The organism is Euryhalocaulis sp. (genome assembly GCF_013911995.1).
In the GTDB taxonomy this organism is placed as follows: Bacteria; Pseudomonadota; Alphaproteobacteria; order Caulobacterales; family Maricaulaceae; genus Euryhalocaulis; species Euryhalocaulis caribicus.
The window spans coordinates 1-54,774 of sequence record NZ_JACESD010000008.1 but is presented as its reverse complement, the minus strand read 5'-3'; the positions used below and the strand labels follow the sequence as shown (position 1 = coordinate 54,774).

59 protein-coding genes, 1 tRNA gene and 1 other RNA gene (1 of these 61 only partly in view) are annotated in these 54,774 nt (G+C 65.2%); 34 read left to right on the top strand and 27 right to left on the bottom strand.

Going from position 1 to position 54,774, the window contains the following annotated elements; translation table 11 throughout:
• From H2040_RS03600 to H2040_RS03590, 3 genes are all read right to left on the bottom strand, one after another.
• Positions 1-1,233 carry the 5' portion of an SLC13 family permease gene (locus H2040_RS03600; RefSeq protein ID WP_287154526.1) on the bottom strand. The gene continues 222 nt to the left of window position 1, outside the view, so 1,233 of the gene's 1,455 nt are visible here — the first part of the coding sequence; its start codon is at positions 1,231-1,233; its stop codon lies off the left edge, out of view.
• 44 nt (positions 1,234-1,277) lie between these two features.
• Positions 1,278-1,631: a response regulator transcription factor gene (locus H2040_RS03595; RefSeq protein ID WP_287154523.1), complete on the bottom strand. Its 354-nt coding sequence runs from the start codon at positions 1,629-1,631 to the stop codon at positions 1,278-1,280.
• Between the two features lie 1,716 nt (positions 1,632-3,347).
• Positions 3,348-3,434, bottom strand: a tRNA-Leu gene (locus tag H2040_RS03590).
• Between the two features lie 111 nt (positions 3,435-3,545).
• Here H2040_RS03590 and H2040_RS03585 point away from each other — a divergent pair.
• The 3 genes from H2040_RS03585 (at position 3,546) to H2040_RS03575 (ending at position 5,313) form a co-directional block, all read left to right on the top strand.
• On the top strand, positions 3,546-4,157 hold the full coding sequence (locus H2040_RS03585) for an exopolysaccharide biosynthesis protein (RefSeq protein WP_287154520.1): 612 nt from the start codon (positions 3,546-3,548) through the stop codon (positions 4,155-4,157).
• Between the two features lie 78 nt (positions 4,158-4,235).
• Positions 4,236-4,748 (top strand): disulfide bond formation protein B, encoded by a 513-nt coding sequence (locus tag H2040_RS03580; RefSeq protein ID WP_287154518.1) that lies wholly within the window; start codon positions 4,236-4,238, stop codon positions 4,746-4,748.
• Positions 4,741-5,313, top strand: a complete 573-nt coding sequence (locus H2040_RS03575; protein ID WP_022696317.1) for a demethoxyubiquinone hydroxylase family protein — start codon at positions 4,741-4,743, stop codon at positions 5,311-5,313. Before H2040_RS03580 ends, H2040_RS03575 begins: the two co-directional genes overlap by 8 nt.
• A 9-nt stretch (positions 5,314-5,322) precedes the next feature.
• On the opposite strand, the gene H2040_RS03570 is transcribed toward H2040_RS03575, so the two are convergent.
• A complete protein-coding gene (locus H2040_RS03570) occupies positions 5,323-5,883 on the bottom strand; it encodes an HNH endonuclease (protein WP_027068124.1) in 561 nt (186 codons plus the stop codon).
• Positions 5,884-6,019: 136 nt separating this feature from the next.
• Positions 6,020-6,718, bottom strand: a complete 699-nt coding sequence (locus H2040_RS03565) for an alpha/beta hydrolase (RefSeq protein WP_022696315.1) — start codon at positions 6,716-6,718, stop codon at positions 6,020-6,022.
• A 70-nt stretch (positions 6,719-6,788) separates the two neighbouring features.
• On the opposite strand from H2040_RS03565, the gene gluQRS reads away from it, so the two are divergent.
• Positions 6,789-7,646: a tRNA glutamyl-Q(34) synthetase GluQRS gene (gene gluQRS / locus H2040_RS03560; RefSeq protein WP_287154513.1), complete on the top strand. Its 858-nt coding sequence runs from the start codon at positions 6,789-6,791 to the stop codon at positions 7,644-7,646.
• A 4-nt stretch (positions 7,647-7,650) separates the two neighbouring features.
• On the opposite strand, the gene H2040_RS03555 is transcribed toward gluQRS, so the two are convergent.
• The gene (locus H2040_RS03555) at positions 7,651-8,199 is read right to left on the bottom strand and encodes a membrane lipoprotein lipid attachment site-containing protein (protein WP_287154511.1); all 549 of its coding nucleotides are present in this window, start codon (positions 8,197-8,199) and stop codon (positions 7,651-7,653) included.
• A gap of 118 nt (positions 8,200-8,317) precedes the next feature.
• Here H2040_RS03555 and H2040_RS03550 point away from each other — a divergent pair, with 118 nt between their 5' ends.
• Together H2040_RS03550 and H2040_RS03545 are read left to right on the top strand one after the other, a co-directional pair.
• Positions 8,318-9,373 carry a Rieske 2Fe-2S domain-containing protein gene (locus tag H2040_RS03550; protein WP_287154508.1) on the top strand — a complete coding sequence of 352 codons (1,056 nt, stop codon included), beginning with the start codon at positions 8,318-8,320 and terminating at the stop codon, positions 9,371-9,373.
• A gap of 54 nt (positions 9,374-9,427) precedes the next feature.
• Complete coding sequence (locus tag H2040_RS03545; protein ID WP_022696311.1) at positions 9,428-9,631, top strand: twin transmembrane helix small protein; 204 nt, start codon at positions 9,428-9,430, stop codon at positions 9,629-9,631.
• Here H2040_RS03545 and H2040_RS03540 read toward each other — a convergent pair.
• On the bottom strand, positions 9,628-10,749 hold the full coding sequence (locus tag H2040_RS03540) for a serine hydrolase domain-containing protein (protein WP_287154505.1): 1,122 nt from the start codon (positions 10,747-10,749) through the stop codon (positions 9,628-9,630). The two genes, H2040_RS03545 and H2040_RS03540, sit on opposite strands and share 4 nt — an antisense overlap.
• A 48-nt stretch (positions 10,750-10,797) precedes the next feature.
• On the opposite strand from H2040_RS03540, the gene H2040_RS03535 reads away from it, so the two are divergent.
• From H2040_RS03535 to H2040_RS03515, 5 genes are all read left to right on the top strand, one after another.
• Positions 10,798-11,361: a cob(I)yrinic acid a,c-diamide adenosyltransferase gene (locus H2040_RS03535; protein ID WP_287154502.1), complete on the top strand. Its 564-nt coding sequence runs from the start codon at positions 10,798-10,800 to the stop codon at positions 11,359-11,361.
• Between the two features lie 96 nt (positions 11,362-11,457).
• Positions 11,458-12,048, top strand: coding sequence for a YceI family protein (locus H2040_RS03530; RefSeq protein WP_287154500.1), 591 nt, complete (start codon positions 11,458-11,460; stop codon positions 12,046-12,048).
• A 119-nt stretch (positions 12,049-12,167) separates the two neighbouring features.
• A complete protein-coding gene (locus tag H2040_RS03525; RefSeq protein ID WP_287154498.1) occupies positions 12,168-13,115 on the top strand; it encodes an MBL fold metallo-hydrolase in 948 nt (315 codons plus the stop codon).
• 131 nt (positions 13,116-13,246) lie between these two features.
• Positions 13,247-13,996 carry an electron transfer flavoprotein subunit beta/FixA family protein gene (locus H2040_RS03520; RefSeq protein WP_287154496.1) on the top strand — a complete coding sequence of 250 codons (750 nt, stop codon included), beginning with the start codon at positions 13,247-13,249 and terminating at the stop codon, positions 13,994-13,996.
• Positions 13,996-14,949: an electron transfer flavoprotein subunit alpha/FixB family protein gene (locus H2040_RS03515; RefSeq protein ID WP_287154494.1), complete on the top strand. Its 954-nt coding sequence runs from the start codon at positions 13,996-13,998 to the stop codon at positions 14,947-14,949. The genes H2040_RS03520 and H2040_RS03515 overlap by 1 nt, the downstream gene beginning before the upstream one ends.
• A 73-nt stretch (positions 14,950-15,022) precedes the next feature.
• On the opposite strand, the gene H2040_RS03510 is transcribed toward H2040_RS03515, so the two are convergent.
• Positions 15,023-16,273, bottom strand: a complete 1,251-nt coding sequence (locus H2040_RS03510; RefSeq protein ID WP_022696303.1) for a DUF819 family protein — start codon at positions 16,271-16,273, stop codon at positions 15,023-15,025.
• A gap of 69 nt (positions 16,274-16,342) precedes the next feature.
• Positions 16,343-16,945 carry a TlpA family protein disulfide reductase gene (locus tag H2040_RS03505; RefSeq protein WP_287154491.1) on the bottom strand — a complete coding sequence of 201 codons (603 nt, stop codon included), beginning with the start codon at positions 16,943-16,945 and terminating at the stop codon, positions 16,343-16,345.
• 76 nt (positions 16,946-17,021) lie between these two features.
• On the opposite strand from H2040_RS03505, the gene H2040_RS03500 reads away from it, so the two are divergent.
• Both H2040_RS03500 and H2040_RS03495 read left to right on the top strand, forming a co-directional pair.
• Entirely contained in the window at positions 17,022-17,300 is a 279-nt protein-coding gene (locus tag H2040_RS03500) for a hypothetical protein (RefSeq protein ID WP_287154489.1), read from the top strand.
• A gap of 39 nt (positions 17,301-17,339) precedes the next feature.
• The gene (locus tag H2040_RS03495) at positions 17,340-19,970 is read left to right on the top strand and encodes a DUF4175 domain-containing protein (RefSeq protein WP_287154487.1); all 2,631 of its coding nucleotides are present in this window, start codon (positions 17,340-17,342) and stop codon (positions 19,968-19,970) included.
• 16 nt (positions 19,971-19,986) lie between these two features.
• Here the strand turns inward: H2040_RS03495 and H2040_RS03490 are convergent, their stop codons facing one another.
• Together H2040_RS03490 and H2040_RS03485 are read right to left on the bottom strand one after the other, a co-directional pair.
• Entirely contained in the window at positions 19,987-20,499 is a 513-nt protein-coding gene (locus H2040_RS03490) for a phosphoribosyltransferase (RefSeq protein ID WP_022697695.1), read from the bottom strand.
• 12 nt (positions 20,500-20,511) lie between these two features.
• Positions 20,512-21,288, bottom strand: a complete 777-nt coding sequence (locus tag H2040_RS03485) for an MJ0042-type zinc finger domain-containing protein (protein WP_287154484.1) — start codon at positions 21,286-21,288, stop codon at positions 20,512-20,514.
• A 59-nt stretch (positions 21,289-21,347) separates the two neighbouring features.
• On the opposite strand from H2040_RS03485, the gene ftsE reads away from it, so the two are divergent.
• The 5 genes from ftsE to H2040_RS03460 are packed head-to-tail and all read left to right on the top strand — an operon-like array spanning position 21,348 to position 25,110.
• A complete protein-coding gene (gene ftsE / locus H2040_RS03480; RefSeq protein ID WP_287154481.1) occupies positions 21,348-22,061 on the top strand; it encodes a cell division ATP-binding protein FtsE in 714 nt (237 codons plus the stop codon).
• Positions 22,058-22,921, top strand: a complete 864-nt coding sequence (locus H2040_RS03475) for a cell division protein FtsX (protein WP_287154479.1) — start codon at positions 22,058-22,060, stop codon at positions 22,919-22,921. The genes ftsE and H2040_RS03475 overlap by 4 nt, the downstream gene beginning before the upstream one ends.
• A 7-nt stretch (positions 22,922-22,928) precedes the next feature.
• Positions 22,929-23,504, top strand: a complete 576-nt coding sequence (locus H2040_RS03470) for a YdcF family protein (RefSeq protein WP_287154477.1) — start codon at positions 22,929-22,931, stop codon at positions 23,502-23,504.
• Positions 23,505-23,533: 29 nt separating this feature from the next.
• Positions 23,534-24,247, top strand: a complete 714-nt coding sequence (locus tag H2040_RS03465; RefSeq protein ID WP_287154475.1) for a lysophospholipid acyltransferase family protein — start codon at positions 23,534-23,536, stop codon at positions 24,245-24,247.
• Positions 24,244-25,110 (top strand): DUF2125 domain-containing protein, encoded by an 867-nt coding sequence (locus H2040_RS03460; protein ID WP_287154473.1) that lies wholly within the window; start codon positions 24,244-24,246, stop codon positions 25,108-25,110. Before H2040_RS03465 ends, H2040_RS03460 begins: the two co-directional genes overlap by 4 nt.
• On the opposite strand, the gene hisC is transcribed toward H2040_RS03460, so the two are convergent.
• Together hisC and H2040_RS03450 are read right to left on the bottom strand one after the other, a co-directional pair.
• Entirely contained in the window at positions 25,086-26,180 is a 1,095-nt protein-coding gene (hisC, locus tag H2040_RS03455; RefSeq protein WP_287154471.1) for a histidinol-phosphate transaminase, read from the bottom strand. The genes H2040_RS03460 and hisC overlap by 25 nt on opposite strands.
• Positions 26,181-26,258: 78 nt before the next feature.
• Positions 26,259-26,963: a class I SAM-dependent methyltransferase gene (locus H2040_RS03450; protein WP_287154469.1), complete on the bottom strand. Its 705-nt coding sequence runs from the start codon at positions 26,961-26,963 to the stop codon at positions 26,259-26,261.
• 72 nt (positions 26,964-27,035) lie between these two features.
• Here H2040_RS03450 and gloB point away from each other — a divergent pair, with 72 nt between their 5' ends.
• From gloB to H2040_RS03435, 3 genes are read left to right on the top strand one after another with little or no spacing between them, the layout of a single operon-like run.
• The gene (gloB, locus tag H2040_RS03445) at positions 27,036-27,800 is read left to right on the top strand and encodes a hydroxyacylglutathione hydrolase (RefSeq protein ID WP_287154466.1); all 765 of its coding nucleotides are present in this window, start codon (positions 27,036-27,038) and stop codon (positions 27,798-27,800) included.
• A complete protein-coding gene (locus H2040_RS03440; RefSeq protein ID WP_287154464.1) occupies positions 27,800-28,246 on the top strand; it encodes a PaaI family thioesterase in 447 nt (148 codons plus the stop codon). The genes gloB and H2040_RS03440 overlap by 1 nt, the downstream gene beginning before the upstream one ends.
• 9 nt (positions 28,247-28,255) lie before the next feature.
• Positions 28,256-28,672: a cupin domain-containing protein gene (locus tag H2040_RS03435; RefSeq protein ID WP_287154462.1), complete on the top strand. Its 417-nt coding sequence runs from the start codon at positions 28,256-28,258 to the stop codon at positions 28,670-28,672.
• Positions 28,673-28,789: 117 nt separating this feature from the next.
• On the opposite strand, the gene phbB is transcribed toward H2040_RS03435, so the two are convergent.
• Entirely contained in the window at positions 28,790-29,512 is a 723-nt protein-coding gene (phbB, locus tag H2040_RS03430; protein WP_022697682.1) for an acetoacetyl-CoA reductase, read from the bottom strand.
• Positions 29,513-29,691: 179 nt separating this feature from the next.
• Here phbB and phaR point away from each other — a divergent pair, with 179 nt between their 5' ends.
• Both phaR and H2040_RS03420 read left to right on the top strand, forming a co-directional pair.
• Positions 29,692-30,273: a polyhydroxyalkanoate synthesis repressor PhaR gene (phaR, locus tag H2040_RS03425; RefSeq protein ID WP_022697681.1), complete on the top strand. Its 582-nt coding sequence runs from the start codon at positions 29,692-29,694 to the stop codon at positions 30,271-30,273.
• A 160-nt stretch (positions 30,274-30,433) separates the two neighbouring features.
• Positions 30,434-30,703 (top strand): hypothetical protein, encoded by a 270-nt coding sequence (locus H2040_RS03420; RefSeq protein ID WP_022697680.1) that lies wholly within the window; start codon positions 30,434-30,436, stop codon positions 30,701-30,703.
• A 103-nt stretch (positions 30,704-30,806) separates the two neighbouring features.
• Here H2040_RS03420 and H2040_RS03415 read toward each other — a convergent pair whose 3' ends face one another.
• Positions 30,807-31,268: a hypothetical protein gene (locus H2040_RS03415; protein ID WP_022697678.1), complete on the bottom strand. Its 462-nt coding sequence runs from the start codon at positions 31,266-31,268 to the stop codon at positions 30,807-30,809.
• A 15-nt stretch (positions 31,269-31,283) separates the two neighbouring features.
• Complete coding sequence (locus H2040_RS03410; protein WP_287154456.1) at positions 31,284-32,045, bottom strand: glycosyltransferase; 762 nt, start codon at positions 32,043-32,045, stop codon at positions 31,284-31,286.
• Between the two features lie 106 nt (positions 32,046-32,151).
• Between H2040_RS03410 and H2040_RS03405 the strand changes: the two genes are divergently transcribed.
• Both H2040_RS03405 and H2040_RS03400 read left to right on the top strand, forming a co-directional pair.
• Complete coding sequence (locus H2040_RS03405; RefSeq protein ID WP_287154454.1) at positions 32,152-33,834, top strand: ArnT family glycosyltransferase; 1,683 nt, start codon at positions 32,152-32,154, stop codon at positions 33,832-33,834.
• Positions 33,831-34,739 (top strand): hydroxymethylglutaryl-CoA lyase, encoded by a 909-nt coding sequence (locus H2040_RS03400; RefSeq protein WP_287154452.1) that lies wholly within the window; start codon positions 33,831-33,833, stop codon positions 34,737-34,739. Before H2040_RS03405 ends, H2040_RS03400 begins: the two co-directional genes overlap by 4 nt.
• On the opposite strand, the gene H2040_RS03395 is transcribed toward H2040_RS03400, so the two are convergent.
• The 7 genes from H2040_RS03395 to cysS all read right to left on the bottom strand — a co-directional run bounded on the left by H2040_RS03395 (position 34,736) and on the right by cysS (position 42,375).
• Positions 34,736-35,647 (bottom strand): glycosyltransferase family 2 protein, encoded by a 912-nt coding sequence (locus H2040_RS03395; protein ID WP_287154450.1) that lies wholly within the window; start codon positions 35,645-35,647, stop codon positions 34,736-34,738. The genes H2040_RS03400 and H2040_RS03395 overlap by 4 nt on opposite strands.
• Entirely contained in the window at positions 35,644-36,840 is a 1,197-nt protein-coding gene (locus tag H2040_RS03390) for an O-antigen ligase family protein (RefSeq protein ID WP_287154448.1), read from the bottom strand. The genes H2040_RS03395 and H2040_RS03390 overlap by 4 nt, the downstream gene beginning before the upstream one ends.
• A 13-nt stretch (positions 36,841-36,853) precedes the next feature.
• The gene (thrS, locus tag H2040_RS03385; RefSeq protein ID WP_287154446.1) at positions 36,854-38,788 is read right to left on the bottom strand and encodes a threonine--tRNA ligase; all 1,935 of its coding nucleotides are present in this window, start codon (positions 38,786-38,788) and stop codon (positions 36,854-36,856) included.
• A gap of 3 nt (positions 38,789-38,791) precedes the next feature.
• Complete coding sequence (locus tag H2040_RS03380; protein WP_287154444.1) at positions 38,792-39,976, bottom strand: DmpA family aminopeptidase; 1,185 nt, start codon at positions 39,974-39,976, stop codon at positions 38,792-38,794.
• A complete protein-coding gene (gene yidD, locus H2040_RS03375; protein ID WP_287154442.1) occupies positions 39,973-40,221 on the bottom strand; it encodes a membrane protein insertion efficiency factor YidD in 249 nt (82 codons plus the stop codon). Before yidD ends, H2040_RS03380 begins: the two co-directional genes overlap by 4 nt.
• Positions 40,222-40,465: 244 nt before the next feature.
• Positions 40,466-40,900 carry an iron-sulfur cluster assembly scaffold protein gene (locus tag H2040_RS03370; RefSeq protein WP_287154440.1) on the bottom strand — a complete coding sequence of 145 codons (435 nt, stop codon included), beginning with the start codon at positions 40,898-40,900 and terminating at the stop codon, positions 40,466-40,468.
• Positions 40,901-40,986: 86 nt separating this feature from the next.
• On the bottom strand, positions 40,987-42,375 hold the full coding sequence (gene cysS / locus H2040_RS03365) for a cysteine--tRNA ligase (protein ID WP_287154438.1): 1,389 nt from the start codon (positions 42,373-42,375) through the stop codon (positions 40,987-40,989).
• A 209-nt stretch (positions 42,376-42,584) separates the two neighbouring features.
• Here cysS and folE point away from each other — a divergent pair, with 209 nt between their 5' ends.
• Together folE and H2040_RS03355 are read left to right on the top strand one after the other, a co-directional pair.
• On the top strand, positions 42,585-43,202 hold the full coding sequence (gene folE, locus H2040_RS03360; protein ID WP_022697668.1) for a GTP cyclohydrolase I FolE: 618 nt from the start codon (positions 42,585-42,587) through the stop codon (positions 43,200-43,202).
• 322 nt (positions 43,203-43,524) lie between these two features.
• Positions 43,525-43,773, top strand: coding sequence for a helix-turn-helix transcriptional regulator (locus H2040_RS03355; RefSeq protein WP_022697667.1), 249 nt, complete (start codon positions 43,525-43,527; stop codon positions 43,771-43,773).
• 62 nt (positions 43,774-43,835) lie between these two features.
• Here the strand turns inward: H2040_RS03355 and H2040_RS03350 are convergent, their stop codons facing one another.
• The 3 genes from H2040_RS03350 to H2040_RS03340 all read right to left on the bottom strand — a co-directional run bounded on the left by H2040_RS03350 (position 43,836) and on the right by H2040_RS03340 (position 47,232).
• Complete coding sequence (locus tag H2040_RS03350; RefSeq protein WP_287154435.1) at positions 43,836-44,354, bottom strand: metal-dependent hydrolase; 519 nt, start codon at positions 44,352-44,354, stop codon at positions 43,836-43,838.
• 89 nt (positions 44,355-44,443) lie between these two features.
• Positions 44,444-45,310: a DUF817 domain-containing protein gene (locus H2040_RS03345; RefSeq protein WP_287154433.1), complete on the bottom strand. Its 867-nt coding sequence runs from the start codon at positions 45,308-45,310 to the stop codon at positions 44,444-44,446.
• A gap of 50 nt (positions 45,311-45,360) precedes the next feature.
• Positions 45,361-47,232 (bottom strand): alkaline phosphatase D family protein, encoded by a 1,872-nt coding sequence (locus H2040_RS03340; protein WP_287154430.1) that lies wholly within the window; start codon positions 47,230-47,232, stop codon positions 45,361-45,363.
• A 46-nt stretch (positions 47,233-47,278) separates the two neighbouring features.
• On the opposite strand from H2040_RS03340, the gene H2040_RS03335 reads away from it, so the two are divergent.
• From H2040_RS03335 to H2040_RS03325, 3 genes are all read left to right on the top strand, one after another.
• Entirely contained in the window at positions 47,279-48,283 is a 1,005-nt protein-coding gene (locus H2040_RS03335; protein WP_287154428.1) for an RluA family pseudouridine synthase, read from the top strand.
• 94 nt (positions 48,284-48,377) lie between these two features.
• Positions 48,378-50,048, top strand: coding sequence for a pilus assembly protein TadG-related protein (locus tag H2040_RS03330; protein WP_287154426.1), 1,671 nt, complete (start codon positions 48,378-48,380; stop codon positions 50,046-50,048).
• A 102-nt stretch (positions 50,049-50,150) separates the two neighbouring features.
• Complete coding sequence (locus tag H2040_RS03325; protein WP_287154423.1) at positions 50,151-50,729, top strand: carboxymuconolactone decarboxylase family protein; 579 nt, start codon at positions 50,151-50,153, stop codon at positions 50,727-50,729.
• On the opposite strand, the gene nudC is transcribed toward H2040_RS03325, so the two are convergent.
• Positions 50,726-51,631 carry an NAD(+) diphosphatase gene (gene nudC, locus H2040_RS03320; RefSeq protein WP_287154421.1) on the bottom strand — a complete coding sequence of 302 codons (906 nt, stop codon included), beginning with the start codon at positions 51,629-51,631 and terminating at the stop codon, positions 50,726-50,728. The two genes, H2040_RS03325 and nudC, sit on opposite strands and share 4 nt — an antisense overlap.
• A 144-nt stretch (positions 51,632-51,775) precedes the next feature.
• Between nudC and H2040_RS03315 the strand changes: the two genes are divergently transcribed.
• From H2040_RS03315 to H2040_RS03300, 4 genes are all read left to right on the top strand, one after another.
• Positions 51,776-52,387 (top strand): outer membrane beta-barrel protein, encoded by a 612-nt coding sequence (locus H2040_RS03315; protein WP_022697659.1) that lies wholly within the window; start codon positions 51,776-51,778, stop codon positions 52,385-52,387.
• Between the two features lie 282 nt (positions 52,388-52,669).
• The gene (locus tag H2040_RS03310; RefSeq protein WP_287154418.1) at positions 52,670-53,041 is read left to right on the top strand and encodes a UrcA family protein; all 372 of its coding nucleotides are present in this window, start codon (positions 52,670-52,672) and stop codon (positions 53,039-53,041) included.
• Between the two features lie 140 nt (positions 53,042-53,181).
• Positions 53,182-53,279, top strand: an RNA gene (ffs, locus tag H2040_RS03305) — signal recognition particle sRNA small type.
• Between the two features lie 66 nt (positions 53,280-53,345).
• Positions 53,346-54,774 (top strand): DNA polymerase III subunit gamma/tau (locus H2040_RS03300; RefSeq protein WP_287154416.1); only part of this gene is annotated, 1,429 nt, incomplete at its 3' end.

Sequence of the window (54,774 nt, the reverse complement as noted above, 5' to 3'; positions counted from 1 at the left end):
CGCGGCGGACAGCGCGGAAAAGACCGGAATCAATGCCGACACGGTGGCGATATTGCTCATCATCTCGGTCGCGAAGATCACCAGCGCGGTCAGCGACAGGATCAGCAGGATCAGCGGCCACGCCCCGACGGCGGACATCTCGCCGCCCAGCCACGCGGCCAGGCCGCTGGTTTCGATCAGCCAGGCCAAGCTCATCCCGCCGCCGAACAGGATCACCACGCCCCAGGGCAGGCGCTCCGCGGTCCGCCAGTCCAGCAACGCCTCGCCCCGCCCCTCGCCCGACGGCGTCAGGAAGAAGGCCAGCGCGCCGATAATGGCGATCCCCGCATCGGTCAGCCCGCCAAGGCCGGGAATGCTGGTCAGCACGTACTGGCGCGTCATCCAGGCCAGCCCGATGAAAGCGAACAGGATCAGCACCCGCCGCTCCGGCGCCCGCATGGGGCCGAGCGCAGACAATTCGGTTTTCACCGCCGCGGCGGCTTCCGGCGACGGCGCGCCCGGCGGCGAGAAAACCCGCGTCAGCACGACCCAGAGCACCGGCACCATCAGCGCCACCACCGGCACGCCCAGCCCCATCCATTGCGCAAAGCCGATGTCCCGCCCTGTCTCCTGCAACCATCCGATGACCAGAAGATTGGTCGGCGTCCCCACCGGCGTGCCCAGCCCGCCCACGCTGGCGGCATAGGCCAGGCCAAGAAGCAGCGGCGGCGCCAGCAGGGCCGCCTTTTCGCGCCCCGCCGCCATGGCGACGCTGAGCGCGATGGGCGTCATCATGATCGTGGTGGCGGTGTTGGATATCCACATGGACAGCAAGGCCGCGGCCAGCATGAATCCGAAGATCAGCGCCTTGGGCCGCGCCCCGAAGCGGGCGACGATATTCAGGGCGATGCGAGCGTGCAGGTTCCAGCGCTGGATCGCCATGGCGATGATGAACCCGCCCAACAGCAGGAAGACTGTCGAGCGCATATATTGCATTGACACGTCATTGACCGCCGCGATCCCGGCGACAGGCGCCACGGCCATGGGCAGCAGGGCCGTGGCGGGAATGGGAATGGCCTCCGTCGCCCACCACACCGCCATCAATACGGCCAGCGAGACCACGGCCCAGCCGTCCCGGGAGAGCCCCTCGGGCGGCGGCAGGAACTGGAGAAGGAGGGCGAGCGCGAGGCCGAGAAACAGGCCGATCAGTTGCGGCGCCCGCGCGGCGGGAGAATCGCTGGCTTGGGCGGTCATGGGCGCAGCTTAATTGCGCCAACACACGCGGCAAGCTGCACCTGCTAAGAGGTCAGCGCCCGCACCTTGTTTGCCAGCTCGTCCGGGTCGAACGGCTTTTCCACGATCGTCGCGTTCGCATACCGGGCGTTCAGTCCTTCAGGACGGTAGCCTGTGATGAACACCAAGGGGACATTTTTCCCGATCAGCGTGTCTGCAATCTCGAAACTGGAGGCGCCCTCAACATTCACGTCCAGCAGCGCGATGTCGAAATCGTGGTTTTCGACCAGTTGCAGACCATCGGCGACGTTTTCCGCGAGGTCAGCGTCAAACCCGATCTCCGTCAGGATATCTTTCAAATGCAGGGCAATCAGAAGTTCGTCCTCGACCACGAGGACTCGCTTGCGCGAAACGGTCAAATTAAATCCCCTAAAAAATAAGCGTCCCCTGCATATTCGCTAGACGAGGACGGACGCGGCGTCATTAACCTGCGTCAAGAGAAATGCCCACCTAACCTGACAAGCGCTATATCAAGACGCAGATGTGACTGACTTTAAGTCATCTGCGCCCCACTATACATGTTATTTACAGATCAAACGCCCAGCCATAAAAAGTATACACACAATATAAATCGTATTTTTTTATAAGAAAAATAAACACACAATATTTTCTCTAAGGGTTGTAAATTAAATATAAATACCCATTTCAAGAGAATGAGCCATTAGCGGCGCTAAAAAGGGCAATTAATGCCCACAAAGAAAGAATAATATTATGTCTTTTAATAATCTTTCCAAAAAAAATGAGCAGGATTCAAACAAAGAATCCGATAAGCAGGGCGCTCCCGCAGAACATAAATCTGACCCCGCGAAACCTAATGAAAAAAACGAACCGGCGAGCAAGTCGTAATTCGTATTGTGGAGGGGACTTCCCCTCCACACTTACCACCGCGCTGTAAACTTGTAAGGGTTACCCCAATGACACGCGTTCGAGACAGCTGGCAAGTGAGATTCCGCAAGCCTTTCTTCCTTAACGGTTTGTCCGAACAATTGCCGGCGGGAAATTACAGCGTTGAGAGGCAGGTAAACGGATATGCAAATTCAATGTTACACGGGCGACAGTCTTCAACATGGATGCGAGTCTGCGAAGGGCACGGCCTTACCGGTATACTCAAACATATCAAAATTGACCCCAGAGATCTCGTGACCGCCCTCAAACTCGACAAAACCCAAAGGCAGTCCGGCAGGTGCAACATCACGCTTTCAGAACGCGCTCTAGATCGGCAAGCTCTTTTACGCGCCGAAGATGAAGGCATGAACGCTCCCCCTCTGCCTGATCCTACTTCATGCGGTTTTAGCCATGCGCCGACACGCCACGCAAAGAGCGCGGCGCCCTCATGACCTTTGCATCAATTGCGCAGAATCTAATTTTGGTCTTGGCCGCAGCCATTGTTTGGGTGGCTACGCCAAACAGCGCCTCCGCTGGGGAAGCTCCGGCTTCCTCAGACCTTCTTGAACTTCATGACACAAAAGACTGCTCTCCGGACGTACGCGCTGAGGGCAAAACGTGCGGTAAGTCCGGCTCGCCCGATAACTCCTATTCGGTCAACAAATCGTATGGCCGGGGGTGGGAATGCAACCATGGCTTCCGGGCCATTAAATCAAAATGCAAGCCCGTGATAATCCCTGAGAACGCTTATCTCTCCTCATCGGGGCGAGATTGGGACTGTCGCAGAACTTATCGGAAAACGCGGTCTGGATGCGCTTCTATTGTGATTCCGAAAAACGCTTACCTGACGGGCGATTCTCATGGCCCGGGATGGACATGCGAGCGCGGTTTCACGGCTTTTCAAGACGAGTGCGTTATTATTGACGTGCCAGACAACGCTTATCTCGACGATTCATTTTACGGCGCGCCGTGGAAGTGCGAGCGTGGCTACAAGCGAAACAACACCGCATGCCAGCGGATCATAATGCCCGATAACGCCCATATTGGTTATTTCGGTAACAGGTGGGAATGCGACCAGCCATATCGCCGCCACGATGATCTGTGTGTTCGGCAATAAGACGAATACCGGCGCGATTGAGACGACTGATCAAACTGCGCCGAAACGGCCGCAGGTGGTTTCAGAAATAAAATGGTGCCCGGAGCGAGACTCGAACTCGCAAGGCCTTGCGGCCGGCGGATTTTGAGTCCGCTGCGTCTACCAATTCCGCCATCCGGGCCCGGTACAAAATTTCCCCGCTTAAATACCGGCTGGCGCCGCAGGGTCAATCAATGGACGCGGCCCGCGAAACCGGATAATCAGCCCGGCAAATCGCCGGAGCCGATAAATCATGACCGAAACAGCCCCGTCGCGCGGCCTGATCGCCACCCTGCAAGTCATCGCGGAGCGCGCGCCTGAAGACGGGCTGACGCTGGGCGAGTTCATTGAAAGCCTGGGCGAGCGCGCTTTCGGCGTAATCCTGTTTTCGCTGGCCCTGCCGGTGTGCATCCCCTTTCTCTACGTCATCCCGCAACTGGTCGCCCTGCCCATGATGGCGCTGGCCGCGCAGATGGCGGCGGGCCGGCCCGAACCATGGCTGCCCGAGAAATTCCGGCAGCGGCGCATGGACAAGGCCAATCTGACGCGCATGGCGGAAGGCGGCCGTAAATGGTTTGGCTGGATCGAAAGACTGGCCGCGCCGCGCCTGCTGTTCCTGTCCAGCGGCCCGGCGGAGCGCGTGATCGGCGTTTTCTTCGTGGCGTTCTGCGCCTCCGTTCTTGTGCCTCTGCCGCTGACCAACACCACGCCGGGCATTGGCGTGGCGGTCGCCTCTCTGGGGCTTCTGACGCGGGACGGGCTTCTGATTCTGGCCGGCCTGCTGCTGGGCGCGGCATGGATCGCGCTGCTGCTGATTGGCGGCCCGGCGCTGATCTACAGCCTGATCGCGATGGTGCGCGCCTGAGCCGCCGGGGCGCGGCGCGGTGTCACGCACCCATTCCGTTTAAGGCGAGCGCGCACTAGTCTCTGCGCCATGGACCGTTTGAGCCGACCTGAATTCTGGCCCGTTATCGCTTTTTCCGTCAGCGCGCTGTTGCTGATCGGCGCGCATGTGTTTGAGGCGATGGGTTATGATCCGTGCCTGCTCTGCCTGCGCCAGCGTGAAATCCACTGGGCGGCGCTGGCGGTTGCGGCGGCCGGTCTGATCGCCATCTGGCGCTGGCCGGACCGGCGGGTCATCAGCCTGACCAATGTGGCGCTAGCCGCGGTTTTCCTGACCTCCTTCATGGTCGCGGGCTATCACGCCGGGGTCGAGTACGGCTTCTGGCCGGGACCGGCGGCGTGCTCCGCCGTTGGCGGCGGCGCCGTTTCGGGGGCGGACATCCTGGCCGCGCTGGAAGGCCCGTCCGACGCGCCGTCCTGTTCGGAAGCGCCATGGAGCCTGATGGGCATTTCCATGGCCGGGTTCAACGCCCTGATCTCGCTCGCCCTTCTGGGCCTGAGCGTGCTTGCCGTCTTCCGCATCGAAACCGTGACACGGAACGCCCATGCCTGATCCCAAGCCCATGCCCAGAGCGCCCGGCCAGTCCGGGCTGAAGAAGCGCGTCGAGGAGATGATCCGCGTCGATCACGCCGGGGAATATGGCGCCGTGGCCATCTATCGCGGTCAGCAGGCGGTATTCTCGCGCTCGCCGAAGACGGGCCGTATCTCCCGCCAGATCGAGGAGATGGCGGCGCAGGAACAGGGCCATCTGGATGCGTTCGACAAGCTGATCGCCGAGCGCCGCGTGCGCCCCACCGCCATGGCCCCGCTATGGGAGGCCGCGGGCTTCACGCTGGGCGCGGTCACCGCCCTGATGGGCGAAAAGGCCGCGCACGCCTGCACCGAGGCGGTCGAGGACGTGATCGAGAAACACTACCAGCACCAGATTGACGAACTGGACGCGGCGGACGAGGAGCCGGAGCTGAAAGCCGCCTTCACGAAGTTCCGCGAAGAAGAGCTGGAGCACCGCGACCTGGCCGTCGAGGAAGGCGCAAAGGAAGCGCCGGGCTATGCCCTGCTCTCCCACGCCATCAAGACGGGCTGCAAGCTGGCCATCGGGATCACGAAAAAGGTCTGAGCGGCGAGCCTAGGGCTGCAGCTCCACATCCCAGTAGAGATAGTCCATCCAGCTTTCATGCAGGTGGTTCGGCGGGAATTTCCGCCCCTGCGCCTGTAGCTGGTGCATGGAGGGCCGGTCCGGCTTGCGGTTCAGCGACATATGCGCCTCCCGCGGGGTGCGCCCGCCCTTCTTGAGGTTACAGGGCGCGCAGGCCGCGACGATGTTCGCCCATGTCGTGCGCCCGCCCTGGCGGCGCGGCACGACGTGGTCGAATGTCAGGTCGTCCGAATCCCCGCAATAGACGCAGGCAAAACTGTCGCGCAGGAACACATTGAAGCGGGTAAAGGCCGGCGGGCGGTCCTGAGGAATGAAATCCTTCAGCGCGATCACGCTGGGCAAGTTCATTTCGAAAGAGGGGGAATGGATCTTGTGATCGTATTCCTGAACGATCTGAACGCGTTGCAGGAATACGGCCTTCACGGCTTCCTGCCACGGCCACAGCGATAAGGGATAATAGCTGAGCGGCTGGAAGTCCGCGTTCAGAACCAAGCAAGGCCACCCTTGCGGGGGATGGGTCACCACCCGCATCGGATTTCTCCCTTCGGAGATGTGTCGGCGTCCGGCGTCCTGAAGACGAAACCTCCCGCTTTCACCGGCTGCGCGGCAGAATCACCGGGCAACCTGTGGATATCTTTAGCCTGACTTCTGTGACGTGGCCATGACGTTATGCCGGGGCGGGCTGCACCATGTGCGCGCCGGGCGGAACATCCAGCGATCCGTCAAAGGCCTGGCGCAGGAATCCGGCCGCGATCTGGAAGCCTTCCGGCGCGATGGCGTGCTGCAGGCCCGGCGTCTTGTGGCACAGCACGGACAGGCCCGCCTGCTGCAGCGCCTGCGCCGCGGCGTCCAGCGCCTGATGCGGCACCACCGGGTCCGCCTCGCCATGCGCCAGCAATACCGGAACCTTGCTCTTGAATTCATCGACCAGCGTTTCCGGCGCGGCCAGCGCGCCGGAGAAACCGACAATCGCGGCCGGCCCCGGATCCCGGCGCAGCCCGACATGCAGCGCCATCATCGTGCCCTGGCTGAAACCCACCAGCGCCAGCTTGTCCGCGGTCAGGGAGTAACGCTCCAGTTCTTCCGTGATGAACTGGTCCAGCACCGGGCCGGCCTTGCGCACCCCGTCCGCCAGTTCGTCCTGCGACAGCCGGGTCAGGGGGAACCACTGGCGCCCGGCCGGATAGCCCGGAACCTCTTCCGGCGCGTCGGGCGAAACGAACTGCGCATCGGGCAGGACCTGCCCCAGCGGCTCGGCCAGACCGATCAGGTCCTGACCATTGGCGCCGTAGCCATGGATGAAAATTACAAGCTGCTTGGGATCGCCGCCGGATTTGGGGGCGACGCGGGGGCCGTCAATTGTCATGCTTCATGGCTAGCGGCGCGCGCGGCGCCTTGCAAGCGGCGCGCGATGGCGCAATGTCACACAGCCTGCCATGACTGATTTCATCACACGCTTCGCCCCCTCCCCGACCGGCCATCTGCATCTGGGCCACGCGTTTTCCGCTTTTCAGGCGCGGCGCGCGGCGGACGCTGCGGGCGGACGGTTCCTGTTGCGGATCGAGGATATCGACCTCACCCGCTGCAAGCCGGAATACGAAACCGCCATTCTGGAAGACCTCGCCTGGCTGGGGCTGGACGGGGAACAGCCGGTTCGCCGCCAGAGCGATCATTTCGCCGACTATGCCGCCGCGCTTGAGACGATGACCGCGAAGGGCGTGATGTATCGCTGCTTCAAGACGCGGCGCGAAATCATGGAGGAAATTGACCGCGCGCCGCACGGGCCGGCGGAAGTCTATAGCGGGCCGGAAACGCCCATGAGCGCGGATGAGAAAGAGGCACGCATCGCCGCGGGCGAGGCCTATGCTTGGCGCATTTCCCTGTCCGCATGCCGCGACTTGCTGGGCGCCGATTACGCGCGCCTGAGCTTCTTCGAGGAAGGAACCGGCCCGGCCGGGGAAACCGGCGAGATCCGCGCAGAGCCGGAACGTCTGGGCGACGCCGTGCTGGCGCGAAAGGATGTCGCCACCTCCTATCATCTGGCCTGCACGCATGACGACGCGCTGCAGGGCGTGAGCCATGTCGTGCGGGGGCAGGATCTGTACGAAGTGACCCATCTGCACCGCCTGATACAGGCGGTCATGGACTGGCCCGTCCCGGTTTACCGCCATCACCGTCTGCTGGCCGACGAAACCGGCGAACGTCTGGCCAAGCGGCGCGGGTCGATGACGCTTCAGGCGATGCGAAACGCCGGTTTCACAGCCGAAGATGCAATAGCCAGGATGGGCCTTTAGCGGATCAGTCTTCCGGCGGGGTTGGCCCGGCCGGCTTTTCGGTCGCCTGGCCGCCGCGCGGCTTTTCGATGAAAACCAGCTGGATCGGGTCGAACACGAACCGTTTCTCGCAGACCGGGGTAGGCGAGGAGGGCTGAACGCCCGGCGCCTTGCGGCAGGCCTCCCCCGCCAGCGTCGCGGTAATCACGGGCGGCGCCTGTCCCAGGTCCAGCTCGAACCCGCGCGCCGTGCGGCCATAGGCCAGGCCGTATCCGCCGCGCCCGTCCGAGACATAGATTTCCCGCCGGCAGCCATCGCCCTCGCACAGCAGAGACGTTTCGCCGCCGCATCGTATGGCGGCGTAATCGACCACGAAATCCGGCCGCTTGTCGTGCGAAAGGTCGATCACCTCCAGATAGCCCGGCTGGAAATTGGGCTGGTCGGAGGGCACGCCGCATTGCTCTGCGGCGAATTCGCGAATCTGGGCGGTGACCTCGGCTGGCGTGGTCTCGACCCGTTCCTGACAGGCTGCAACCGCCAGCATCGCGGTCAGGCAAAAAATCAGTCTTTTCATGTTGATGAACACAATGCCTTGCGTTGCGGCTGACGTCGAGGCTTCACCGGGATTCGCGGCCATTTTTTGGCGCCGCGCCCCTTCCGCACAGCCCGCGCCGCCGCTATAGGCTGCGGCCATGCTGTTGAAGGATATCTGGTACTTCGCCTGCCCGGCGCGCGACATCAAACCGGGGTCGCTGCAGCGCAAGATGCTGGCGGGCGAACCGGTGATGCTGGGCCGCACGCAGGGCGGAGAGGCGTTCGCCCTGCGCGATATCTGCCCGCACCGCGCCGCGCCGCTTTCCGCCGGGCGTATCGTGGAGGATGACGCGGCCGCCGGAGGCGCGGCGACCGTGGAGTGCCCGTATCATGGCTGGCGCTTCCGGGCCGATAGCGGCGCCTGCGCGGCGATCCCATCCCTCACCGCCGATCAGGCGATGGAGACGACCCGCATCCGCGCGGGGCGCTATCCGCTGACCGAACAGAACGGCCTGATCTGGATCTATATCCCCGCCGACTGGCGCCGGCCCAGCGAGCCGCAGGACGGCCCGCCGCCCCTGCCCGCCAAACTGGAACAGCCGCGCATGGTCGAGAAGGCGGTTTTCGCTTGCCATGTCGATCACGCGGTCGTCGGCCTGATGGACCCGGCGCACGGGCCTTACGTCCACCGCCAGTGGTGGTGGCGGACCGAGGGCTCGATGCATGAGAAACAGAAAGTCTTCGGGCCGCGCCCTCACGGCTTCGCGATGGAGCGGCACAAGCCGTCCTCCAACTCCTTCGCCTACAAGCTTCTGGGCGGCGCGCCGACGACCGAGATCGAGTTCCGCCTGCCCGGCGTCCGGTTCGAGACGATCCGCAACGAAAAGCACACCGTGCTGGGCTTCACCGCCGTCACCCCGGTGGACGAGGACACGACCGAGGTCACGCAGGTCTTCTTCTGGGATATCCCGCTGTTCAGCGCGATCCGTCCGCTGATGCGCCCCTTCGTGCGCGCGTTCCTGAATCAGGACCGCGCCATGGTGGATTTGCAGCAGGAAGGCCTGAAATTCGGCCCTAACCTGATGCTGATCGACGACGCCGACATGCAGGCAAAATGGTATCACCAGCTGAAACGCGAATGGACGGCCAGCCGCGAGGAAGGCCGCGGCTTCGTCAATCCCGTGAAAGAAACCACGTTGCGCTGGCGCAGCTAGGCAGCGCCTGATTGCCGCGTTGGCGGCCCGATCAATTCAGACTAGGTCAGTTCCATGACGTTCTTCGACATCCTGCTTTTCATCGCGCTGGGCGCTGTCACGATCACGCTCGGCTTCGGCATCTATTCGCTGATGCGGGGCGGTCAGTATGCACGCTCCAACTCCAACAAGCTGATGCGCCTGCGCGTGGTGCTGCAGGCGGTGGCGATCCTGATCCTTGTCATTGCCTTCTGGTACAAGAAGCAGGCGGGCGGCTAGTCGGCGGTCACGCCGTAGCTTTCCGCTGCTGCGTCCAGCAGGTCCGCGACCACCGGGCTGATCTCATCAATCCGCCCGTCATTTGCGGCGGCGACGATGGCAAAATCCTTTTCGGGCCAGGCATAGACGCGGACGAACCACATGGTGTTGGAGCCGGCGTGAGACAGGCGGCCGTCATTCGACACGCCCCACCCCATCGCATAGTCGCCGTTCGGCGTTTGCAGCCAGTCACAGCTCTCGGCTGAAATCAGCCGGCTCTCGGCCCCGCGGCCACAGGCCATCTGGTCGCCGACAAAGGTCAGGTAATCGGCCAGGTTCATATGGGCGCGGCCCGCCGGCGACGTGGCGGGAGGATTGTCGGCCGTGGAATCCGGCGCGGCCGGCGACGGGCCGCCGAAAAAGACAAGCCGCTTCTTGTGACCGCGCGGCGTATCGATCTCGTCCATCGATCCCGGCGGGCCAAAGCCTGCGCTATCCAGACCCAGCGGACCGAAGACCTCTTCCCGCATCAGCGTGTCATAGTCGGCGTCCAGCGTTTCCTCGATCATCGCGGCGGCCACGATGTAACCGGCGTTGGAATACAGGAACGCCCCCTGTTCCGAGGGTTCTTTCGCGAGAACCGTTTGCGCATATTCGATCCGGTCTGCGCGGGCGTCGCGGCTTTCATCCGTGCCCTTCTGGCCAAGCAGCAGCCCCATTCCGCCATTGGCCGGAAGGCCGGAGCGATGCGTGAACAGCTCCGCGAACGTGATATCGCCGTAAGCCGGGTTCATGTCCGGCGCGATGCCGCCGAGCGCCTCGCCGATCGTCAGGTCCCGCTCCAGCCGGCCCTGTTCCATAAGGCGCGCGGCAAGAACCGCCGTCATTGCCTTGGTGTTCGAGCCGAGATGCCAAGGGTCGCCTTTTTCAACCGCAATGCCGGTTTTCGCCGCACGCTCTCCGGATACGACTTCCGCGGCGACCCTTCCGTCCGTCCATACCGCCAGCGCCATGCCGGGCGCGCCCGCCTCTTCCCTTGCTGTATCCAGCATGGTCTGAAGTTCGGCAGCCGTGGGCGCCGCGGCGACAGGAGCAAAGAAGAGGAGGGCCAGGCCGAGGGCCGTAATAAGCGCTTTCATCATCAAATTCCTTGAGCGTGGGCGTCGCGGTCTATAGCTGTCGCAGTCATGGTGAAGCTGAACAAGATTTACACCAAGACCGGCGATGCAGGCGAGACCCGGCTGGCTACGGGGCAGAGCGTTTCCAAGTCCTCCGCCCGCGTGGAGGCCTATGGCGCGGTGGACGAGGCTAACTCCGCCATCGGTCTGGCCCGCGCCGCGCTGGACGGCGATGTCTGGCTCGGCCAGACGCTGGAGCGCATCCAGAACGACATGTTCGATCTGGGCGCGGACCTGGCCACGCCCGAACCCATGGAAGGCGGGTTGACCGTGGTCGCCGCGCAGGTGGACCGGCTGGAGCGCGAAATCGACGAAATGAACGCGCGGCAGGCCCCGCTGGAAAGTTTTGTCCTGCCGGGCGGCAGCGAAAGCGCCGCGCGGCTGCACGTGGCGCGCGCCATTACGCGCCGCGCCGAACGCCGCGCCATCGCGCTTGGCGAAGCGGGCGAGACGGTCAATCCGGAGGCCATCCGATATCTCAACCGGCTTTCCGACCTGCTGTTTGTCGCCGCCCGCCGCGCCAATGATGACGGGGCCTCCGATGTGACGTGGACGCCCGGCGCCAATCGCTGATTTCGCAAAAATGTGATCAGGGCGGCATTGAAGCCGCGCTGTGACGTCATATCTCCTGTGCTGGATATGAACCCCTGCTCACATTCGGAGATCTCGATGAAAACCGCTTTCATGACCGCTCTTGTGGCCTTCGCCGCCGCGCCCGTGGCCGCCAATGCGGACGCCGAACAGCTTTATTTCGATCCCAACCACACCCAGATCTCGGTCGACTGGGCGCATGCCGCCGGCGCGCCGCTGACCTTCTATTTCACGGACTGGGACGCGGAGCTGATGTATGACGCCGAGAATATCGAGAATTCCTCGGTCAACGTCACCCTGCCGCTGACCGGCCTCTGGACGGGCATTGACGGCTTCACCGACCATCTGCAATCCGACGACTTCTTCACCGCCGAGACCTGGCCCAGCGCCAGCTTCACCTCCACCAGCGTCACCCGCACCGGCGACGGCACCGCGGAGCTGACCGGCGACCTGACGATCAAGGACAAGACCGCGCCGGTGACCTTTGACGTCAAGCTGCTGGACACGTTCGGCGAGGGCGATAACGCCCGCACCGGCTTCAAGGCCTGGACCACGCTCAGCCGCTCCGAATGGGGTCTGGGCTATGGCGAGAATTACGCCGCTGACGACGTGAAAGTCATCATCTCCACCGAACTGGTGAAAGACGACCCGGACGCGGAAGAGGAATAATCCTCCCCCGTCCGCCCGCTTTGCATGCGCCGTCCCGGTCCGTCCGGGGCGGCGCATTGCTTTTCAGGCCGGCCGCATGAAACATGCGGCTTCCTGATATCCGCCCGGGGATGACCGTCTTGACGCTGCGCTTTGTGATCGCCTGCCTGTCCGGCCTTTTACTGGCCGCGCCCGCTCTGGCGGAAAAAGAGACATGCGCGGTCTCCCTGATGGTGCTGGGCGCGGGACAGGATGGCGGCAAACCGCAGATCGCCAACCCGGACGATGCAGCCTGGACCAATCCGGATTTGCGCCGGCTGGCGACGTCCCTCGCCCTTGTGGACACGCGCGGCGGCGGCGCGGCCCGCTGGCTGTTCGAGGCCACGCCCGACATCAAGGCGCAGCTCCAGCGTCAGGACCAGCGCCACCCCGTTCCGGCCGCGCCCGGCCTGGACGGTATTTTTCTCACCCATGCCCATATCGGCCACTATACGGGCCTTGCCCTGCTCGGCCATGAGTCGGCCGGGGCGGAGGGCGTCCCGGTTCACGCCCTGCCCCGCATGGCCGGTTTCCTGCGCGAGAACGGGCCGTGGGGGCAGCTGGTCCGCTATGAAAATATTGTGCTGAACGTCATGACCGCCGGCAAAGCGGTGGAACTGGCGCCGGACCTGACGGTCACGCCCTTTCTGGTCCCCCACCGCCAGGAATATTCCGAAGTCGCCGGTTACAGCATCACCGGGCCGGACCGGTCCGTCCTGTTTATCCCGGATATCGATTCATGGGCCGACTGGGACGCGCAGGAAATCCATATCGAGGACCAGATCGCCGCCCATGACGTGGCCTTGCTCGATGGCACGTTCTTCGCCAAGGGCGAGATACCCGGCCGCGACATGAGCGGATTTCCCCATCCCTTCATCACGGTCTCGGTCGAACGATTCTCGCCCCTGCCGGAGGAAGAGCGGCAGAAAGTCCGCTTCATCCATCTGAATCACACCAATCCCGCGCTCGACCCCGACTCGCCCGAGCGGGCGTTTATTCGCGCCGCGGGCATGGATGTGGCCGATGAGGGCGGCGAAATCTGCCTCTGATCCCGTTGCCGCGTTGATTCAGCTCCAACGCCCCGCTACGTTCCGCCCGACCGCTGTATTGCGATGCAGCATTGAATTTCATTATTCATCGGCCCAATTCAAAGCCGAGATTTAACAACGCCGGAGACGTCATGAAGATACTCGTCCCCGTTAAACGGGTGCTCGACTACAACGTGAAAGCGCGTGTGAAACCGGATCAGTCCGGGGTCGACCTTTCCAATGTGAAGATGTCGATGAACCCGTTCGACGAAATTTCCGTCGAGGAAGCGGTTCGCCTGAAGGAAGACGGAAAGGCGGAAGAGGTCGTCGTGGTCTCCATCGGCCCGGAAAAGGCGCAGGAGACGATTCGCACCGCGCTGGCCATGGGCGCCGACCGCGGCATCCTGATCAAGACCGACGAAACGGTGGAGCCACTGGGCGTCGCCAAGCTGCTCGCCAAGGTGGTCGAGGAAGAATCGCCGGACATGGTCGTGCTGGGCAAGCAGGCCATTGATGACGACGCCAACGCCACCGGCCAGATGCTGGGCGCCCTGCTCGGCTGGCCGCAAGGCACGTTCGCCTCCAAGGTGGAAATCGCGGACGGCGCGGCCAATGTGACGCGCGAGGTCGATGGCGGCCTGCAGACGATCAAGATCAGCCTGCCGGCCATCGTCACCACGGACCTGCGCCTGAACGAGCCGCGCTACGCCTCCCTGCCCAACATCATGAAGGCCAAGCGCAAGCCGATCGACATGAAGGCGCCCGACGATTACGGCGTCGACATCGCCCCGCGCCTGCAGGTGGTGAAGGTCACCGAGCCGCCCAAGCGCGAAGCCGGCGAAATCGTCGAGTCCGTCGAGGAACTTGTCTCCAAGCTGAAAAACGAAGCGGGGGTTCTGTAATGGCTGTCCTGGTCGTCGCTGAACACGACAATGAAGAGCTGAACGAAGCCACGCTGAAGGCCGTCACCGCGGCGCAGGCGATTGGCGGGGATATCGACATTCTCTGCGCCGGAAACGATTGCGGATCGGTGGCCGAGGCCGCCGCCAAGATCGAGGGCGTGCGCAAGGTCCGCTGCGCCAAGGACCCGGCGCTGGAGCACTTCCTGGCCGAGGCCATGGAAGCGGTGATCGTGCCCCTGATGGACGAGTATGACGCAATGGTCGCCCCGGCCACCACGGTCGGCAAGAACTTCGCCCCGCGCGTCGCGGCCAAGCTGGACGTGATGCAGCTGTCCGACGTGACCGCCGTGGAGGACGCCGACACGTTCGTGCGCCCGATCTATGCGGGCAACGCCATGATGACGGTGAAATCCGGCGATGCGAAAAAGGTCGTCACGGTCCGTCCGACCACCTTCCAGGCTGCAAACGCCCAGGGCGGCGCGGCCGAGGTGGAAGAGCTGTCCGTCGATCTGGGCGACCTGAAGTCCCAGTTCATCGGCGAGGAACTCTCCGACTCCGATCGTCCGGAGCTTGCCGCCGCCAAGATCGTCATTTCCGGCGGCCGCGGCATGGGCAATGGCGAGAACTTCCACATGCTGGATTCCATCGCGGACCGCCTCGGCGCCGCGGTCGGCGCCTCCCGCGCCGCCGTGGATGCGGGCTTCGTCCCGAACGAGTACCAGGTCGGCCAGACCGGCAAGGTCGTCGCCCCGGATCTCTATATCGCCGTCGGCATCTCCGGCGCGATCCAGCATCTGGCGGGCATGAAGGACTCCAAGACCATCGTCGCCATCAACAAGGACGAGGAAGCCCCGATCTTCCAGGTCGCCGATTACGGCCTGGTCGCGGACCTGTTCGACGTGCTTCCCAAGTTGGAGGAAGAGCTGGACAAGCTGGGCTACAAGGCCGGCTGATCTCGCACTTCATCCAATAAGAAAAGCCCGGGCGATGCCGCCCGGGCTTTTTTGTTTGCGCCTTGTGGAAAGCCTACCCGGCGCCCGCCGCGATCTGCATCATCACAAGGCCGGTGAACCACGCGCCCAGCGTGCCGATAATATAGCCGAGCACGGCCAACAGCGCCCCCACGGGCGCGAGCGAAGGGTGGAAGGCGGCGGCCACGACCGGGGCGCTGGCGGCGCCGCCGACATTGGCCTGACTGCCGACCGCCATGAAGAAGCTCGGCGCCTTGATCAGGAAGGCGACCCCGATCAGCAGCGCCGCGTGGATCAGGATCCACACCGCCCCGATGGCGAAATAGGCCGGGGTTTCCAGCAGCGCGGCGACATTCATGTTCAGACCCACCGTGGTCACCAGCACATAGATGAAGACCGACCCCACTTTCATCGCGCCCGCGCCCTGTAATTTGCGCACGCGCGTAAAGCTCAAGCCCACGCCGATGGCCGTGGCGATCAGGATCAGCCAGAAGAACTGGCTGTTCAGGCTCAGCTGGTCGAGATTGGGGAACCGCTCTCCGAAGAAGCCGGACAACAGATCGCCCAGAACATGGGCGATGCCCGTCGCGCCAAAACCGATGGCGAGAATATAGATCAGGTGGCGAAGCTCGGGGATGCGCGCGTGCTCGGCCTCATAGGCCTCCGCCCGGTCGCGCACCCGGTCCACGGCGCTGCGGTCGGCTTTCAGCACCGCATCGGCCTGTTTCTGGTTGGCCGCGATCCAGAGCAGGACGGCCAGCCAGATATTGGCGACGATGATGTCCACCGCAATCCACACGGAGAAGATGTCGCCGCCGACATCGAAAATCTCGTACATCGCCGTCTGGTTGGCGGATCCGCCGATCCAGCTGCCCGCCACGGTCGTCATGCCGCGCCACACCGCGTCCGGCCCCTGCCCCGAGACAAGATCCGGCGCGACGAAACTGGTCAGCAACAGAGCCACCGGCCCGCCGATCATCACGCCCAGCGTGCCCGTGAAGAACATGATCAGCGCCTTGGGGCCCAGAGAGATCGTCGCCGGCAGGTCCGCGCTGGCCGTCAGCAGCACCAGCGCCGCCGGCAGCAGATAGCGCGAGGCCGCGAAATAGAGATTGGATTCCTCCGGATCGACCAGCCCGAACGTGGTCAGAAGCGAGGGCAGGAAATAGCAGAGCAGGAGCGGTGGAAAGATGCGGTAGAAACGCTTCCAGCCCGTATTCTCCGAGGCGGCGGTCAGGAACACGCCCCCTAAAATCGCGGCCAGAATGCCGAAAATGATGGCGTCGTTGGAAATCATCGGCGTCATGCGCTCCCCCGTCATGTTTCAGGCATTAGGGCTAAAACGGGTGCGTGGCGCAACCCGGCGCAAGAAGGCTCAGGCGCCCTCGTCCGGCTCCGACGCCAGCGCCGCGTCGATCAGGGCGCGGGCCTCGTCCGTGTCCCATTCGGCGGGGCCGTTGATGCGGCCGATTTCATTGCCCCCGGCGTCATAAAGCACGCTGATCGGCAGGCCCGGCGCCTTGAACAGCGAGGCGCTCTCGAAGCCCGGATCATGGCGGAAGACCAGCGCGTCCAGCCCGCTTTTCTTATAAAAGGCCTGCGCCTTCTCCGGCGTCTGGTCGAGGCTGATCGGGACCACGCGGAATTGTTGCGGGTCATAGGAGTCCTGAAGCGCGTTCAGCGCCGGCATTTCGATGACGCAGGGCGCGCACCAAGTTGCCCAGAGATTGACCAGAGTCACCTCCGCCAGATCGTCAGCGACGGGATTCGCCACACCATCCGGCCCGTTCACGTCCATATCGGGAATGCGCGCCCCGGCCTCGGCCAGCTGGAACGCCGCCATTTCGCCCGTGGCGGCCTTCTGGACCGCAGCGGCGCGCGCATCGCCCGCATTCGCAGGCGTTTCGCCGCCGCATCCCGCCAGCAGAAAGGCGGCCGCAACCGCGCTGAGAAAGATGTTTGAAGCCCGGAGTCTCATAAGTCTTACTTGCGCCCATATCGCTTGCCTCTATAGGTCTCATGACAGATAGGCGCGCAAAACGCACGAGGACATTATGGCTCGCATCATCCTCATCCTGGCTCTCCTGCCGGCGCTGGCCGCCTGTGGCGTGCGCGGCGGCCTGCAGACGCCCGAGCCGATGTGGGGCGAGAAAGACCGCACGGCCCCGCCCCTTCCCGAGCCCTATGAGAAGGATACGCGCGGACGCGACACGTTCGGCGACCCGCTGGCCCCGGACTTCGAGACCGAAGCCTTCGAGGACGAGGAAGCCGAATCCGATCCCCGCTTTGATGACGAGGCGGACGGCGGCGCCGCGCCTGACAACGACGACTAACGAAAACGTAATGCAGGCCGGGGCGGCGAAGGCGCAGCCTTGCGTGCTAGATTCCTGACCATGTTCGGCCGGTCCGATCCGCTCCGCCGCGCCCTGTCGCAGGCGCGCTTCGCTCTCAGGTGGGAGCGTTGGGCGCCCGTGCTGTGGCCGCCCGCCGCCGCGTTGGGCGCATATGCGGCGCTGGCGCTGTTCGGACTGTGGGACGCCACCGGCGATCCCTGGCGCGCCATCGCGCTGGCTATCACGCTTATCCTGGCTGTCCTGTTGACGATTCGCGCCTGGCGCAGAGCCGCCCCTGTCACCGAGACCGTGGCCCGGCGGCGCGTGGAGGACGATTCCGCGTTCCAGGCCCGGCCGCTCGAGGGGCTGGAGGACCGCGCCGCGCTGGGCGAGAACGGCCTGTGGACGGCGCATCAGGCCCGCCTGAAGGCCATGACGCGTCAGGCGCGCGGCCGGCGTCCGCGCGCAGCGCTGGCCGCATCCGACCCATACGCATTGCGCTTTGCCGTGCTGGCCGCCCTTCTGGTCGCCGCCGGCATCGCCGGGGACCGCGCCGCGCCGCGCCTGCAGACCGCCTTCGCGCCGCGCCTCGAAATCAAGGCCGGCGCAGGGGCCGTCATCGACGCCTGGCTTGACCCGCCCGCCTATACGGGCGTGGCGCCCATTTTCCTGACCTCCGGCGAAAACGGCCGCGCGATCAAGGCCCCCGCCGGGTCCGAATTTACCCTGCGCGCCTCCGCCGCCCGCCGCGCCCCGCGCGTCATGGTGGAAAGCGATACCGGAACACAGCGTCTGGAGCCCGAACAGATCGAGACCGGCGTCTTCGAGACGCGGACCATCATCACCGAAGACGCGGAAATTCGCGCCGGGGGCCGTGTCTGGCGCATCGCCGCCCTGCCCGACGAAGCTCCGCAGGCCGGCCTGACCGCCGCGCCGGAGGCGACCGCCAGCGGCGCGCTGAAACTGGCGATCAAAGCCAGCGACGATCACGGCATGACCGGCGCTGCTCTGACCTTTGCCCTGGCCGCCGATACGCGGCAGGTGGACGAAGCCGATCTGGACATGTTCGCCAGTCCGACCAAGTCCTATGAAGGCCCGGTGGAGATCGATCTGACGGGCCATCGCTGGGCGGGCCGGCAGGTGCGTCTGCGCGTGGCCGTGACCGACGGGGCGGACCAGACCGGCTATAGCGACTGGCTGGTCACCCGCCTGCCAGAGCGCGTCTTCATCGACCCGCTGGCCAAGGCCATTGTCGAGCAACGCTCCATCCTGCTGAACGAAACGCGCGACTACGCCCCCATGCCGCCCAAGGCCAGGCCGGGCGAGCCGTCCCTGTTCGCCAACGACATGCCGGAACGCCGCATCGAACGCGCCCCGCGCGACGTGCGCCGCGTGACCGACATGCTTCAGGCCGTCACCTATGGCGGCGAGGATTATTTCAGCGATTACGCGGTGTTTCTCGGCCTCGCACAGGTGCGTCAGCGCCTGAAACTCTCCCGCGGCATGGATGAAGTCTCCAGCCTGCCGCCTGAACTCTGGCGCATCGCGCTGCGGGCCGAGACCGGCGATCTGGCCGACGCGGAAGAGGCGCTGCGCGCCGCCGAGCGCGCCCTGATGGAGGCGATGGCCCGCGGCGCGGAGATGAGCGAGCTGATGCAGCTTTTCGAGGCGTATCAGCAGGCCGTCGACCGCTACATGCAGGCGCTGGCCCAGAACGCCATGGAAAATGGCCGCTTCGCCGAAGCCGGTCAGGCCAGCGAAGCGATGCAGTCCACCGACATTCAGGAAATGCTGGACGCCATCCGCGAGTCCGCCGAGCTGGGCGCCACGGGCGATGCGTCCGCCGCGCTGCAGGCGCTGGGCGAAATGCTGCGGAACATGCAGATGCAGCTCGCCATGGGCGGCGGCGGTCAGGGCGAAGGCGAGATGAGCGAGCAGCAGCAGCGCGACCTCGAAGCCCTTGAAGACCTTGGCGACATGATCGGCGACGAGCGCGGGGTCATGGACGAAACCCTGCGGGAATACGGTGAGAGTCGCGAGGATGCCCGCAATGCCGGCCCTGGCTCGCGCCAGCCCCGCCCCATGCCCGGCCAGCCCGGCCTCAACCCGCTGCCCCCGGAGATCATGGAGCCCGGCGAGGACGGCGCGGGCGAGGAGGAAGGCGAACAGCCCGGCGCCGCGCCCAACTCCGCGCTGGCCGACCGCCAGCAAGGCATTGGCGAGGCGCTAGAGGAGTTGCGTCAGGACCTGGCCCAGAACGGCGAAGGAGAAGGTCTGGGCGGCGAAAGCCCGGACGAGGCGCTGGACCGCGCCGGCGAAGCCATGCGCCGGTCAGAAGAGGCGCTGCGGCGCGGCGCGGGCGACGAGGCGCAGGAGGCGCAGGAAGAGGCGCTGGGCGCGCTGCGCGAAGGCGCGGACCGTCTCGCACAGCGCATGATGGAGCGCAGCCGGCAGGCCAATAATGGCGCGCAGGGCCAGGCTTCCGAGGGCTCGGACCCGCTGGGCCGGTCATCGGGCCTCAGCCGGGGCGGTGATAACGTGCAAATTCCGGACAAGGCCGACCGCCAGAGGGCACGCGAAATCCTTGAGGAAATCCGCCGCCGCGCGGCCGAACGCGGCCGTCCGGAGGAAGAACTGGACTATTACGACCGGCTTCTGGAGCGGTTCTAGGCCGGTTTCGGCGCGCCTAGTCGATGGCCCCGATATGCGGCAGGCCGCGATAGCGCCCGGCCAGATCCATGCCATAGCCCACAAGGAAGCGGTCCGGCGCCGTCCAGGCCGACCATTCCGGCTTGAATCGCGGCGATATGGCGGTGTTTTTCTCCGCGAACACCACCGCTTTCACGCTCTCGGCGCCCGCCTCGATCAGCGTGTCATAAGCAAATTCCAGCGTACGGCCGGAATCGAAAACCTCGTCGATCAGCAAACAGGTCGCGCCCTTTACCGGCCGCGTGACATTGGATAGCAGGCGCGGTTCGTCCGCCGCGGTCGTGGAATCGCCATATGTGGTGACGCGAAGCGCGTCATAGCGCACGTCCACCCCGCGATGCGACAGCGCGCGAATCAGGTCCGCCGCGAAGGTCAGGCCGCCATCCAGCAGCGCCACGGCGATCCAGTCGGGTTCGATTTCGCCCGCGATCCGGTCCGCCACATCCGCGACCCGGTCCGCGATTTCGGATTCAGAGAGCAGAATTTCCATAGCGAGAGGTCCCTAACCCGCCTCGCCGCCCTGCGCGAGTTCGGTTTCAGCGCCATGTTCGCCGTCCGTTTCATGCGGCGCTTCCACCGTCACGTCCGGGTCGGCGATTTCGATGGGCGCATCGGCCAGCGTCAACGCCACGTTCGCGGCGCGCTCCGGCGGATTGACCAGCTGGGTCACCACGGCCACGCGCTCGCCCGGGTCCAGGTTTTCCCGCTCCGGCGCAACGGTCCAGGCGAAGAATTCCTCGCCTTCGGCGTCCTGAAGCGCAAAGCGGACAAACGGCATATCGCGATTACGGCGGTCGATATTGCGCAGCGTGCCCTCGACCTCCAGCACGGGCTGATCCTCCACCAGCACCCGCTCGGCGGCCACGCCCTCAATGGACAGCCCGTAGGCATTGGCGTTCGATCCGACCATCGCATAGGCGCTGGCGGTCTGCGGCCAGGCCCGCACCACGTCCAGCCGGAAAATCCACGCCGCGCCCAGCATCACGATCAAGGCCGCGGCAATGCCGCTCCACGCCCCCGCGCCCAACATAAGATAGCGGCGGCGGCGTCGCGCCTCCACCTTCGCGCGATAGGCTTGCGCCGGCTCTTTGGGAACCGGTTTCAATGTCTCTGTTTTTGCGGGCTTTTCAGCCGCCGCCTGCGGCGCGGCCTCGCCCCCGCCGGGCGCGACATGCCAAGTATGACCGCAGGAAGCGCAACGCACACGCCGGCCCCCGTCGCCGAGCGTGGAGTCATCGACGGAATAGCGCGTGGTGCAGGAAGGACAGCTCAGTATCATGCTAGACGAATCACGAAGCGCGCCTCTCTAAAACAAACGGGTCTATCATTTCTGCGCCGATGTCCAGTTTCCCCGCTCCAGAACCCCAGCCCGAACCCGCGCCCGCCGTGGCGCGGTTCGAGAATGTCGGTATGCGCTATGGCAGCGGACCGGAAGTTCTCAGCGACATTAACCTCATTCTGGAGGCAGGTTCTTTCCATTTCCTCACCGGCCCGTCCGGCGCGGGGAAAACCTCCCTCCTGAAGCTGATTTACCTCGCCCACCGCCCGTCGCACGGTCGGATCAGCCTGTTCGGGCGCGGCTCGGTGGACCTGAAACGCAACGAAAAGGCGGAGATTCGCCGGCGAATCGGGGTGGTGTTTCAGGAATTCCGCCTGCTCGATCATCTCTCCGTGTTCGATAATGTCGCCCTTCCGCTGCGCGTTTCGGGTCAAAAGCGCGCCGATTACCGCGATGACGTGGCCGAATTGCTGGACTGGGTGGGCCTTGGCGGCCGTCTGGACGCCTCCCCCGCCACGCTTTCGGGCGGGGAGCAGCAGCGCGTGGCCATCGCGCGCGCCGTGGTGAACAAGCCGGACCTGCTGATCGCCGACGAGCCGACAGGCAATGTCGACCCCGAACGCGCCGACCGCCTGATGCGCCTGTTCCGGGAGCTGAACCGCCTGGGCACCACCGTGGTCATCGCCACGCACGACCTGCATCTGGTGCGCAAGGCCAACGCTCCGGTCCTCAGCCTGGCCGAAGGCCGCATCACCACGGAGGGCCGGCGATGAGCGCGCCCAAGGCCTCCCCCCTCCTGCCCCCCGATCACAGCCGCGACCGGCCGCTTTTCCTGGTCGTGACGATCCTGGTCTTCCTGGCCTGTTTCGCGGGCCTGACGGCACGCAGCGCCTGGCAGGCGGCGGGCAGCTGGACTCAGGACCTCTCGTCCGAAGCCACCGTCCAGATCCTCCCCGGCGAAGACGACGATCCGGACGCGCTCACCGCCCGCGCCGCGGAACTTCTCTCCGGCGTCGAGGGCATAGAGGCCGCCGAACCGCTGGGCGCTGATGAATCGCAGGCGCTTCTGTCCCCGTGGTTTGGCGACGCCCTGCCGGAGGAACTGCCCGCCCCGCGCCTGATCGCCGTGGAGGGCGCGGCGGACGCCGAGGCCATGCGCGGCGCGCTGGAGGCCGAAAACATCGAAGCCGTGGTGGACGATCACAGCCGGTGGGAGGCCGAGATCGCCCGCGCCGCCACCATCGCGCAGCTGATCGCGCTGGCCATACTGGGCCTGCTGGCGCTGGCCGCGGCCGCGGTCATCGTATTCGCCACAGGGGCGGGGCTGGCCGCGCGGCGGGACGTGATCGACGCGCTTAAAATCGCCGGCGCCAAGGATTCCTACATCGCCAATCTTTTCATGCGGCGATTCTGGATGATGGGGCTGAAGGCCGGTCTGGCCGGCGCGGTGATCGCTGGATTATGCGCGACGGGCCTCTATTTCGCTGCAATAAATCAGACCTTGTTGGGATCGGCCGCTGCGCCGGACGTGTTTGATGCGCTTATACTGGCCGCCGCCCCGCTGGTCGCGGGGCAGATCGGCGCGGCCACGGCCTGGTTCGCCGTCATGGCGGCCCTGAAGGAGTCGAACTGAGCAAACGATGGCGCTGCGCTTTCTATCCGCGCTCTTTACCGGGCTGACCGCCGCGTTTTTCGCCGGCTATGTCGCCTTTGTCGTCGCCTTGCCCGGAAAGCCGCACCCGGACGCCGAGGCCGCTGACGGGCTGGTCGTTCTGACCGGCGGCGGCGGGGCGCGCATCCGTCAGGGCCTGACCCTTCTGGAGGCCGGGGCGGGCGACCGCCTTCTGATCAGCGGCGTCTATGAGGAAACCACCAGCGAGGATCTGCGCGCCTTCGGCCCCGGCGCCATGACCCGTTTCGATTGTTGCGTGGATATCGACCGCGCGGCGAAAAACACCATCGGAAATGGCGCGGAAACGGCGAACTGGGCGCGCAGTCACGGCTTTCAGACCGTCGGGGTGGTCACCCACCGCTTCCACATGCCGCGCGCCATGATAGAGCTGAAACGCGCCGCGCCGGATATTGAATACCGCCCCTATCCCGTGGGCGGCGTGTTCTCCCGCGGGCCGCGCCAGACCACGCTGGAATACCTGAAATTTCTGGTTATCCTCACCCGGGACTCGGTGACCAGCCCGCCCGGCGAACACAACGCCTGACCGTCGAAAGCTCAGGAACTCCAAGCCTCATGCAAGCGCTTCGCTCCACCCTGTTCGTGGTCTGGATGTACGGCCTGATGGTCGTCATGGGCATTATCCTGACCCCGACCCTGATCGGTCCGCGTTCCTGGGCGCGAGGCGGCTTCACGGTCTGGCGCGGCCTGATCTTCTGGGGGCTGCGGGTTCTGGGCGGCGTGACGTGGGAGCTGCGGGGCGCGGAAAACCTGCCCGAAGGCGGCGCGCTGGTCGCCTGCAAGCACCAGTCGATGTTCGATACGCTGGCGCCGTGGGTGTTCCTGAACGACCCCGCCATCATCCTGAAAAAGGAACTGAAATGGCTGCCCATTTTCGGCTGGTGGGCGCAGAAGCTGCGCAATATCGCCGTGGACCGCTCCGCGGCGTCCAAGGCCCTGCGCGACATGACGCGGCAGGCCCGCGCGCGCGCCGCCGAGGGACGCCAGATTCTGATTTTCCCGGAAGGCACCCGAACCGGCGTGGATGAGCAGGTCGATTACAAGCCGGGCGTCGCCGCCCTTTACAAGGCGATGGACGTCCCCTGCATCCCGGTCGCCCTGAATTCGGGACTGATCTGGGAGTCTTTCGGCAAGCTGAAACAACCGGGCCGTATTATCGTCGAAGTTCTGGAGCCGATTCCGCCGGGTCTGGACCGCAAGGAATTCATGGCGCGGCTGAAAACCGCCATCGACACGAGAACCGCCGCGCTGGTTGAGGAGGGCGTATGAGCATCCGCCGTAGTCTGACCATTCTGGTCATCGCCGCCGCGGCCTTCGCCGCCCTCTATGTGTTCTACTGGATCTATGTCTCCGGACAGATCAAGGAACAGACCCTGGCCTGGGCCGAGGACCGCCGCGCGGAGGGCTACGCCATCGAGATGGGCCGCGTCGACGTCAACGGCTTCCCGGCCGCCTTCGACGTGCAGGTTACGGATTTCGCCATTGGCGCGCCGAATAATGACTGGAGCGCCGCCACGCGCGCGCTGCACGCCCGCCCGGCCTCTGTCTTCGATCTGGAAGTCTGGGACGCGCAGCCGGAGAGTGAAGTGCGCGCCGTCATCGGCTCCGACGAAGGCCCGCTTGAGCTCAGCCTCGAAGGCGCGCGCCTTCTGCTTCAGTCCGTGGACGGCGAAGTGGTGCGGACGGAGGCTTATCTGGACTCCGCCGAGCTGACCTCCGACCAATCATATCCCGTGATCGACGCGCTGGGCCGCCGGATCGAGGACGTGGAAATCTTCCTCAGCGCCGAAGACCCGGACGCGGGCGAAGTGATTATCGACAGCGCACAGATGAGCTGGGGCGCGCTTGATGTCAGCGCCGCCGGCGTTCTGGGCGTCGATCCCGCAGGCTTCCTTGCCGGGACCGGCCAGCTGGGCCTGTCCGACCCGGAGCGTTTTCTGGACGCCCTGCAGCAGGCGGGAATCCTGGATAACCGCGCCCGGCAATTCGCCCAGATCGCGGTCGCCATCGCGCCCCGGAACGAGGAGGACCGCGTGGTCCTGCCCGTCTCCTTCAATGGCGGGAAGGCCTATATCGGACCGGCCCCGGTGGGCGCCGCCCCGCGGATTCACGCGCCCGAAACGAACTCCTGAAGCGCGGCGGCAAGGCGGCGGTTCTCGTCTTCCGTCCCCACCGTCATGCGCAAGGCGTCGCCCAGCCCGTAGGGCTGTAGCGGACGCACGATCAGGCCGCGGCTTTTGAGGAAGCTGTCCGCGGCCTCGGCGGTCTTCGCGCCCTCGGCGTCGAAATGCACCAGAACGAAATTGCCGAAGCCCGGCGTCACGTTCAGGCCAAGACCCGAAATCTCGTGCTCCAACCAGGGACGCCATTGTTCATTGTGCGCGACCGAGCGGTCCTCGAACTCCAGATCATGCACCGCCGCCGCGCCGGCGGCCTGCGCCGGAACGCTGACATTGAACGGTCCGCGCACGCGGTTCAGCGCGCCGATCACATCCGCCGGGCCATAGGCCCACCCCAGCCGCAGCGCCGCCAGCCCGTAGATTTTAGAGAAGGTGCGCGTGACCAGCACGTTCGGAAATTCCGAGGCCATCGGCAGCGCGGTTTCGAAATCGTCCCGCCGCATATATTCGGCATAGGCCTCATCAACCACCAGCAGCACGTCCTCCCGCAGCCCGGCATGCAGGCGGCGGATTTCGCTGGCCGGCAGATAGGTGCCGGTCGGGTTGTTCGGATTGGCGACGAAAACCACGCGCGTCTTGTCCGTCACCGTATCCAGCAGCGCATCGACATTGGCGGTGTAGTCCGTCTCCGGCGCGATCTGGATATCTGCAAGGCTCTGCTTGGCGACCAGCCCATAGACCAGGAAACCGTATTCGGAGCGCAAAATCGCCTCGCCCGGATTCAGATAGGCCTTGCCGACCATCTGCAGGATTTCGTCCGATCCCGCGCCGCAAACCAGACGCTCGGCGTCCAGCTCATAGCGCGCGGCGATCGATTCCCGCAGCTTCACCCACGCCCCGTCCGGGTAGAGATGAAGCGAATCCGCGCAGGCCTTGTAAGCCTCTATGGCTTTCGGGCTGGCGCCCAGCGGGTTCTCGTTGGAGGACAGCTTGGCGGGTTTTTCGATCCCCGGCGCCTCGGACGAACCGGGCTTGTAGGGGCGAATATCCATGATCCCTTTGCGGGGCGTGGGTCCGCTCATCGCATGATCCTCTTCATTATGGGCAGGCAAGACAGTTCGAAGGCGGACATAACGCCGCCCTTGCGCAGCGGCAAGCGCTCAGGCGCGCGCCGGCGCCGTGGCGAAGGCCGGGGCGCTGCCGCGCGGCGGAATGGCGACGCGCTTGCGCGCCTCCACCAGGATCACGCCGCCCAGCCCCGGCCACAGCATGTCGCCGATGATTTCCCAGCCCGGCGCGGACCGGGCGATCACGCCCCAGCCGCGCGGCGGCGCATAGAGCGCCCGCGACCAGGCCATCGGCTCCAGCCCGCAATCGCGCAACAGGCGCGACAGCTGGATGCGCGTGAACGGACGGCCGTGACCGAACGGGCTGGCGTCGGACAGAGACCAGAGGCTGACCCGGCTTGGCGCGATCAGGATGACCCGCCCCTCCCCGGCCGAGATACGCCAGACCTCGGTCAGCATGGCGCGCAGGGCGTCGCTTTCCTCCAGCCCGTGCGCCACGATTACCCGGTCAAACGCATTGTCGCGAAAGGGCAGCGCGGTTTCCTCGACCAGCGCGCTGGCGCAGCGCCCGTCTTCGGGCCACGCCTCCCCGCCCTGTGGGCCGGGCATGGCCGCCACGATGCGGCGCGCGGAACTGAGATACGGCGTCAGATAAGGCGCGGCATAGCCCAGACCCGCCATGTCCAGCCCGCGGGCGTCCGGCCACAGGGCATGAATGCGGCGGGCGATCATCTCATGCGCCATCCCGCCCAGCGGGCTGTCGTAAAATCGCTTCAGGTCCACGACATCAAGCCGCATCGAACATGCCTTCTAACTTCTTCCCCCCGATACTAGGTTGAGACTCAGCGAACGTGAATGAACGGAGTTCATATGTTGCAGGTCCGGATGTTTCCCTGCCTCAACGACAATTACGGATTTCTGGCGCATGACCCGCATACCGGGGAAACGGCCTGCATCGACACGCCCGATCCCGATGAAATCCTGCGTCAGGCGGAAGCGGCCGGCTGGCGCATCAGCCAGATCTGGAACACCCACCATCACTGGGATCATGCCGGCGGCAACGCGGCGCTGAAGAAAGCCACCGGCGCCTTCGTGGTCGCCCCGGGCGGCGAACGCGGCAACATAGACGGCGTGGACCGCGCCGTGGAGGGCGGCGAGCGCGTGCGGCTGGGCGAGTTCGAGGCCGACGTGATCGCAACCCCCGGCCATACGCTGGGCCATATCATCTATCATTTCCCGGCGGAGAAGGTCGCTTTTGTCGGAGACACCATTTTCGCGCTCGGCTGCGGCCGCCTGTTCGAGGGCACGCCCGAACAGATGTGGGACTCCCTGAAGGCGATCCGGGCCCTGCCGAAAGACACGCAGCTCTACTGCGCTCACGAATACACCCAGGCCAATGCCCGCTTCGCCCTGACGGTGGAGACGGACAACGACGCCTTGAAAGCCTATGCCGGCGACGTCGACCGCAAGCGGAAGAAGGGCGAGCCGACAGTCCCCACCACGGTCGGGGCCGAGCTTGAGGCCAATCCCTTCCTGCGCGCCGACAAGGCCCCGCTCAAGAAAGCCGTCGGCCTGCCCAACGCCGCGCCGGAAATGGTCTTCGCCGAAGTGCGCGCGCGGAAGGACCGGTTCTGATGGCGCGCGACATTCCACCCGCCCCGCCGAAAGACCTGACGCCGGAACAGGCCGAAGCCTATTGTCAGGGCAGCCTGCCCGGCCTTGTCGGCCTGACATGGATCTCCACCAAGGCCGATCACATCGAATCCCGGCTGGCGCTGCGGCCGGAGCTGATGGCCCCGAACGGTTATCTGCACGCCGCCTCGGTCATCGCGGCGGCGGACACCACGGCCGCGCTGGCCTGCATCCTGAACCTGCCGGAAGGCGCGTTGAATTTCACGACAATCGAACTGAAGTCCAACTTCACGGGCACGGCGAATAGCGGTCATGTCAGCGCCCTCGCCAGCCCGGTTCATCTGGGCCGCGCCTCGCAAGTCTGGGATTCGGTCGTCACCCATGAAGAAAGCGGCAAGGCCATCGCGCATTTCCGCTGCACCCAGATGATCCTCTACCCGCAAGCGTAAGAGCGTTCCATGAAAGCCGAAGACATCATCGCGATGCTGGACCTCGCCCCGCATCCGGAAGGCGGATTTTTCCGCGAGACCTGGCGCGACGAAACCGGCGAGGGCCGCGCCGCCTCCACCGCTATCTATTTCCTGCTGACCGAAGGCAATCGCAGCCACTGGCACCGCGTCGACGCGTCCGAGACATGGCATTATTACGCCGGCGCGCCGCTGATCCTGCGCATTCACGACGATAACGGACCGCAGGAAATCCGCCTCGGCGCGGACCTTGCCGCCGGCGAGCGCCCGCAAGGCGTCGTCCCGCCCCATGCCTGGCAAAGCGCGGAGACCACCGGCGACTGGACGCTGGTCGGCTGCACCGTCGCCCCCGGCTTCGAATTCGACCATTTCGAACTCGCCCCCGAGGGCTGGGAGCCTGGACCCTGATTTTCAAAACACCGATCGGAGTGGATTTTTTCCGCGCGTCAGGAGGCGGCGGCGACGCGTAGTTTCCTACGCGAGGCGCCGCCGACGCAGCGTGCGGGGAAAAGACGCCCGATCAGATTAGTACATGTGCTGGCCGCCATTGATGGACAGAGTCGACCCGGTCACGAAACCGGCTTCGTCCTCCACCAGGAACAGCACGCCGCGCGCGATCTCGCTGGCGCCGCCGAGGCGGCCCACCGGGATGCGGGCGACAATTTTCTCCAGCACTTCCGGCGGCACGGCGGCGACCATGTCCGTGTCAATATAGCCCGGCGCCACCGCGTTCACGGTGATCCCGGCGCGCGCGCCTTCCTGCGCCAGCGCCTTGGTGAAGCCGTGGATGCCGGACTTGGCGGCGGCGTAGTTCACCTGACCGTACTGCCCGGCCTGACCGTTGATGGAGCCGACATTGACGATGCGGCCAAAGCCGCGGTCCAGCATGGTCGGCCACACCGCCTTGGACATGTTGAACACCCCGCCCAGATTGGTGTCGATCACCTCGTCCCATTGCTGGCGGGTCTGTTTCTTCATCGTGGAGTCGCGCGTGATGCCGGCGTTATTGACCAGCACCTCCACCGGGCCGAGCGCGCTCTCGACCTGTTTCACGCCGTCCTGGCAGGCCGGGAAATCCGCGACATCCCATTTGAACGCGGCGATTCCGGTCTCATCGGTAAATTTCCGGGCGCGGTCATCATTGCCGGCATAAGTCGCCGCGACCCTGAATCCCTTTTCCTTGAGCGCGAGTGAAATGGCGGCGCCGATGCCGCGTGTTCCGCCTGTCACGATCGCAGTCCGGTCCATAAATTCCTCCCTGTCCGGTATTTTGTCGTTATCGTTTATCTACACTAAATCCGGTCTGAGCGCCGGTTTAAAGCCTTGAAATGAAATCTGCTTGACGCGCACTGCTCTTGCGGGGAAAGACGCTTTGGTCCTAAGTCGGACCTACAAAAAACCTATAACATTATTGAGGGAGCGCGATCTTGGCGAAAAAGAAACTCGATCCGGACGAACCAGTCGTCATCAAGAAATACGCGAACCGCCGCCTGTATGACACATCGTCCAGCGCCTATGTGACGCTTGATGACTTGAGCGCGATGGTCCGTGACGGCGTGGAGTTCGTGGTCGTCGACGCCAAGTCGGGCGATGACATCACCCGCAACGTGCTCAACCAGATCATCTTCGAGCAGGAAAGCCACGGCGAGAACCTGCTGCCCATCACCTTCCTGCGACAGCTGATCCGCTTCTATGGCGACCAGATGCAGGCGGTGCTGCCCTCCTATCTGGAAATGTCGATGGAGAGCTTCGCCCGCCAGCAGGAGCAGATGCAGGAGCATATGGGCGGAAATATGGGCTCTGCGAACGCCTACCGGATGTTCGAGGAAATGACCCGCCAGAACATGGCGATGTTCCAGAACGCCCTGCGCATGTTCAACCCGTCCGCGGACGCGGGGGCCGAACCCTCCGCCCCGGCCGGCGGCGGAAAGCGCGATGAGGACCTCTCCTCCATCCGCGACGAGATGGAAGCCCTGCGCAAGCGCCTGGACGAGATGTCCAAAGGCTAGATGCGCCTTTTCGTCCCGGTTTGATACGCAAACCGGGACAATTTGCTGAAAATCGTAGTTAACAGCGTCTAAACGGGACGCAGTTCCCGCCATGGTCTGGCCCAAAGCTTGCGCCATGTCCGCTGTAATGACTCGGATCAGCAGCATATCAAGAGCGCTCGTGCTGGCGGACAAACGTTCCGTCCCGGCCCGCATCGAAGCGCCGAAGAAACCGGCGCCGAAAGCCGCCGCGCCGCGCCGCGCGCCGGCCCCGCTGGCCCTGGTCCCCAGCGTAGAGGGTCAGACCGCCGCCGCCGGAATCGAGATCCAGCTGACGCGCGGTCCGCAGCGCCGCGGCCTGAAGGCCGACGCCAATGAACGCGCCCGCTACGCCCGCGCCTACCGTCCCGCGCCGGACCTGACCGGCCGCCTCTACAAGGTCAGCGCGTGAGCCGTCTCGTCCGCAAGGCGGAGGCGCTCAACGCCGAACGCGCGGCCGGTTTCATGGCCGCGCTCTCGGTCTTCTATTTCCTTGGCTGAGTAGCGCCGTCCGGCTAACCGCCGCCGACCGCGAAGTCCCGCCGCGCCGTGACAATCGAAATCACGAAGCCCGCCACCACGTCCAGCAACGTCATGAGCGTCAGCAGGAAGAAGGCGGATGTCGCGAACACGTCGAACAGCAGGAATTGAACCACGCACGCGATGAACACGATCATCGACACGCCGTGATTGATGATCGCGCCCTTGCCGATCCCGGTGGAGCGTATGATCTCCACGAACAGCAGGATCAGGCTGAGCACGATGAAAAGATCGCCCCAGCTGACGGCCCAGACCGCGTCGCTCGGCATCGGGATCTGCATCGCCGGGGCCACCAGGCGCGCCTGGACCCCCTCCACCGATGACAGCATTTTTCCGCCGAAGGCGAGGAAATTATAGACGATCAACGGGATCACCAGCAGGGGAACCGCGTCGAACCAGCTTCCGCCCTTGGCGGCCGCATTATTTGAAGGAACCATAACCATAACCCCACATTAACCATTGCGGCGGTCGGGGTGAACCTCTTTCGCGTCTCCGGGGTTTCGATTTCGCGCAATAAGCCATGAAACCCCCAGAAGGTCCCACGCGCCCGCCACGGCGCGCCCGAAATTCGTGTATTTCGACCGCCCCGCCTCGCGCGCCCGGTGCCCCACATCGACAAACGCCACGCCGAACCCTTCCCGCTTCATCAGGGCGGGCATGTAGCGGTGCATATGATCGAAATACGGCAGGCGCATGAAGGCGTCGCGCCGCATCGCCCGGATGCCCGATCCCGAATCCGCGGCGTCATCGCGCAGAACCCGCCGCCGGATGGCGTTCGCCCATTGCGAGGCAATGCGTTTGCCCGCGCTGTCCTGCCGTTTCTTGCGGCGGCCGGAGACCAGCCCCAGCGCTGGATTGGCATTCAAATGGTCGATCATGGCGGGAAGGTCCACCGGATCGTTCTGGCCATCCCCGTCCAGCGTGCAGATCACCCGGCCATGCGCAGCCAGCGCGCCCGTGCGCGTGGCGCGGCTCTGCCCGGCATTGGTTTCATGGCCGATCACGCGCAGCGCCGGAAGGTCGGCCATGACGCCCGCCAGTTCCTCGCGCGTCGAATCCCTGCTGGCGTCATCGACAAAAATGATCTCGTAACGCCGCCCGTCCAGAACGCCGGCGATCTCCCGCGCCAGCGCGCCGCAATTGCCCGCTTCGTTATAGACCGGGACGACAACGCTGATTTCTGGCTGGGTTTCGTTCATGATGTCCTGACGCATGACCGCCGCTTGAGGCTTCATCGCTTTTTGCACGGGCGGCGCGGCTGCGAAAGAGGCGCGCGCCCTCTTCGCCTTTTGCCGCTGGCCCGTTAAACAGCGGACAGTGATGACGCCAACCGCCGCCCCTTCCGCCCCGCACGCGCCCCTGACCTTCAACCCGGCCGGGCGAAACGCGGCGCTGATCATCCTTGTTCTTGCGCTGCTGGCGGGCATCGCCGGGCTCTTCACCATGCCGCCGCTGGACCGCGACGAGTCGCGCTATGCCCAGGCCAGCGCGCAGATGCTGGAAACCGGCAATTTCATCGAGATTCGCTTTCAGGACGCCCCGCGCCACAAGAAGCCCGCGGGCATCCACTGGCTGCAGGCCGCCTCGGTCGCGGTCTTCTCCAGCGAGGAGGCGCGCCAGATCTGGGCCTATCGCATCCCGTCCCTGTTCGGGGCCATGCTCGCCGCGCTGGCGGCCTGGATGGCGGGGCTGCGCCTGATCGATCCGCGCGCCGCATTCATCGGCGCGGCCTGTTTCGCCGTCTGCATCCTTCTGGGCGTGGAAGCCGCCATCGCCAAGACGGACGCGGTGCTGGTCGCCTTCACGACGCTTTCCATGCTGGCGCTGGCGCACCTGAAATTCGGCGGCGGCGGACGATGGACGGCCATCGGTTTCTGGGCCGCCTTCGCGGCGGGCATCATGATCAAGGGCCCGGTCACGCCGCTGGTCGTCATCCCCGCCCTGCTGGCCTTGTTCCTGTGGGAGCGCAAAGCCGCATGGGCGAAACCGCTGGCCTGGTGGCCGGGGCCGTTGCTGGCCGTCGCCATCGCCCTGCCCTGGTATGTCGCCATCGAAATGGCCACCGGGTTCGAGTTCATAAAACAGGCCGTTGGCGAAGACCTTCAACCCAAGGTCATTGGCGGCGTGGAAAGCCATGGCGCGCCGCCGGGCTATCACACCGCCTTCGCCATTCTGCAGCTCTGGCCGGCCACACTGTTCCTGATTCCGGGCTTCATCCCGGCGTGGCGCGCCCTTCGCGCGCGTCGCGACGATGCGGACTGGGCCGGGGTGCGCTTCCTGCTGGCCTGGGCGATCCCGGCCTTCCTGATCTATGAGCTGACGCCCACCAAGCTCAGCCATTACACGATGCCGGTCTATCCGGCCTTCGCCCTGCTGGCCGGGCTGGGGGCGCTCGAGCTCTGGAAACGCGCCGCCCCGCTCTGGAGCCGCATCGTCTCCAATATCCTGTTCGGATTCGCTGGCCTGACCGGCGCCGCGCTGATGGTCTATCTGGCCATGACTTATGGCGACGGCGCGACGCAACTGACCGCGTGGATCGCCGGCGGCGTCATTGTCGCGCTCTCCGCCGCGGCCATCTTCACGCCCACAGGCTGGGCGCGAATCGTGCTGGCCCTGCTGGCCGCGCTCAGCTGGCACTGGTCCGCGCGCGCCCTTGTCGCCCCCGCGCTTGACCCGCTCTTCACCGCCCGCGACTTCACCGGCGTTTTCGCCCCGGACGAGCGCCCCATCGGCAGCTACGCCTTCACCGAACCCAGCCTCGTATTCCTGCTGGATGGCGGCATCGCCATTGAGCCGCGCAGCCAGATCATGCAACGCGCCGCCAACGGCGGGCTGAGCGCCTTCATCATCCCGCGCGCCGACTGGGACGCGCTCCGCGCCGCGCTTGCGGACCGCGCCTCCTGCGCACACATCATAAAAGAGGCGGACGGCCTGAATTACTCCAACGGGGACGAACTGGACCTGCTGGCCGTGCGCGTGAATTGCGAGGAGGCGACGCCATGACGCGCCGTGTCGAAATTGTCGAAGTCGGCCTGCGGGACGGGCTGCAGAATGAAAAGACCCTGCTGCCGACCGACGTGAAGATGGAATTCATCGACCGGCTTCTGGACGCGGGCTGCAAACGCATGGAAGTTGCCAGTTTCGTAAACCCGAAACTCGTGCCCGCCATGGCGGATTCGGACGACATCATGGGCCGCGTCCCGCGCGACCGCGGGGCCAGCTGGATCGGCCTCGCGCTCAATGAGCGCGGCCTGCGCCGCGCCATCGACATGAAGTGCGACGAGATCAATTACGTCATGGTCGCCAGCGAAGGCTTCGGCGTGAAGAACCAGGGCGCGACGCCCGAAGAATCCGCCGCCCTGTTCGAGCGCATCGCTCCGCTGGGGATCGAAGCCGGCATCCCTCTTTCGGCGACCATCTCCGTCGCCTTCGGCGATCCGTTTGACGGCGAGGTCGACCAGAGCGCGGTCATAGACCTGGCCGAACGCGCCGCGAAGGCGGGCGCCGTGGAGCTGGCCTTCGGCGACACGATCGGCGTTGCCGATCCGTGGTCCGTGCAGCGCCTCATTGCCGGGCTGCGTGAACGCCTGGGCGATAACGGCCCGCGCCTGCGCATGCATTTTCACGACACGCGCAACACCGCCCAGGCCAATATCTTCGCGGCCATCGAGGCGGGCGTGGACGTCATCGACGCCTCCTGCGGCGGCCTTGGCGGTTGCCCCTTTGCGCCGAACGCGACCGGGAACGTGGCGACCGAGGATGTCGTCTACATGCTGGATCGCGCCGGAATCGAGACCGGGCTCGACCTCGACAAGCTTATCGAGACCACGCACTGGGTCGAAAAACATATCGGCCGCATGCCCCCCGCCCTGCTCGCCAAGGCCGGCGGTTTTCCGAAAAGCGCCTAGTCCAGCCCGGCCAGTGAACGGACCACGTTGCGCGCCGAATAGGCGGTGGCCCGGCCCATCAGGGCCAGCACGATAAACGGCGCGGCCGCGACCGCCTTCACCTTGCCCATCGGGGTGCGCGCGAATTTCCAGAAATAATGCACAAAGCCCTGCGACTTCGCCCATTCCACCGTCATCAGCGGCGCGCGGGAGGTGGAGCCGTAATGCATTACCCGCGCTTCCGGATGGAACACCACCACGCCGCCCGCCTCGGCCACGCGGCGGCAGAGATCAATATCCTCGACATGCAGGAAATAGCTTTCGTCGAACCCGCCAAGCGAAAGGAAATCCTTGCGCGGAAGGGCCATTGCCGCGCCGGACACCACCGGCGTCGGGCACGGCCCGTCCGGCAATGGCTCCCGCTCGCGGTGGATATTGCGGAACTCGGGGTGAAGCGGCTCCAGCTTGTACAGGCCGGAATAGCCGATAAAGGCCGAAAGCGGGGTCAGCATGCCGCGCCGCGCCCCGCGCTGTTCCGTGCCGTCCGTGTTCAACAGGCGCGCCCCGACCAGCCAGGGATGACGCCCGCGCGCCGCGCCGGCCTCGGCCATCAGCATGGCCGCGCCCGGCTCGATCAGCGCATCGGGGTTCAGGAACAGGACCACGTCGCCGCTGGCCGCCCGCGCGCCCAGATTGCAGGCCCGCGCAAAGCCGACATTCCCCTGCCCGGCCAGCAGGCGCACATTCTCGCGCGCCTCGTCCAGCGCCTCCAGACGCTGGCGGACATCCTTGGGATTGCCGTTGTCCAGGATCACCAGCTCGTCGATATCGCCGGCCTTCAGGGCCGCATCGATGGCCTCGAACAGCGCCGGGCCGGTATGCCAGCTGACCATGATGGCGCTGATGGTCGGGCGCTCCCCGCCGCTCATGCCCTGCCCCTCCCGATCAGGATACAGGCGGAGGCGGCCAGAAAAGCCGTCGCCCACCACCATTCCTGCCAGACGCCATAGCTGACGAAGGAGAGCACGGCCATCGCCGCCAGCGCGGAGGCCGCGGCGGCGCTGGTGGCGCTGGTCCATGCCGCCTCCGACCATCTGGACATGCCCCGCGCGCAAGCGGCCGCCGCGCCCAGCAGCGCCCCGACCATGCCCAGCTCCAGCCAGAGCTGCAGCGCGGCGGAATGGGGGTGGAGCGGCATGCGCTCCAGATCGAATCCGCGCATGGCGACAATTTGATCAAAGGTGCGGGAGGCATCCATCCCCCACCCCTGGAACGGCCGCTGGACGATCAACTCCCGCGCATAGGTCCAGGTTTCCCACCGCCATTCCCATGAAAACGCCATATCGGCGCGCATTTCAGGCGATAGCGGGCCAGCCGCGGTAATGACCATCGGCGCAAACACGATCCACAACGCCGCGGCCAGCGCCGCGCCGAACAGCGCCGAACGCGGCCGCCAGCAGGCCAGCGCAAAAGCCCCCGCCGCGGCGACCAGCGCGACCGCGTTGGCGATCATGTCGAAGGACAGCGCAATGGAGACCGCCGCCGCGCCCAGCGCCAGCGCCACCCATCTGCCGTGCCGGAAATGCGCCAGCGCCATGGCCGCGGCCGGTCCGGCCAGCACCACAAAGACAGAGGCCCCGCGTCCGACATTGCGGAACAGGGCCGGATTATCCAGGCTGAGCTGCTTGATGGAGCGTGTGAACCACGCCCCCGTCGCGGCCTCCACAACCAGCATGACGGCCAGCGCCGCGACCCCCGCCGCGAAGGCGGCGCGCGGCCAGGTCCGCTGGTCTTCCGGCATCCGCATACAGGCCAGCGCGAACGCGCCATAGAGCAGCACCCCGGCCCAGACCAGAGAAACCTGTTCGGCGTCGCTGGGCGACCAGAGCTGCGCCACGCCCAGCCAGACCAGGAAAAGCAGCGCAATGCCGATGGCCGCGCCCGGACGGATCGCCCGCCGCCAGCCATCGGGACCGGGAAAGGCAATGATCCCGCCCAGCGCCAGCAATGGTGACAGCGCCAGTCCGCCCCCTGTCGCCAGAAGCGGCGTCAGCAGGAAAACCAGCAGCATCGCGCCGATGGCGCGCGCGCTATGGGCGCGATGGATCAGGCTGGACGGCAAGAGCGGGCTTTCTTCAGCTTGTCTTGAGGTCGGGCGGCAAGGCTTCTCCGGAAAGACGCGTCACCGCATCATCAAGAGAGATGACTTCCTGCTTTTTCCCGCCTTCGCCAAAGGCGCGCAAGGCCACGTTTTTCTCGTCCGCCTCGCGATTGCCCACCACGGCGATGTAGGGAACCTTCGCATTCGAGTGTTCGCGGACCTTGTAGTTGATCTTCTCGTTCCGCAGGTCCGTCTCCACGCGCAGCCCGGCCTTGCGCAGCGTATCCGCCGCCTCGCGGGCGTAATCGGCCGCATCTTCGGTGATCGTGGCGACCACGATCTGCGTCGGCGCCAGCCACATCGGGAAGGCCCCGGCATAGTTCTCGATCAGGATGCCGAGGAATCGCTCGAACGAACCCAGAATCGCGCGGTGCAGCATGACCGGACGGTGCTTCTCGCCATCCTCGCCGATATAGGTCGCGTCCAGACGCTCGGGCAGGTTGAAGTCGGCCTGGATCGTGCCGACCTGCCATTCCCGGCCGATGGCGTCGCGCAGCACGAAGTCCAGCTTCGGGCCGTAGAACGCCCCGTCGCCCGGCTCGTACAGGACGTCCAGCCCCGTGGCGTCGGCCGCCGTTTTCAGCGCCTTCTCGGCCTTGTCCCAGATCTCGTCGCCGCCAACGCGCACTTCCGGACGGTCGGCGTAACGCACCTTCACGTCATCGAAGCCCAGATCCGTATAGACCCGCTGAAGCAGCGAGCAGAACTTCTTCACCTCGTCGGTGATCTGGTCCTCGCGGCAGAAGATATGCGCATCGTCCTGCACGAAGCCGCGCACCCGCATCAGGCCGTGCAGCGCGCCGGACGGCTCATAGCGGTGGCAGGAGCCGAACTCGGCCAGCCGCAAGGGCAGGTCGCGATAGGATTTCTGCCCCTGGTTGAACACCTGCACATGGCACGGGCAGTTCATGGGCTTCACCGCCAGCACCTTGTCCTCTTCCTCGATGGAGGAAATAAACATGTTCTCGCGATACTTGCCCCAGTGGCCGGATTCTTCCCAGAATTTCCGGTCCATCAGCTGCGGCGTGCGGATTTCCTTGTAGCCGCCCTCATCCTGCCGGCGGCGCATATAGTCCTGCAGGGCGCGGTACAGCGTCCAGCCATTGGGGTGCCAGAAGACCTGGCCCTGCGCCTCTTCCTGCATGTGGAAGAGGTTCATTTCCTTGCCCAGCTTGCGGTGGTCGCGCTTCTCCGCTTCCTCGATCCGGTTGAGATGGGCTTTCAGCGCCTTCTCGTCGGCCCAGGCCGTGCCGTACATGCGTTGCAGCATGGCGTTGCGGTGATCGCCGCGCCAATAGGCCCCGGCCAGCTTCATCAGCTTGAACGCCTTGGGCAGCTTGCCCGTGGAGGGCAGGTGCGGCCCGCGGCAGAGGTCCAGCCACTCGCCCTGACGATAGATCGAAATCACCTCGTTCTCGGGCAGGTCGGCGATCAGCTCGGCCTTGTACGCCTCGCCGATGGACTTGAAATATTTGATCGCCTCGTCGCGGTCCCAGACCTCGCGGACAATATCCTCGTCGCGGTCGACGATCTCGGCCATCTTGGCCTCGATCTTCTCGAAATCCTCCGTGGAAAACGGCTCCTCGCGCGCGAAGTCGTAATAGAAGCCGTCCTCGATCACCGGCCCGATCGTGACCTGCGTGCCGGGGAACAGCTCCTGCACCGCCTCGGCCAGCACGTGCGCGGCGTCATGGCGGATCAGCTCCAGCCCCTCGGGATCGCGCGCCGTGATGATGCGGATTTCGGAATCGGCCTCCACCGGGCGCTTCAGGTCGCGCAGTTCGCCATCGACCTCCACGGCCAGCGCCTTCTTGGCCAGCGACTTGGAAATATCCTCGGCGATGTCAAAGCCCGTCACCCCGTCGGGATAGGACCGGCTGGCGCCATCGGGAAATCTGATCTCGGGCATGTCTTACTCGTCTTCCGTCTTTGCCTGACCGTTCCGCGCCTCGATCAGCGCGCGAACCTTGTCCAGCGGTATCGCTTCAATGTGCCGGGCCTCGCGCGCGGCGGAATCGTAACCCGTCACGCTCTCGGCCATGAAAAGGGAATTCAGGATCGCTTCCTCGGTCGCCTCGATCACCGCCTGGAACAGCGGCGAAACCCTGTCATTGCCCAGCTTGGCGTAGGATTCCACCCCTTGCCGCCGCGCCGGCGTGCGGCGAACCGGCTCGGCGGTCGAAAAGGCGATCACGTAATCGCCTGATCCGTTGGTCATGGACGCGCCGGTGCGCGCCAGACCGGCCAGCGCGCGATGCGCCAGGCGCTCCAGATTGCGGTCGTCCAGCGGCGCATCCGTGGCGACCACGATCATGATCGATCCGTCCGCCCGGTCGCTGTCCAGCTGCTCCTTCAGATAATACTGGCCCAGCGCCTCGCCCGCCTTCACGCCATCGATGCTCAGCACGCCGCCGAAATTGGATTGAACCAGAACGCCGACCGTGTAGCCGCCCAGCGATGCGGGCAGCGCGCGGGAGCTGGTGCCGATCCCGCCCTTCCAGCCGAACGCCACCGTGCCGGTCCCGGCCCCGACAGCGCCTTCCGCCACCGGTCCCGCCGCGGCGGTCTCTATGGCTTCCCGTACATGGTCCGGCGTCACGGCGCGGGCGCGAATATCGTTCAGGCGGGAATCGTTCGTCTCGCCCACCACGGCGTTGACCGACACGATTCCCTCATGACCTTCCTGGTCCAGCGTCCAGCCGATGACGCCCTCGGCGCCGGCTGGAACGGAAAGCGTGTTGGTCAGAATGACCGGCGTCTCGATCTCCCCCAGCTCGCGGATCTGCGTTACGCCCATCAGCTTGCCGAAGCCGTTGCCCACCGCCACAGCGGCGGGAACCTTGTCCATATAGAGATCGCCGCCGTGCGGCAGCACCGCCGTCACGCCCGTGCGGATCGTTTCGCCCTCGGTCAGCGTCACATGACCGACGCGCACGCCCTCCACATCGGTGATCGCATTCAGCAGGCCCGTCGGCAGCACGCCCGGCGCCGCGCCCAGGTCGCGGGCGCGTGCCCGCTCGCCATCCTGAGCCATCGCCGCGCCGACAAGGCCTACAGCGGCCGCCGCGGCAAGAATGATCCGGCCAGCGTAGCTCATGCTGCGTCTCCTTTGCCGCCGGGCACCGGGTCCCAGCCATGCGTCCCGCCCGGACGGCAGCGCGCCACGCGGCGCAGGCCCAGCCAGCCGCCGCGCAGGAAACCGTGGCGGCGCACCGCCTCCGCGGCGTATTCCGAACAGGTGGGTTCATGCCGGCAGCGCACGCCCAGCGCCATGAAGGCGGGCGACAGCGTCAGCTTGTAAATCTTGAGAAGCGCCGCAACGGCGCGATTTCTGAAGGACATGATGATGCTTCGGTCCTGTGGCTCACGCACGTTCTAGCTGGGTGCGAACACCGCCCGTGCGGCGGCTTTTCGCAATGGCGGGCCGTGGCGTCTAACCCGCCGGTTCCGGACGCCGGCCTCCGACCCGCCATACAGGCGGGCGGCCAACGCCCTAGCTAGTCGATGTCGTGCGCCGAATGCTCATCATCACGGGAAAATAGGGCCTGTTTCGCGGGGTGAAAAGCCTCCCCGCTGAATGTGGCCTCTAGGCCGCTTCCACGCGCGCGCTTTCCACGGCCTCGGCCGCGGCGTTGAACGCCAGCATGGTCGAGTCCTGACGCGCCGGATATTCGGCGACCGCCTGAAGCAGCGCCAGGTCCGCAAACCGGCCTTCCGGCGGCGCGCCGCCGTCCTTCAGCATGGCTTTCAGCGCATCGCGCGCGCCGACAATCTCATCCGGCGTGGCGCCGATAATATTGCCGGTCAGGATCGCCGCGGCGGCCTGGCCCAGCGCGCAGGCCTGCAGGCGCAGGGCGCAATCGCTCACCGCGCCGCCTTCAAACGCCAGGTCGATCTCCAGCCATGATCCGCACAGCTTCGACGTCTTGCGCGTCGTCACGTCGGGCGCATCCAGCTCGCCGACGCGCGGAATATTGCCCGCCAGCGCGATTACCTTGTCGTTATAGAGGTCGTCAGTCATGGCCGTATAATAACGCAAAACAGAATTGCGTTCCACTCCTCACAAACGTCAATTCATTCCGCCATTGCCGCAAAAACGAAACGAATTTACGCCTCACGCCGCCAGATCGTGCCATCCGCGCCATCCTCCAGAACCACGCCCTGATCGGCCAGCGCGTCGCGAATCCGGTCGGCCTCGGCAAAATCACGGTTCGCGCGCGCCTGTTTGCGCGCCTCGATCTGCGTCTCGATTTCTTCGGCGCTCAGCCCCTCGCCGGCATCGTCGGCGCCCTTGAACCAGTCCTCCGGCGCGCTTTGCAGCACACCCAGCTGGTCGCCGGCGTCGATCAGCCGCGCCTTCGCCTCGGCCTTGTCCGCGTCAATCCGGGCCTTGTTCGCGGCATTGATCAGCCGCGCCACTTCCGCAAACGCCTTGGGCGTATTCAGATCGTCTTCCAGCGCCGCGGTCACGCCTTCCGCGGTGACGCCCGCCGCCGGCTCGACGCCCTCCAGCTTGCGCAGCGCCTGATAGGCGCGGTCCACGGACGACCGGCTCTGCTCCAGCAGGTCGCGGGTCCAGTCCAGCGGCTGGCGGTAATGCGCCGACAGCAACGCCCAGCGCATTACCTCGCCCGGCCACTCATCCAGCAGATCGCTGACCAGCATCACATTGCCCAGCGATTTGGACATCTTTTCGGATTCGATGTTCAGGAAGCCGTTATGCATCCAGTAGCGCGCCAGCGGCGATCCGCCGTGCGCGCAGGCGCTCTGGGCCAGCTCGTTCTCATGGTGCGGGAAGACCAGGTCCGCGCCGCCGCCGTGAATATCGATCGTCTCGCCCAGATTGGCCTCGATCATGGCGGAGCATTCCAGATGCCAGCCCGGGCGGCCATCGCCCCACTGGCTGGACCAGGACGGCTCGCCCTCCTTCGCCGGCTTCCACAGCACGAAATCGGCCGGGTCGCGCTTATAGGGCGCAACCTCCACCCGCGCGCCGGCCACCATGGCGTCGCGGTCGCGGCGGGACAGTTTGCCGTATGCCTCATACTTGTTGATGTCGAACAGCACGTGCTTCTTCGACTCATAGGCGAACCCGCTCTTTTTGAGCTGGCGGATCATGCCGATCATTTCCGGCATATGGCCGGTCGCGGTCGGCTCCATGGTCGGGTCGATCACGTTCAGGGCGCGCATGTCCCGCCGGTAGATATCGGTATAGATCTCCGCGATCTCCGCGCAGCTCTTCCCGGTCTTCTCCGACGCCGCGATGATCTTGTCGTCCACGTCGGTGATGTTCCGGGCATAGACGACATGGTCCGCGCCATAGATGCGCCGCAGCAGGCGGAACAGCGTGTCGAAAACCACCGGCGGGCGGGCATTGCCGATATGGGCGTTGTTATAGACGGTCGGGCCGCAGACATAGAGCGTCACCCGCTCCGGGTCGGCCGGTTCGAAGTCGCGCTTTTTCCGCGCCAGCGTGTCGTGAAGTTTCAAAGTCATGGTCCGACCATCAGATAGCGGCGCGCCTGCTTGGGATAAACCCGCGCGCGAAGCAATCTTGCAGGCAAGGGTGGAACATCGCCGTCGCGCCTACTATCTAATGACCCACAGATACGAATGCACCGGCGTCCGCGCCGCGCTTTCGATCCGGAAACCGGTACTTTCCCGGCTTGAAATAGAGCCGGGCCCGTCAACGAAAGGATCCAGCGATGGACGCCATGACTCCCGAAAACGCCCGAATGACTGACGAAAACAAATCCAAGCGCCCCTCTCGCGAGGCGGCGGAAGCCGCCGTGCGCACGCTGATCGCCTGGACCGGCGACAACCCGGACCGCGAAGGCCTGCTGGACACGCCCAAGCGCGTGGTCAGCGCCTATGAAGAATGGTTCGCCGGCTATGACCAGGACCCGGTCAAGGAACTCTCCCGCACGTTCGAGGATGTTCAAGGCTATGACGACATCGTCATGCTCCGCAATATCGAGGTGGAGAGCCATTGCGAGCATCACATCGCCCCCTTCATCGGCAAGGCGCATATCGCCTATTTGCCGGAGAAGCGCGTCGTCGGCATTTCCAAGATTGCCCGCGTGGTCGAAATCTACGCCAAGCGCCTGCAGACGCAGGAAACCATGACCGCGCAAATCGCCGACGTCATCACCGAGGTTCTCAAGCCCCGCGGCGTGGCCGTATTCATCGACGCGATCCACGAATGCATGACGACGCGCGGCGTGCACCACCAGAATGTTTCCACGATCACCACGCAATTTACCGGCGCATTCCGCGACGATTCGATGCTGAAGGAACGCTTCCTCCAACTCGCGCAAAGCTAGAATATTTGCCAAATCAATGAATGCGGGGCGGTCCTTCGGGGCCGCCCTATCTCATGCCCGCGCTCCCAAATAGGCTTGTTTAATCAAACCTGAAGCCCGGAATCATCGACTCGCCGTCCGGCAAATATCTCCATCCATTTCACACAGCCAGAAATATATATTTTCAACATTAACTATCTTCTTGAAATGATGTATGTTTCTTCAATCGATGGTTGTATTGATTGACTCGCAGTCATTGAGTAATCAAACCAGTGCGCCTTTCGCGGCCGGCGCTTTAACCATCACCAATTGGCCGCACAGCCGCCTAGAATGAGGTTGGTCCATGACCAAGCTGACACCTGAAGCCTGCCGCGCCGCCCGCGCCCTGTTGCGATGGACGATGCGTGATCTCTCCCGCGAGGCGAATGTCGCCCTGACCACCGTTCACCAGTTCGAGAACGGCCTCCGCGCGTCCATTCGCCGTGTGACGGAGGAAAAGATGACGAACGCTTTCGCCAGCAAGGGCGTGGAAATCGTCAACAAGAACGGGACCGGCGCCCGCCTGCTCCAGAAAGAGCGACAACCCGGCTGAGGCCTTGCCTCAGCGACCCCTTCAATAGCCGGTTCTCCGGCTCTTGGCCCTCGCGAACCTTCTCAGGGTGAAGCGACAGCGCGTGACCGCGCGCTAACGGATCCGGCGGAACCTTTGCGTTCGCTTGCAAACATCCAGGCCGCCGCCGCACAAATTCCCGCCTCCAGAAGCATCGTCCAGTGGGTCAGGAAATTCCACGGCCAGGCCCGCGCGAGCTGTGTGGGGTCGGTCAGCTTCAGCGGCGTGAAGTCGAACGGCGCGGCCCAGTAGATATTCCACGTCACCGTATCCAGGCACAGATGAAGCGCGATCCCCGCCAGCAGCGCCCGCAGGGTCAGCTGCGCCGCCGGTCCCGCCCGCTTCGCCAGAACCAGCAACGCCACGCCCAGCGCCAGCCAGGTCAGCGGCCAGTGCAGCGGCGAATAATAGTGATGCGTGGCCACCGGCGGGCCGAACAGCGCGAAATAGGGAACGTCGAAATCCGGCGTCACGCCCCCCAGCATGAACGCCCAGGCGGGACCGCGGCGCGGCCTCACGAAGCGTGAAAGCAGATAGCCGGCAGGCGCGTGCGCGAAAATCATCGGCCAATCCCCGTCGATGCCCGACCCTCGGGTTTTCGCCCAAGCCTGTTGAAATGATTTGGCGACGCGCGCGTGACAAATACGCGACTCTATTGTGACTTCTGCAACACAGCGCGCCGGCTTCGCCGGTTCACGGCCGAGACCAGAACGAAGCTGAGAAGCATCAGCAGGAACCAGGAGCCCAGCTTGGCGACCGGCACCACCGTCCAACCCGCCATCTGGTCGGGATAGCGCCACGCCGCGCCGAACGTGCCGATATTCTCCGCCAGCCAGATGAACAGCGACACCAGCAGGAATCCCAGCAGCAACGGCATCTTCCGCGCCTTCGCCGCTGGATGAAAATATACCCAGCACCGGCCATAGAGGACCGCCGCCGCGGCGAACAGCAGCCAGCGGATATCAGGCAGGAAATGATGGCTGAAGAAATTCACATAGGCCGCCGCAGCCAGGACCAGAGTCGTCCAGAAGGGCGGATAATGGCTGAAATGCATGTCGAACAACCGCCAGGCGCGCGCCAGATAGCTGCCGACCGCGGCGTACATGAAGCCGGAAAACAGCGGCACCCCGGCCAGCCGCAGCACGCTGGACTCCGGATAGATCCATGACCCCTGCGAGACCTTGAATATCTCCATCGCGGTCCCGGCCACATGGAAGACCAGGATGACCTTCGCCTCGTTTAGCGTCTCCAGCCGCGTGGCGATCAGCAGCAATTGCAGCGCCAGCGCCCCCAGCACCAGAAAGTCATAGCGCGCCAGCGCCGCGTCCTGCGGATACAGCCAGTAAGTCCCCAGGATCAGCGCCAGCATCGCTCCGCCAAACAGGCAGGCCCAAGCCTGTTTCACGCCGAACCGGACAAACTCATAGCCCCAGGCCGTGAGCTTTCGCTCCGCCGCCCACGCGCTCAGGCGGGCGTCGGTCTCCAGCAACAGGCGGGGCGGCGGGGAAAGCAGCGGCATGGGTGAAAGCTACCCCGTCCCGCAGGGCCAGAATATGGCGTGGCGGCGCGTCAGCCCCGGGTGATCTTCCCGCCCGGCTCGGCGCCCCACACCGCATAGGTTTCGCGGTTGAACGTCCGGCTTTCGATGGTTGAAACGCGGACATACTCCCCGCTGGCGCCGTCCCGCGTGAAGGTCAGGATCAAGCAGCCGCGGTCTTTCCAGTTCATGTGCTGAACATCCTCGGCGGCGTCTTCGACCATCTTGCCGAAATCCACGAACGGCGCCTGGTAATCGGAATACATGCCGGGGCTGGAAACGCTGGTCACGCCGAACTCCACCCCGCGCCGCCCCCCGGCCGCGTCGGTCAGGTCATTGGCCCAGAAGGCGTGCGTGTCGCCGGTCAGCGCCGCCAGGTTCGCGCCCGCATCGCGCGCCGCGTCATACAGGCGCTCCCGCTCGGCGCCATAACCGTCCCAGGCGTCCAGATTCATCGGCAATTCCCAGTGCGAGCGTTCAAGGAAGGCCATGTTCGCCTCCGCCCCCTGCCCGCGATTCATCATCGCCCTGTACCACCAGGGCAGGTCCTGCGCGTAGCGCGGCCCGCGCACCCGGGCCATGATCACCTGATTGCCCAGCGCCTGCCACGCCACGCCGGCGCGGCGCGACCGCTCCATCTCTCCCGCCACGAAATCCAGCTGCGCCGCGCCCATCAATTCGCGCTCCGCCGCGTTCGTCTCCGCCATGAAGGCCGCCACGTCCGGCCGCCGCTTCACGTTGCGCGGCAGCTTCCGCCGTTCCGACAGCCGCTTCAGCTCCCGATAGCCGGTGATTTCCCGCCAGCCGTCCCGCGTGCGCTCCACCAGCGCCGGCAGACGCTCGATGCCCGGGCCGTCCGCCCCCGCATCGGCCATCACCGGTTCCGCCCCGGAGACGTCGAACGCCATTTCCGGATAGGTCAGCCCCTCCGAAAAACTGGTCTGCGCCGACCGCGCGGTCAGCCGCGTTTCCAGCATCACCAGGCTGGCCGCCTGCCCGAAATCGAAGCTCCGCCAGATCGCCTCGCGCGCCCGGCCCGCTTCCGGCTCCCGGATCGGCATCCACTCCATATAGGCCTGCACCGCGGCGCGCTTGCGGGCGTCCCATCCGCCCTCGCCTTCATTATGGTTCTCCGCGCCGCCGGACCAGCTGTCATTGGCCGTCTCGTGATCGTCCCAGACGCAGATGAAGGGATGCGCCGCGTGCGCCGCCTGCAGGTCCGCGTCGCCGCGATACTGGGCGTAGCGCGTGCGGTAGTCGTCCAGGCTGACAATCTCGTGCGCGGGGTCCGGCCCCCGCCCGTTCTCCATCCCCCACTCGGTGGCGTAGCCCCCGGCCGCGTATTCGTAGATGTAGTCGCCCAGATGCACCACGGCGTCGAGGTCGTCGCGCTCGGCCACTACCCGGTAGACATTGAAATATCCCGCCGGAAAATTGGAGCAGGAAACCGCCGCCAGTTTCGCCTGCGCCGCGTCCGCCCCCGGCAGGGTGCGCGTCCGCCCGACGGGGGAGACATTGTCCCCCGCCCGGAAGCGATAGAAATAGGTCTGGCCCGGCGACAGCCCGTCCACGTCAATCTTCACGCAGAAATCACGCCCCGGCCCGGTTTCCGCCGCGCCGCGGCGCACCACGTTCGCCATCTCCGCATCGCGCGCCACTTCCCAGCGCACCGCCGTCGCGCCGCCGCTCGGCGGAACCGCGCGCGTCCACAGGATCACCCGGTCGGCCTGCGGATCGCCGGAGGCCACGCCATGCGTAAAAGCGGCGGTCTCTTCCGATTGCGCCCGCGCCCCGGCGGGCAGGGCCGCGCCCCCGGCCAAAATCCCCATCAGGCTGCGGCGTGTCAGGTCCAGCTTGGTCATCGTGTTTCCCCCTTTTGGCGCGGCGCTTTGTAGGTCCGGCATGTGTCAGCGCTTTGACGCGGCGTCAGGGCAGGTTAAGCGATGTTTCATGACAGGCGAAGCGGAGATCAGGCGGCTAAACGCCACGGACGAGGACGCGGGCGAGCGCATCGACCGCTGGCTGGCCGAAACTTTCGAGGATCTTTCCCGCACGCGCTGCAAGGCGCTGATCGAGGACGGCCAGCTCTCGCTGGACGGCGCGGCGATGACCGACCCCTCCGCCAAGGTGCGCGTCGGCGATTACGCCCTCTCCATCCCGGCCCCGGCGGAGGCCGAGCCCAAACCCGAAGACATCCCGCTGGACATCCTGTTCGAGGACGATGAGCTGATCGTCGTTAACAAGCGCCCCGGCCTCACCGTCCACCCGGCCCCGGGCGCGTGGTCGGGCACGCTGGTCAACGCCCTGCTCCACCACTGCGCGGACTCCCTGTCCGGCATTGGCGGCGTGCAGCGGCCCGGCATCGTCCACCGTCTGGACAAGAACACCTCCGGCGTTCTGGTGGTCGCAAAGTCCGACGCCGCGCATCAGGGCCTCAGCGAGCAATTCGCCGCCCACAGCGTGGAGCGCGCCTATATCGCGCTGGCCCGCACCGCGCCCAAACCGCGCGAGGGCCGGATCGAGACGCGCATCGCCCGCTCTCCGCACGACCGCAAGAAAATGGCGGTCGTCCGCAACCCGGACTCCGAACACGGCAAGACCGCCGTCACCAATTACCGCACGCTGGCGACCTTCGGGCAGGAACCGGGCGCGCCCGCCGGCACGCCCGCGGCCTGCGAGGTGGAATGCCGCCTGGAAACCGGGCGCACGCACCAGATTCGCGTTCACATGACCCATATCGGCTGCCCGATTCTGGGCGATGGCACATATGGCCGTCAGGCGACGCTGAAGAAGATCGCCACTCCGCAGGGCGAAGTGCTGCAGGATTTCCGCCGCCAGGCCCTGCACGCGGCCATTCTGGGCTTCATCCATCCGGTCACGGGCGAGAATTTGCGCTTCGAGACGGAACTGCCCAAGGACATGCAGCGCCTGCGCAAGTTTCTGGAACGCTTGTGATTCTCCAATGTCGTTAATCGCGCGCTAACCGCGTCTATAAATCTCTATTTAAAAGCTCCGGCCTACATTCACGCCCCGAACACTGGGGACCGCTATGTCCGGACTTATTCGATTCTTCAGACGCATATCCGGCGACGAGCGCGGCAATACCGCGATCATTTTCGCCCTTTCGATCCTGCCCGTGATCCTGCTGGTCGGGGCGGCTGTCGACCTGTCGGGCATGCACGGCAAACGCTCCGCCCTTCAGTCCGCGCTGGACGCGGCCGCGCTAGCGGCGGCGAAAATGCCGTATAACAGCTCCGAAGCGGACGTGATCGAAACCGCGACACGCTTCGCCAACGCCAATTTCGACGGCGAGATCCAGAACCTGCAGGTTGTACGCGCCGATGACTCCATCACCGTTACCGGCGAGTCTCCCGCCGACCTGATGTTCCTGTCCGGCTTCGGTATGGATGACCGCTCGGTCTCCACCATGTCCCAGGCCACCCGCGGCGCGCACAAGGTCGAGGTCGTCATGGTGCTGGATAATTCCGGCTCCATGCGCGGCTCCAAGCTGACCTCCCTGAAACGCTCCGCGCGCACGCTGGTCGATACGCTGACCTCGACCGAGGCCAAGCCCGGCACCACCAAGATCGGACTGGTCCCTTTCACGGCGGCCATCAATGTCGGCCCGGACAATTTCAACGATACGACCCTTGCGGCCTGGCTCGACAAGGAAGCGCGCGCGGATCAGCACACTGAAATCTTCGACAGAAACCTGAATCGCTTCACCGCGCTGCAACAGATCGGTCAGCAATGGGGCGGCTGTGTCGAAACCCGGCCCTATCCGCTGGATGTCAACGACACGCCGCCGAACAACGCCGTCCCGGAAACGCTTTTCCAGATTTACTTCGCGCCGGATGAGCCGGACCTTCAGCCGGGCAACTACGAGCCGGACGACTATTATCCGAATAATTATCTGGATGATTGGACCGGGTCCAAACCGGAGGACCCCTGCGCCGGCTTGTCAGGATGGGCTCTTCTGCTTTGCAGGATCTACAGCGCCGACGACGACGACGACGATCAATATGATAGCCAGGAACCTCCCTGGTACGATGGCGGCGACTATCACAACAAGGCGTCGAACCGGAAAAAAGGCCAACTCTACGCTCCTAAATACCAGAAAAGCGAATATGAAGCCCACAACGGCGAGGGCCCGAACTATGGTTGCCTGGCCAAACCAATTCAGCCGTTGACCGAGCGTTTCACCGAAATCCGCAGCGCCATTGAGGCGATGGACGCCAGCGGCAACACCAATATCCATGAAGGCATCGCCTGGGGCTGGCGCGCCCTGTCCCCGACGCCGCCTTTTACGGAGGGCGCGTCTTATGATGATCGGGAAACAAAAAAATTCCTGATCCTGTTGACTGACGGCGCCAACAACATCACGGCCAATGAAGGCAGTAAGAACCATAACGTGTCGATTTATTCGCCCTATGGCTATGCGCGGCAGGAAAACCCGCGTTTCCTGACCAATCCTGACTCGACGTACGAAATTCGTCAGGAAATGGATTCCCGCACGGCGCAGACCTGCGAGAACGCCAAGGCGGCCGGGATCACCGTTTTCACGATCGCCTTTGACGTGAACGATGACGACATCGAGGATCTGATGGAGGACTGCGCCAGCGGCTCAAATCGCTACTTCCTGTCGCCCAATCCCGGTGACCTGGAAGAGACGTTCGAGACCATCGTCAACGAGATCACGGAACTGCGCCTCAGCCAGTAAGCGCGCCAATCATGCTTTCGTGCAGCGCCGCGCCCTTGGGGCGCGGCGTTTTTCGTTCCATCTAGCGCCCGACGGACAGCGAACAGACTGGAGACCTGCCCCATGACCCGGTTCAAGACCCATACGCCCGAAACCGCGCCCGAAGGCGCGCGCGACCTGTTGAAAGCGCAAAAGGACAAGCTGGGCTTTATTCCCAATCTCTATGGCAATCTGGCGGAGTCGCCCGCCGCGCTGAAAGCCTATCTGCAGATGACGGAAATCTTCGCCGGTTCGTCCCTCTCCACGGCGGAACGCCATGTCGTCTGGCTGGCGGCCGCGGCGGAGAATGAGTGCCATTATTGTGTCGCCGCCCATACCGGCATGGCAAAGTCCGGCCGGGTCGATGACGCCGTCATCGAGGCAATCCGGGAAGGCGACCCCATCGCGGACGATCGGCTGGAAGCCCTGCGCGTCTTCACCGAAACCGTCATTCGCGAGCGCGGCTGGGCGCCGGAAGAGGAGGTCGCGGCCTTCATCGAGGCGGGCTTTACCCGGGAAAACGTGCTGGAAGTGGTGCTGGGCGTCGCCCACAAAACCCTGTCCAACTACGTCAATCACATCACCGGCACGGCGCTGGACAAAAAGTTCGGCCAGTTTTCATGGGACGGGGCGGGCATCCCGGACGACGCCTCGCAAGCCTAGTCGAGTTCTCCGGCGATCCAGCGTTCGGCCAGCCGGCGCGCAATCGCCGCGCTGGGCGGCATGACCAGGGTTTCGCTGCGGCCTTCCAGCGCGGCGGCGACCTCTTCACGGCTGTACCAGCGCGCATCTTCAAGTTCCTTGGCGTCAATCTTGATTTCGACGCTCCGGGCGTCCGCGTGCAATCCGATCATCAGCGATGAGGGAAACGGCCAGGGCTGGCTCTCGACATAGCGCACCGCGCCCAGCTCCACGCCCGCCTCTTCCATCGTTTCCCGGCGGCAGGCGTCCTCTATGGTCTCGCCCGGCTCTATGAAGCCCGCCAGCGCCGAATAAATCCCCTCCGGCCAATAGCCCTGACGCCCCAGCAGCGCCCGGCCGCCCTCGGTGATCCACATGATCGCCACCGGATCGACGCGCGGAAAATGCTCCGCCTCGCATTCTGTGCACACGCGCTTGCCGCCGCCTTCGGCCTGCCGGGTGCGCGCGCCGCAGACGGCGCAATACTGGTGACGCCCCCGCCATTCGATCAGCGACCGCGCGTGACCGGCAATCCCCGCCTCGTCGGCGCTCAGGCTCGCCGCGCCCATCCGAAGGTCCATGAATTCACCCGCAACGCCCGGGTCCGGCGCCCCGATATCGGGGTCCAGCATGGCGGCGAGTCGCGGCGCGCCATCCTGCAACCCCAGAAATATCAGCGGCCCTTCCACGGGCAGCCAGTCCAGCGCGGCGCCCTTGATCCAGACCAGTTGCCCGGAATCCACAAAGGGTTGCCCCCGCCAGTACAGGATCGCCCGCGCCTGCGGGGATTCCGCCTGCTCCGCGATCCAGCTTTCATCGGTACGGTTGTTGCCGCCCCGGTCCAGCGGCGACTGCGTAAAGGCAAGGATATCTGCTGACGGCATGGAACACCTTTTCGGACCTGCGCGCTGTCACGCCCGCGCTGGAATTGCACCTGCCCCCCTTACGTCAGGGGAGACGGAATCCCAAGTCCGGCGCGTTGAGAGAAGGGGTCTTTAAAACCCCCGGACAAAAAAGGACTGACAACAATGTTCAAGACCGTTCTGCTAACCGCCGCCGGCGTCGCTCTGATGAGTGGCGCTGCCCATGCCCAGACCAATGACGACAATAAAGGCTTCTACGGCAATCTGGGTTACTCCTATTTCGCCCTGGGCGACTCCACCGATGGCGATCTGGACTTCGACGGCCCGGACTTTGACGCGGCCACCCTGCGCGGCGGCTATGAGTTCAACGAGTTCTTCGCCCTTGAGGCCGAAGGCAGCATTGGCCTCAGCGATGACAGCATCGGCAATTTCGACTTCGAGAACGAAGACGGCAACCCGGTGACCGGTCAGGCTGACGCTGACCTGAACCACCAGGTCGGCGCCTTCGCCAAGGCGTCCTACCCCGTCACCCCGACCTTTGACGTGTTCGCGCGCGCCGGCGTGGTCGATGCTTCCATCGACATTGACGCCGCGGTTGACCAGCAAGGCGAAAGCGTTCCGGGCATCGAGGATGGCGGCGATCTCGGCTTTGCCGCTGGCGGCGGCGCCGAGTGGATGTTCGCCGGCAAGAACGGCGTGCGGGCCGAATATACCCGTTACGAGTTCGACAATGGCGACGCCGACTCCGCGACCATCTCCTATGTTCGCAAGTTCTAAAGCCGCCTGACGCGCCTCGCTCGAGGCTCGCGTTAAACCCTGCGCCCCCGCTGGATCCTCCCCCCGGCGGGGGCGCAGTCATGTCCGGGCATGGCCGGTTCCTGTCCCCGGCCTGTCCGCCGCTTCATCCGCCGGACACAAACTGACGGCCGGGTGACGAAAATCTCACCCCGGGCACAGCCTGCGGCAAGCTGGCGCGCCGCATCATGCCTCCTGTCGATTGCGGACCGCTGAAGAAGGGTCCGCTGCGTGGGACCGCTCAAGGACAGGAGCCTTAGAACAATGAAAACCGTTTTCGTCGCTACCGCCGCCGCCCTTTTCGCCCTTGCGGGCGCCGCTCAGGCGGGTGAGGTCACGCTGACCTATTCCGACAATGATCTGGCCAGTGACGCCGCCGTCGGCGGCTTCTACGGCAAGATCGAAAAAGCCGCGTGGAGCGCCTGTGACGGGCAAGGCATGCGCGGGCTGGAGGAATACAAGGCGCTGAACCATTGCCGCGCTTTCGCCGTGCAGGCCGCGGTCGAGGATGTCAACCATGACCGCCTGTGGGCGCATCACGGGGCCAGCGGCAACCCCACCGTCCGTATCGCGCAGGAGGACCGCCAGCGTTACGCCGCCTCGCGTATCAAGCTGGCAAGGGCCGGCGGCGACTGAACAGCCCCCGCCGTCAAGCCGCAGAAGGTTCCGCGCCGGGCCCCTCTCCCGGCGCGGAACTGCGTCCGGCCCCGCCCTCATGGAAACTTCCTGAGGCGGCGCCTTGCACGCGAAGCCCTGAAACGCGATATACCCTTTCAGGAAGATCGGCGGCGGACGGAGTCCTCGCCAACCCGGTCAGGTCCGGAAGGAAGCAGCCGTAACGAGATTTCTCCGGGTCGCTGTCCGGTCTTCCGTTTTCCCCACAGTTTAAGCAGCGCCGCCGACTCGCCCGCGCCGTCCGCCTCTATTAAGACTGGAGACTATGGACGACTCGCCGGAAACGGAGTCCGTCAGGGACGACGCCACCCTCGACATGGGCCTGGACCCCGCGCCGCAACAGGCTGCGCGGGACTATCAGGTGCTGGCCCGCAAATACCGCCCCGCCAGTTTCGAGGACATGATCGGCCAGGACGCGATGGTGCGCACGCTGCGCAACGCCTTCGGCGCCGGCCGCATCGCCCACGCCTACATGCTCACCGGCGTTCGCGGCATCGGCAAGACGACCACCGCCCGCCTGCTCGCCCGCGCCCTCAATTACGAAACGGACGAGGTTCACGAGCCGCAGATCGACCTGCATCCGCCGGGCCGGCACTGCGAAGCGATCATGACCTCCCGCCACCCGGACGTGATCGAGATGGACGCCGCCTCCCACACCGGCGTCGACGAGATGCGGGAGCTTCTGGACGGCGTGCGCTACGCCCCGGTCCAGGCGCGCTACAAGGTCTATATCGTGGACGAGGTCCACATGCTCTCCGGCCACTCCTTCAACGCCTTGTTGAAGACGCTGGAGGAGCCGCCGCCGCACGTGAAATTCGTCTTCGCGACCACCGAGATCCGCAAGGTCCCGGTGACCGTTCTCTCCCGCTGCCAGCGCTTCGATCTCAAGCGCGTCGACTCCCCCACGCTTGTCGCCCACCTTCAGGGCGTCTGCGGGAAGGAGAACGCCAATGTCGGGGAGGACGGCCTGCGCCTGATCGCCCGCGCCGCCGAAGGCTCGGTCCGCGACGCCCTCTCCCTCCTCGACCAGGCCATCGTGCAGGCCGACGAGGGGCAGGAAGTGGACGCCGCCGCCGTGCGCGACATGCTGGGCCTGGCCGACCGCGCCCGCGTGCTGGACCTGTTCGAGGCCGCCGCGCGCGGCGACGCCGCCGCGGCCTCGAAAGAGATTCACGAACAATACAGTTACGGCGCCGACCCGCTGACCATATTGCGCGACATGCTGGATTATTCGCATGAACTCTCCCGCGCCGCCGCGCTGGGCGACGAGGCGGATTTCGACGCCGCGCCCGATCATGCGGCCCGCCTGAAAGAGCTCGCCGGCAATCTCAGCCAGGGCCAGCTCTCGCGCATCTGGCAGGTCCTGCTGAAGGGGCATGAGGAAGCGCGCATCGCCCCCGACCCGCTGGCCGCGGCCGAGATGACCATTTTGCGCCTCGCCGTCGCCGCCGGCCTGCCCTCGCCCGAGGAAGCGGCGCGGCGGCTGGCGGGCGAAGCCTCCGGCGCTTCGGCGCCGCCCCCGCCGCCCCCTTCGGGTTCCGGCGGCGCAGAGGCGCGCGGGTCCGAAACGCGCTCCGGCCAGTCCTCCGGCGGCGGCGATCAGCCCGTGGCCCGCCTGCAGATGCAGCCTGAGGAGGTCGATGACGGCAATGACCTGCCGCCCGCGCCCAACACCCTGGCCGAGGCGGTGGAGC

Coding starts and splice junctions, on each gene's coding strand:
- H2040_RS03585 (WP_287154520.1), top strand. CDS start 3,546: ATGACCGAAACAGCCCCGTCGCGCGGCCTGATCGCCACCCTGCAAGTC.
- H2040_RS03575 (WP_022696317.1), top strand. CDS start 4,741: ATGCCTGATCCCAAGCCCATGCCCAGAGCGCCCGGCCAGTCCGGGCTG.
- H2040_RS03570 (WP_027068124.1), bottom strand. CDS start 5,883: ATGCGGGTGGTGACCCATCCCCCGCAAGGGTGGCCTTGCTTGGTTCTG.
- H2040_RS03565 (WP_022696315.1), bottom strand. CDS start 6,718: ATGACAATTGACGGCCCCCGCGTCGCCCCCAAATCCGGCGGCGATCCC.
- gluQRS (WP_287154513.1), top strand. CDS start 6,789: ATGACTGATTTCATCACACGCTTCGCCCCCTCCCCGACCGGCCATCTG.
- H2040_RS03555 (WP_287154511.1), bottom strand. CDS start 8,199: ATGAAAAGACTGATTTTTTGCCTGACCGCGATGCTGGCGGTTGCAGCC.
- H2040_RS03550 (WP_287154508.1), top strand. CDS start 8,318: ATGCTGTTGAAGGATATCTGGTACTTCGCCTGCCCGGCGCGCGACATC.
- H2040_RS03545 (WP_022696311.1), top strand. CDS start 9,428: ATGACGTTCTTCGACATCCTGCTTTTCATCGCGCTGGGCGCTGTCACG.
- H2040_RS03540 (WP_287154505.1), bottom strand. CDS start 10,749: ATGAAAGCGCTTATTACGGCCCTCGGCCTGGCCCTCCTCTTCTTTGCT.
- H2040_RS03535 (WP_287154502.1), top strand. CDS start 10,798: ATGGTGAAGCTGAACAAGATTTACACCAAGACCGGCGATGCAGGCGAG.
- H2040_RS03530 (WP_287154500.1), top strand. CDS start 11,458: ATGAAAACCGCTTTCATGACCGCTCTTGTGGCCTTCGCCGCCGCGCCC.
- H2040_RS03520 (WP_287154496.1), top strand. CDS start 13,247: ATGAAGATACTCGTCCCCGTTAAACGGGTGCTCGACTACAACGTGAAA.
- H2040_RS03515 (WP_287154494.1), top strand. CDS start 13,996: ATGGCTGTCCTGGTCGTCGCTGAACACGACAATGAAGAGCTGAACGAA.
- H2040_RS03510 (WP_022696303.1), bottom strand. CDS start 16,273: ATGACGCCGATGATTTCCAACGACGCCATCATTTTCGGCATTCTGGCC.
- H2040_RS03505 (WP_287154491.1), bottom strand. CDS start 16,945: ATGAGACTCCGGGCTTCAAACATCTTTCTCAGCGCGGTTGCGGCCGCC.
- H2040_RS03500 (WP_287154489.1), top strand. CDS start 17,022: ATGGCTCGCATCATCCTCATCCTGGCTCTCCTGCCGGCGCTGGCCGCC.
- H2040_RS03490 (WP_022697695.1), bottom strand. CDS start 20,499: ATGGAAATTCTGCTCTCTGAATCCGAAATCGCGGACCGGGTCGCGGAT.
- H2040_RS03485 (WP_287154484.1), bottom strand. CDS start 21,288: ATGATACTGAGCTGTCCTTCCTGCACCACGCGCTATTCCGTCGATGAC.
- ftsE (WP_287154481.1), top strand. CDS start 21,348: ATGTCCAGTTTCCCCGCTCCAGAACCCCAGCCCGAACCCGCGCCCGCC.
- H2040_RS03475 (WP_287154479.1), top strand. CDS start 22,058: ATGAGCGCGCCCAAGGCCTCCCCCCTCCTGCCCCCCGATCACAGCCGC.
- H2040_RS03470 (WP_287154477.1), top strand. CDS start 22,929: ATGGCGCTGCGCTTTCTATCCGCGCTCTTTACCGGGCTGACCGCCGCG.
- H2040_RS03465 (WP_287154475.1), top strand. CDS start 23,534: ATGCAAGCGCTTCGCTCCACCCTGTTCGTGGTCTGGATGTACGGCCTG.
- H2040_RS03460 (WP_287154473.1), top strand. CDS start 24,244: ATGAGCATCCGCCGTAGTCTGACCATTCTGGTCATCGCCGCCGCGGCC.
- hisC (WP_287154471.1), bottom strand. CDS start 26,180: ATGAGCGGACCCACGCCCCGCAAAGGGATCATGGATATTCGCCCCTAC.
- H2040_RS03450 (WP_287154469.1), bottom strand. CDS start 26,963: ATGCGGCTTGATGTCGTGGACCTGAAGCGATTTTACGACAGCCCGCTG.
- gloB (WP_287154466.1), top strand. CDS start 27,036: ATGTTGCAGGTCCGGATGTTTCCCTGCCTCAACGACAATTACGGATTT.
- H2040_RS03440 (WP_287154464.1), top strand. CDS start 27,800: ATGGCGCGCGACATTCCACCCGCCCCGCCGAAAGACCTGACGCCGGAA.
- H2040_RS03435 (WP_287154462.1), top strand. CDS start 28,256: ATGAAAGCCGAAGACATCATCGCGATGCTGGACCTCGCCCCGCATCCG.
- phbB (WP_022697682.1), bottom strand. CDS start 29,512: ATGGACCGGACTGCGATCGTGACAGGCGGAACACGCGGCATCGGCGCC.
- H2040_RS03415 (WP_022697678.1), bottom strand. CDS start 31,268: ATGGTTCCTTCAAATAATGCGGCCGCCAAGGGCGGAAGCTGGTTCGAC.
- H2040_RS03410 (WP_287154456.1), bottom strand. CDS start 32,045: ATGCGTCAGGACATCATGAACGAAACCCAGCCAGAAATCAGCGTTGTC.
- H2040_RS03405 (WP_287154454.1), top strand. CDS start 32,152: ATGACGCCAACCGCCGCCCCTTCCGCCCCGCACGCGCCCCTGACCTTC.
- H2040_RS03400 (WP_287154452.1), top strand. CDS start 33,831: ATGACGCGCCGTGTCGAAATTGTCGAAGTCGGCCTGCGGGACGGGCTG.
- H2040_RS03395 (WP_287154450.1), bottom strand. CDS start 35,647: ATGAGCGGCGGGGAGCGCCCGACCATCAGCGCCATCATGGTCAGCTGG.
- thrS (WP_287154446.1), bottom strand. CDS start 38,788: ATGCCCGAGATCAGATTTCCCGATGGCGCCAGCCGGTCCTATCCCGAC.
- H2040_RS03380 (WP_287154444.1), bottom strand. CDS start 39,976: ATGAGCTACGCTGGCCGGATCATTCTTGCCGCGGCGGCCGCTGTAGGC.
- yidD (WP_287154442.1), bottom strand. CDS start 40,221: ATGTCCTTCAGAAATCGCGCCGTTGCGGCGCTTCTCAAGATTTACAAG.
- H2040_RS03370 (WP_287154440.1), bottom strand. CDS start 40,900: ATGACTGACGACCTCTATAACGACAAGGTAATCGCGCTGGCGGGCAAT.
- cysS (WP_287154438.1), bottom strand. CDS start 42,375: ATGACTTTGAAACTTCACGACACGCTGGCGCGGAAAAAGCGCGACTTC.
- folE (WP_022697668.1), top strand. CDS start 42,585: ATGGACGCCATGACTCCCGAAAACGCCCGAATGACTGACGAAAACAAA.
- H2040_RS03355 (WP_022697667.1), top strand. CDS start 43,525: ATGACCAAGCTGACACCTGAAGCCTGCCGCGCCGCCCGCGCCCTGTTG.
- H2040_RS03350 (WP_287154435.1), bottom strand. CDS start 44,354: ATGATTTTCGCGCACGCGCCTGCCGGCTATCTGCTTTCACGCTTCGTG.
- H2040_RS03345 (WP_287154433.1), bottom strand. CDS start 45,310: ATGCCGCTGCTTTCCCCGCCGCCCCGCCTGTTGCTGGAGACCGACGCC.
- H2040_RS03340 (WP_287154430.1), bottom strand. CDS start 47,232: ATGCCGGACCTACAAAGCGCCGCGCCAAAAGGGGGAAACACGATGACC.
- H2040_RS03335 (WP_287154428.1), top strand. CDS start 47,279: ATGACAGGCGAAGCGGAGATCAGGCGGCTAAACGCCACGGACGAGGAC.
- H2040_RS03330 (WP_287154426.1), top strand. CDS start 48,378: ATGTCCGGACTTATTCGATTCTTCAGACGCATATCCGGCGACGAGCGC.
- H2040_RS03325 (WP_287154423.1), top strand. CDS start 50,151: ATGACCCGGTTCAAGACCCATACGCCCGAAACCGCGCCCGAAGGCGCG.
- nudC (WP_287154421.1), bottom strand. CDS start 51,631: ATGCCGTCAGCAGATATCCTTGCCTTTACGCAGTCGCCGCTGGACCGG.
- H2040_RS03315 (WP_022697659.1), top strand. CDS start 51,776: ATGTTCAAGACCGTTCTGCTAACCGCCGCCGGCGTCGCTCTGATGAGT.
- H2040_RS03310 (WP_287154418.1), top strand. CDS start 52,670: ATGAAAACCGTTTTCGTCGCTACCGCCGCCGCCCTTTTCGCCCTTGCG.